Raw genomic sequence first — 56673 nt, forward strand, 5'->3', positions numbered from 1 at the left:
GATATGGGCGGTTCGGTAACGGGGCAAGGTCGGGAACACGAACAATGCGCATCGGTGTGCTCGCGGCGTCGAGCCGGGCCAATCCCGCGGCAATTGCCAAGATCACTGCGTATGCCGCGACCGCGTTCCCCGAGGTCGAACTCGTCTTCCACCCGCAGTGCCTGGAGACCGACGGCCATTTCGCCGGTTCCGATTTCCGGAGGGCCGCGGCGTTCCTAGAATATGCCAACGATCCGGCGTTCGATGCGATCTGGTTTCTGCGCGGTGGCTATGGCTCGAACCGAATCCTGGCGATGGTCATGCCCGAGCTCGGCCGCGCCGCACGCCACAAGACGTATCTCGGCTATTCCGACGTCGGCTTCCTGCTCGGCGCGCTCTATGCCCGGCGGATCGGGCGGCCGGTGCACGGCCCGATGGTCAGCGACGTCAACCGGCATGACGGCGAGGCGACGGTCGCGCGGTCGCTAGGCTGGATGGTGCGCGGTGACAGGGCGGGTCTGGAGCCGGGACTGAACGGGCAACCGTCGGCCGCGTTCAACCTCAGCATCATCACCTCGCTGATCGGTACGCCGTGGCTGCCCGACCTGACCGACCACGTCCTGATCGTCGAGGAGGTGTCCGAGCCCATGTACGCGATCGACCGCATGCTCTTCAAAGTCGCCAACGCCACGCAGTTGAAGGGCATCGCCGGCCTGCGCCTCGGCGCCGTGACCGCGATCCAGGAGAACGATCCACCGTGGGGCGAGACGCTCGACTACATGATGGTGCGGTGGAGCCGCGACATGGGCGTGCCTTACCTTGGCCGCGCCGAGGTCGGCCACACACAGGCAAACCATGTCGTCCCGTTCGGGGTAGCGTGACGTTCGACGCCGGCTTGCCTATATAGGGTGTGCGACGGCATAAGCCGGGCCTCTTCCAACACCAGAAAGTCTTCCATGTCCGCCATGTTCCGAATCACGCTGCCCGACGGTTCCGTCCGCGAGGTTGCGCCCGGGACTACCCCCGCGGATGTTGCCGCCGCGATCGGCCCGGGCCTCGCCAAGGCCGCGCTCGCCGCGCGTATCGACGGGCAGGTGCGTGATCTCAACCGGCCGTTCGAGGGCGACACCGCGCTCGCGCTGGTGACCGCGCGCGACGAAGCCGATGCACTCGAACTCGTCCGCCACGATCTCGCGCACGTCATGGCGGAGGCGGTGCAGCACCTCTTCCCCGGCACGCAGATCACGTTCGGTCCCGCCACCGACGATGGCTTCTATTACGACTTCGCGCCGAAGGACCGCCCGTTCACCGAGGAGGACCTCCCGGCGATCGAAGCCGAGATGCGCGCGATCATCGCCCGGAACGAGCCGTTCCTGCGCGAGGTCTGGTCGCGCCAGCAGCTGATCGACCGCTGGACGCAACAGGGCGAGAGCTTCAAGGCCGAATGGGCCGCCGAACTGCCCGAGGGCGAGGAACTGACGATCTATCGCCAGGGCGAGTGGCTCGACATGTGCCGCGGGCCGCACATGGCCTCGACCGGCAAGCTCGACCCCGCCGCGTTCAAGCTGACGCGCGTCAGCGGGGCCTATTGGCGCGGCGACCAGAAGAACGCGATGCTGAGCCGCATCTATGGCACTGGCTGGCTCAACAAGAAGCAGCTCGACCAGCATCTCTTCCGCCTCGAGGAAGCCGCCAAGCGCGATCACCGCAAGATCGGCGCGGAGATGGACCTGTTCCACCTCCAGTCCGAGGCACAGGGCTCGGTATTCTGGCATCCCAAGGGCTTCGTGCTCTGGCGCCAGATGGAGGCGTATATGCGCCGCCGTCTCGATGCCGCCGACTATGCCGAGGTGAAGACCCCGCAGCTGATGGACGCCAAGCAGTGGGAGCAGTCGGGCCACTGGGGCAAGTACCGCGAGAACATGTTCGTCGTGCCCGACGAGATCCCGAACGTCGAGGATGAGGGTGCCGTGCTGTCGGGCGAAGGCGACCTGATGGCGCTGAAGCCGATGAACTGCCCGGCACACGTGCTGATCTTCAAGCAGGGGATCAAGTCGTACCGCGATCTGCCGATCCGGATGGCCGAGTTCGGCTGCTGCCACCGCAACGAGCCGCACGGCGCGCTGCACGGCATCATGCGCGTCCGCCAGTTCACGCAGGACGACGCGCATATCTTCGTCCGCGAGGATCAGCTGGTCGAGGAAGTGCGCAAGTTCTGCGAGCTGCTCGACAGCGTCTACAAGGACCTCGGCTTCGACGATTACGCGGTGAAGCTCGCGCTGCGCCCCGAGAAGCGGTTCGGCGAAGATTCGATGTGGGACAAGGCGGAGGCGGAGTTGCGCGAGGCGGTGATGCAGTCGGGCCTGAGCGACACGATCAAGGCGAACTTCGAGGAACTGCCGGGTGAGGGCGCCTTCTATGCTCCGAAGCTGGAATTCCACCTGACCGACGCGATCGGCCGGACGTGGCAGGTCGGCACGATCCAGTCGGACCGCGTGCTGCCCGAGCGACTCGATGCGTCCTATGTGGGCGCGGACGGCGAGCGGCATCGCCCGGTGATGCTGCACCGCGCGATTCTCGGCACGTTCGAGCGCTTCATCGGCATCCTGATCGAGCATCATGCCGGCCGCTTCCCGCTCTGGCTCGCGCCGGTGCAGGCGGTCGTCGCGACGATCGTGTCGGATGCCGACGATTATGCGCTGGAAGTTGCGGCGAAGCTGAAGGCGGCGGGCATCCGCGTCGAAACGGACCTGCGCAACGAGAAGATCAACTACAAGGTGCGCGAACACAGCCTGGCGAAGGTGCCGAACCTGCTGGTCGTTGGCAAGCGTGAGGCCGAGGAGGGCAAGGTCGCACTCCGCACGCTCGGCAGCCAGGCGCAGACCATCCTGACGCTCGACGAGGCGATCGCGCGTCTTGCGGACGAGGCTCGCGCACCCGATATGTGATCCAACGGGGCTGGCTTTCCGAGCGCGGGTTTCTGCGCTATACGCCGGCCCAAATATTGTCAGAAACTTCAGGAGCAAACCCCATACGTCCTCCCACGATGCGCCGGCCGATGCAGACGCCCGCAATGAACGGCCCGCGATTCAACGAATTCATCCAGAGCCAGAAGGTCCGCGTGATCGATCACGAGGGCGAGAATCTGGGCGTGATGTACACGCGCGAAGCGATCGAGCAGGCAGCCGAGCATGGTCTCGACCTGGTCGAAGTGTCGCCCAACGCCGATCCGCCCGTCGCCAAGTTCCTTGATGTTGGCAAGTTCAAGTACGAGGCGCAGAAGAAGGCGAACCTCGCACGCAAGTCGCAGAAGACGCAGGAGATCAAGGAGATCAAGATGCGTCCTAACATCGACGACCATGACTACGACACGAAGATGAAGAAGGTGAACGACTTCATCGGCGAGGGCGACAAGGTCAAGATCACGCTGCGCTTCCGCGGTCGCGAACTCAGCCACGGCCAGCTCGGTATGAACCTGTTGAAGCGCGTACAGGACGACGTCGCGGAGATCGCCAAGATCGAGGCGTATCCGCGCATGGAAGGCCGCCAGATGCTGATGGTGCTCGCACCGAAGTAAGTGGCGTAGCGGTTTCGGCCGTTATTGTTGAAATTTGAAGGCTGGTCGGTCCTGCGGGATTGGCCGGTCTTTTCTGTGTGTTCGTCGCGCTTGCACAGCGCTTGCACGGCGCCTGTACGCCACGCTTGCTTGGACCCGTCTGGTTAAACTGGGAGGCGAACGGGCGGCAAGAAGCGTCATGGTGATGGGGTGTCACGAGTTGCCCCGATCGTTGCCCAAGACGGAGTTGGCGAGTCCATCACTCCATGATCCGGCAAACAGTTGCGTTTTGAAACTAGGGTTTGCTGTGTGTCGCAATGTGGCGGTTTGGAGACACGTTATTCAAAAATAAGTTTCCGTATGCGGAAATTGCTAGACGTGAAGCCCTGTCCGCCTCTACCTAACGTCCAAACCATAAGTTCGAAAACATTCGAACACCTAGGGAGAGAATGCCGATGCGTATGATCGCATATCTGTTGTCCGCTGCAGCGACCACCGCTTTGGTCACCCCGGCATTCGCACAGGACGTACCCACTACGCAGCCCGAAGCGCAGGCAGCGACGACGACGTCAGGCACAGCCGCCGGGTCGGTCGACGCAGGGCAGGCGCCGGTTGCCGCACCGCAGGCCTATTCGGGCAACGCCAGCGACATCGTCATTACCGCGACGCGCCGCTCCGAGCGGTTGTCGAACGTGCCGATCGCTGTTTCCGCGGTCGGCTCGGCTGCGCTGGAGAATACCGGCGCGAACGACATCCGTCAGGCGACGCAGCTCGTTCCTTCGCTCTTGATCTCTTCTACCGGCAGCGAAGCGAACGCGTCGGCGCGTGTTCGCGGCATCGGTACCGTCGGTGACAATCCGGGCCTCGAAAGCTCGGTCGCGGTGTTCATCGATGGCGTTTATCGCAGCCGCACCGGCTCGGGGTTGAACGATCTTGGTGAGGTTGATCGCATCGAAGTGCTGCGTGGCCCACAGGGTACGCTATCGGGGCGCAATGCCACGGCAGGGTCGATCAACATCCTGACAAAGCTGCCATCCTACAATTTCGGCGGCTATGCCGAAGCGACCTACGGCAACTACAACAACGTCCGCATCGCTGGCGGGCTGACCGGTCCGATCATCAAGGACAAGCTGGCGTTCCGGCTTGATGGCGTTTTCGGCAAGCGCGATGGCTTTTATTACGACGTTATCAACAAGACCGATTACAACGACCGCAATCGCTATTTCGTCCGTGGCCAGCTGCTGTTCGAGCCATCGGCCGATGTCACCGTCCGCCTGATCGGCGATTACACGCATCGCGACGAGAAGTGCTGCGGCGCGGTCTATCTCAACACCCAGGAAAAGATCGATCCGACCCCAGGCGTCCCTGGTGATTTCGCGATCAACCCGGCCGGTAATCGCATCGTTCAGGTTATGCAGAGCCTTGGTGCCGTGTTCCCTAGCGCGGGCGACCCGTACAATCGCCGCATCGCCAATACGCTCGGTCGGGCTTACTCCAACGTCACGACCGATTACGGCGGCTCGGGCCAGATCGACGTCAACTTGGGCGGAGCATCGCTCACCTCGATTACGGCATACCGTGAATACAAATCGGGTGGCGCAGGCGATATCGACTACGGCAATCTCGACATCGGCTATCGTCCCGACGACGGCAACAGCTATCGCCAGTTCCACACCTTCAGCCAGGAAGTCCGCCTGAACGGCTCGCTGTTCAACGACAAACTCGATTGGCTTGTCGGCGGCTATTACTCGAAGGAGGATCTGGTCGTTGCTGACAATTTGAAGTTCGGCAAGGATTACGGTGCGTTTGCCGCTTGCCGCATCGTCGCGACGATCAACCCTGCCGCCGCACTACGCGCGCCACGCGCTGCGGGCTGCCTCAGCCCGACCGGTCGTGCCGTTCTATCTGGCTTGGTCCCGGGCACGCAGCCTGCGTTCGGTACACTGACTGGTACGGTTCTCGCCGGTATCGATCGTCTCAGCACGGTCAGCGACGTCGGCGACACGCGCTCGACCTATTATCAGGACAGCGAGAACTATGCGTTTTTCACGCACAATATCTTCAAGCTAACCGACAAGCTGTCGATCACCGGCGGACTTCGGTACACGCATGAAGCGAAGGATTTCCACGCCGATTTCAACAACAACAATACCGTCTGCCCGGTCCAGCAGGCGAATTTGAGTCCGCTGCTCGCCAGTGCCGCAGTGCCTGCCGCGGTGAAAACGCTGGTCGGCGGTATCGTCACGCTGACCTGCACCGGCAACTCGACCTCGGCACTGACCGCGGTCAAGCCGTCGAACAGCTTCAAGGAAGGCGAGTTCACCGGCACCGGCGTGATCTCGTACAAGCCGCGTACCGATACGCTGCTGTATGCGTCCTACTCGCGGGGCTACAAGGCGGGCGGCTACAACCTCGATCGGTCGGATCTGACCGCGAACGTCTTCTCGACCCCGACCGCCGCCGATGCCGCCAACCTGCGCTTCGATCCGGAAACGGTGAACGCGTATGAAGTCGGTCTGAAGTTCACGTCGAAGGACTTCACCTTCAACGTCGCGGGCTTCCGTCAGGAGTTCAAGAACTTCCAGTTGAACACCTTTAACGGCACCAACTTCATCGTCCAGAACATTAGCACCTGCGACACGAACCTGAACGGCGCGGACCGCGATGCGAGTTCGGCGACAGGGGCGTGCACCGGCAAGACCAAGTATGGCGTCGTCTCGCAGGGCTTCGAACTCGAGGCGGGTCTGTTCCCGGCGCCCAACTATTCCGTGAACCTCGGTTACACCTACACCAATACGCGCTTCCGCAACAATCTGGTCGGCAGTGAAACCGGCCAGCCGCTCGACGCTGCGCTGTTCCTGCTTTCGGGCAGCAACCTGTCGAACGCACCAAAGCACACCGTGACCGCGTCAACCGCATGGACGCCGGATATCGGATCATCGGGCCTGACCGCCTTGTTCTATGTCGATGGCCGCATGACGAGCGACTACAACACCGGCTCGGACCTGTTCCCCGAAAAGGCGCAGGACGGCTTCTTCCTGATGAACGCTCGCGTCGGTATCCGTGGGCCGCAGCAGAAGTGGGCGTTGGAAGTGTGGGCGCAGAACCTGCTCGACACGAACTACCAGCAGGTCGCGTTCAGCGCACCGTTCCAGGGTGCGGGTAGCCAGGCTCAGACCCAGGCATTCGGGTCGACCGCCAACCAGATCTTCTCCTCGTATCTGGGCGAACCACGCACCTACGGCCTGACGCTGCGCTCACGCTTCTGATCGGGGTTTAGGGTAAGAAAAAGCCGGTCCGCACTTCGCTGCGGGCCGGCTTTTGTGCGTCTCCCCACCGCCGCCATTCCCGCGGAGGGGGACCCCAACTGGCAAGCTTTACATGGATGGCCACCTGCGCGGGGATGACGAGTAGGGGGCGGTCGGCCTCGACGCTAAGCGGCCAGATCGATCTCTTCGCCTGCCGCCGCCGCCAGCAGGCGTCGCTCCAGCGTCCTCAACCGCGCGGGCTGGGTGATCCGATCGCCGGTCAGGTCGGTGACGTAGAAGGTATCCACGGCCCGCTCGCCATAGGTCGCGACGTGCGCGGAGTGGATCGTCACCTTCGACTGGAACAGCGCATTGGCGAGTTGATTCAGCAGCGCCGGCCGATCGCGCGCGTTGACCTCGACCACGGTGAACCGGTTCGACGCCTTGTTGTCGACCAGCGCATTCGGCACGATGTCGAACGCCTCCGCGCGCGTGCGGGGAAGCGGTTTCGCGACGAGGCGGTCGGCAAGCTTGCCGCGGTTGGCGAGCGCGTCCTCGATTGCGGTCTTCAAACGGGAAAGCTGCCCGGACTCGTCGAACGGCCGCCCGAACGGATCCTGCACGAGGAAGTTGTCCACGGCCATCCCGTCGCGCGTGGTATGGATGCGCGCGTCGATGATGTTGCCGCCGGCGACGTGGATCGCGCCCGCGATGCGGTAGAACAACCCGGGATGATCGGCGGCGTAGATCGTCACCAAGGTCGCCCCGCGCCCGGGATAGACATGTGCGTCGATCGCGAGTTGTGCGTCGCCCGTGGTCGCCAGGAAGCGGGCGTTGTGCGCCAGCACGTCTTCGGGTTCGGCAATCCAATAGGCTTCGGGGAGCCGGTGAACGAGCGTCGCGAACGACTCCTCGCTCCAGCCCAGCGCGTCCCGCAGATGCTGCTGCTTGGCAGCGATCCGCTCGGCGCGACCCTTTTGCTTATGCCCCAACCGCAGGACTTCCTCCGCCGATTCGTAGAGGTCGCCGAGCAACTGGCGTTTCCAGCCGTTCCACACGCCCGGCCCGACGGCGCGGATGTCGACGATCGTCAGCGTGAGCAGCAGGCGGAGCCGCTCCGGGCTCTGCACCACGTCGCAGAAATCGAGGATCGTCTTGAAGTCGCTGAGGTCGCGCTTGAACGCGGTGGCGGACATCAGAAGGTGCCAGCGCACCAGCCAGGCGACGGTCTCGGTTTCGGCGGGCGTCAGGCCGAAGCGTGGGCACAGGCGCTGCGCCACCTCCGCCCCGAGGATCGAATGGTCGCCGCCGCGGCCTTTGGCGATGTCGTGAAGCAAGACCGCAACGTACAGCGCGCGCCGCGAGACAATCTGTTCGAAGATCGCACTGGCGAGCGGGTGATCCTCCTTCAGCGTGCCGTTCTCGATCCGCGCGAGCAGGCCGATGGCGCGGATTGTGTGCTCATCGACGGTGTAGTGGTGGTACATGTCGAACTGCATCTGGGCGACGACGCGCGCGAAATCGGGCACGAACCGGCCGAACACCCCAGCCTCGTTCATCCAGCGCAGCACGAGTTCGGGATCGCGGAGCGAGGTCAGCACGTCGAGGAACAGCGCGTTCGCCGTCGGGCTGTTGCGGACGTCGTCGACCAGCTTGGCGTCGCGCGCAGCGGCGCGCATCGCCAGCGGGTGGATCTCGACGCCGTGCTTGTCGGCCAGCTGAAAGATCTCGATCAGGCGTTCGGGATCGGCTCGGAAGAAGTCGTCGCTTGGCAGTGCGAGCCGCCCGCGATCGAGCACGAAGCCGTTAAGCTTGCGCGGAGAGCGGCGGATCGTCGGCAATCCGAAGCGCCGGCCCCGCGCCGCGAACTTCTCGTCGAGATGCGCGAGGAAGACGCCGCTGAGCGTGCCGACGGTCTTCGCCTGCAGGAAATAGAACTGCATGAACCGCTCGACCTTCGACTTGCCGGGTCGGTCGGAGAACCGCATCCGGTCGGCGATCTCGCGTTGCAGGTCGAAGGTCAGCCTATCCTCGGCGCGGCCGGTGATGCTGTGCAGGTGGCAGCGCACCGCCTGGAAGAAATTGTCGGCGCGGTGGAACAGCCGGTATTCGGCCTTGGTGAACAGCCCGACCTCGACCAGTTCGGCGGCGCGCTGGACGTCGTAGATGTATTTGCCGATCCAGAACAACGCGTGGAGATCGCGCAGGCCGCCCTTGCCCTCCTTGACGTTGGGTTCGACTACGTAGCGCGTGTCGCCCATCTTGCGGTGGCGTGCGTCGCGTTCGGCGAGCTTGTCGGCGATGAAGGTGCGCGCGGTGTCGGCCTGGACCTCGGTCTTGAAGCGGTGCGACGCCTGTTCGTAGAGTTCGGTATCGCCGCACACGTAGCGCGCTTCGAGCAACGCGGTGCGGACGGTGACGTCGCTCTTGGCCTGGCGGACCATTTCGTCGAGCGAGCGGCTGGACTGGCCGAGCTTCAGCCCGAGATCCCACAGCGCGTAGAGCATCGATTCGATCACGCGCTCGGCCCAGGGCGTCTGCTTGCCGGGGGTCAGGAAGCCGATATCGACGTCCGAATGCGGCGCCATTTCCGCGCGGCCGTAACCGCCGACGGCGATCAGTGTGAGACGCTCGCCCGAGGTGGGATTGGGCAGGGGGTAGAGCCGCTGCGTCGTGAAATCGAACAGGATGCGGAGCAGCGCGTCGATCAGGTATGCCTGCGCACTCGATGCTTCCAACCCGCGGGATGGGTGTTCGACGAGGCGACGTTCGACTTCTACCCGGCCTTTCTCCAGCGCTGCCTTCAGCAGCGTGGTCGCGTCGCGGCGGAGCGCGGTCGGGTCGACGCCCTCCAACGCGGCGATGGTTTCGGCGACGGCGCGGCGATCGATGATCGTGCGACGGTTGGGGAGGTGATCGAAGCGGCCGGACATAACGCCCAGATAGGGGCGCCAGGCGCGTGCGTCATCAGGATTGCGCAAAACGTCCGCGAAACGTAACCGGACGCGCGAGTGGAGGACGAAAATGAGCGAACCATTGCGCGTGGCCCTTGCGGGTCTGGGGACAGTTGGCGGCGGGGTTATCCGATTGCTGGATGCGAACCGTGAGTTGATTGCGCGGCGGGCTGGGCGCGAGATCGAGGTCATCGCGGTTTCGGCGCGCGATCGCGGCAAGGATCGTGGCGTCGATCTGTCGCGCTTTGCGTGGGTCGACGACACGACTGCGCTGGCAAAGCAGCCGGGGGCGGATGTCGTGGTCGAGTTGATCGGGGGTTCCGATGGTCCGGCGCTGACGCTTGCGCGCAGCACGCTGGGGGCAGGGCGGAGTTTCGTCACGGCGAACAAGGCGATGATCGCGCATCACGGGCTCGAACTCGCGCAGGCAGCCGAAGGGGCAGGCGTCGCGCTAAAGTTCGAGGCGGCAGTTGCTGGCGGTATCCCGGTCATCAAGGGCCTGCGCGAGGGTGCTGCGGCGAACGAGATCGCTCGCGTCTACGGCATCCTCAACGGTACCTGCAATTTCATCCTGTCGAAGATGGAATCGGAGGGCCACGATTTTGCCGAGGTGCTGGCAGAAGCGCAGGCGCTGGGGTTTGCCGAGTCCGATCCGAGCTTCGACATCGATGGCGTCGATGCAGCGCACAAGCTGTCGATCCTGGCGGCGGTCGCGTTCGGGACGCAGCCGGCGTTCGACGACGTTGCGATCAGCGGCATCCGGCATCTGCTGGGGGCGGACATCGCCGAGGCGGCGGCTTTGGGGTATCGCGTGCGGCTGCTCGGGCTGGCGGAAGCTGGGGCGGACGGGCTGTTCCAGCGCGTCCATCCGCATCTGGTGCCGATCGATCATCCGCTGGCGCACGTCACCGGATCGCTCAACGCGGTCGTGGCGGAGGGCAATTTCGTCGGTCGCCTGTTGTTCCAGGGTGCGGGTGCGGGCGATGGTCCGACCGCGAGTGCGGTAGTGGCCGACCTGATCGACATCGCGCGCGGCGAGTTCGGCCCGCCGTTCGCGATGCCGGTCGTCTCGCTGACGGCGGCCCCCAAGGCGGACAGCGGCGAGCGGCGGGGGCGTGCGTATCTGCGCTTCACCGTGGCGGACCGGGTCGGGGTGCTGGCCGAGATCGCGGCGGCGATGCGGGACGCGGGTGTCTCGATCGAGAGCTTGATTCAGCGGGGGGCGATCGCGGATGGCAGCGTGTTGGTGGCGATCGTGACGCATGAGAGCCCGGAACGCTCAATCGCGCAGGCGTTGGAGAAGCTGCGGGGGTCGCAGAGCCTCGTTGGGCAGCCGATGTGGATGCATATTCTGGATTGAGGGTCCGCCAGTCCTCGAACACCACCACCCCGGCGAAGGCCGGGGCCCAATTGGAGAGGTCGCAGTAACGATACGCGCGCTTCGTTAGCGCCGTCCCCCAATTGGGCCCCGGCCTTCGCCGGGGTGGCGGACAGCAAAGCTACCCCCCTTGTTCTCCCGCAAAGACCGAAGTCTAGGCTGGGTCCCCGCCTTCGCGGGGAAACAAGGAAAGGGCGATCGTGCGTGCTGAAGACATGAGCCGCGCTACCTTATTCCACCAACTCATTCGCCTAGTTCACTGAGCCAACGGGGCCATCGAGATCGATCGGCACGCGGCCGCGCTTGTCGGGTTTCTTCGCCAGCGCGCTCTTGATCAGTCCGACTGCGGCCTTCGCGATCGGGGCGATTGGCGGGCCGAAGCCGACCTGGCATCCGCCCTGTCGCGCCGCACACGGTGTATCGGACAATTCCAGTGCGCGGACGGCGGTGAGGTTGGGGTTGGAGGCAACCGCGTGGTCGGACGGGCCGCGATCGTCCCGCATCGGCAGGCGGGGCGTGGTCGTCGCGGATTTGCCGCAGACGACGACCTCGTTCCCGTCCTTCGTCTGCGTCGCGCAGGGGTCGACGAGGATCGAAAAGCGCTCCGGCACTGGCGGTGCCGCAGGCGCAGCGGTGGTGGCAGACGCTTGCAGCAGCGCGGACAGGATGATGGCGAACATAGTCAGGTCCTTACGGCGCGGGCTTGCGGAACGACGTGCCGCCTTCGCCGCCTACCGTCATCGTAACGCCCGCCATCCCGCCGCCAACCTGGAACGAGCTGAGATCGGCGAGTGGCGACGTACGGTTGAGCAGGCGAGTACGTTCGTTGCGGACGCTCTCATGCTTGGGGTCGCCGGCGTCATGTATCACGAAGGGCACCCGAAATCGGTCTGCGGTGCGCATCCCGCAGACCGTGATGTCGGTCTCGTCCGCGCTCTGGATACAGGGTTGCTCGGCAGCCATGCGGGCCCTGGCGGTTGCCATCAGCGGGTCTTCGATCAGTATCGACAGCAGCATCGCGAGCATCGGCGCCTCCCGGACAGACACGCAGACTGGCCGCGATCGTCGGGGAGGGCAAGCGTCATTGCTCGATCTTGGCGACCCCGAGCCGGGGGATGTCGATCGCCGGGCAGCGGTCCATCACGACTTGCAGGCCGGCGGCTTCGGCGCGTGCCGCGGCCTTTTCGTTGACCACGCCGAGCTGCATCCAGACGGCCTTCGCACCTGCTGCAATCGCCTGATCGACCGCTTCGCCAGCAGCCGCCGACTTGCGGAAGATGTCGACGATGTCGATCGGATCGCCGAGTTGCGACAGGTCTCGGAAAACGAACTCCCCATGGACATGCTCGCCGGTGATCTGAGGGTTGACCGGGATCACGCGGTAGCCATGCGCCTGCAGTTTGGCCATCACGCCGTACGACGGGCGATCTGGGCGGTCCGAGGCGCCGATCATCGCGATCGTGCGGGCGTTTTCGAGCAAAGACTTGATGTCGACATCGGCGGTCAACGGCATCGATGCCTCCTGCGAAAAGAAACCTGGTCCGCTCGTACCGCGACTCTACGCGTCGGGTACGACCGGTAATCACACAACGTGGATCAGGCCTGCGGGTTTCACAGTTTTCCGAGCCATGCGACGACCTGAGCCGCGATCGGCATGAAAATCATATCGTTCGGGTCCGACGCCGGGGGCGTGCCCGCGTCGGATGCGGTGCGGATCGAGATCGTCAGCGGCACGCGGCCGAGGAACGGTATGCCGAGTTCGCGCGCCGCCGCCTCTGCGCCGCCATTGCCGAACGGGTCCGACGCTTCGCCGCAATGTGGGCAGATATAGCCTGCCATGTTCTCGACGAGGCCGATGATCGGGATGCCGGCCTTCTCGAACAGGTCGATCGCGCGGCGTGCGTCGATCAGCGCGAGGTCCTGCGGGGTTGAGACGATCACCGCGCCCGCCGGCCGGTATTTCTGGACCATCGTCAGCTGGACGTCGCCGGTGCCGGGGGGGAGATCGAGCACCAGCGTATCGGTCACGCCCCAATCCGCCTCGACCAACTGGCCGAGCGCGCCCGCCGCCATCGGCCCGCGCCACGCGATCGCCTTGCCGGGCTCGACGAGTTGGCCCATCGACAATAGCGGCACACCGTACGGGGTGGGGACGGGGTCGAGCACCTTGTCCTTCGCGGTCGGGCGGGTGCCCTCGACGTTCATCAACCGGGGCTGCGACGGGCCGTAGATATCCGCGTCGACCAGCCCGACGCGGCGACCCGCACGCGACATCGCGATGGCCAAGTTGGCGGCCAGCGTCGATTTGCCGACGCCGCCCTTGCCGCTGGCGACCGCGATCAGCCTCCGCGTGGACCGTTCGGCCGTTACGGCGATCCGCACTTCCGAGACACCGGGCTGGGTCGCGGCCATCCGCACGGTCGCCTCCAGCGCATCGCGCGCCTGCGGGTCGAGCCCGGTCGCATCGATGATGATGCCAGCCCGGGTTCCCTCGAGCCGGACGGTCGCCCGCTTGCCCGCCACTGCGGCAACCGCCGCCTTTACCGCTTCGATATCGATCATCGTGGCCAGATAGGACCGCAAAGGCCGCTTGGCACTGTTTTTCCGCCAGCGCACACCTATAAAGGTTGGTATGACGATCTTCTCGCGCTGGTTCCGGCGCCCCAATATCCTCGCCACCGAAACACCGAAAGGCCCCTGGGGCGGCTCGGGCGACGACGGTAACAGCGGGCCGCGCAATCCCTGGGCGCAACCTCCCGGCGGTCGCAAACCTGCGGCCAAGCCCACCGCGCTCGACGAGTTCCTGCGGAAAGCGCGCGGATCGGGCGGCGGCGGTGGTGGCACGGGTGGCTTCGGCGGCTTGCCATCGGGCGCAAACGCCCGCGCGCTCTGGGCGATCGGCGTAGCGATCATTGCGGTCGTCTGGATCCTGTTCACCTCTGTCCATCAGATCGGCCCGCAGCAACGCGGCGTCGTCACCTATTTCGGCAAATACGCCGGCACGCTTGATCCGGGCGTTCGCCTGACGATGCCCGCGCCGATCGCCGACGTGACTGTGGTCGACGTGCAGAAGATTCGCACGGACAATTTTCCTGTCGGTGACGGCGAGAATTTGACGCTGACCGGCGACCAGAACATCATCGACCTGGCGTATTCGGTCCGTTGGGACATCTCGGATCCGCGCGATTACGTGTTCCAGCTCGCCGAGCCGAACGACACTGTTCGTGCCGCTGCCGAGAGCGCCATGCGCGCGGTGGTTGCGACGACGACGCTAGACCAGGCGATAGGTACGGGGCGCACGGTGATCGAGCAGCGCGTCGCCGAACTCACGCAGCAGATCCTCAACGACTATAAGTCGGGCGTCCGCATCCAGGGCGTTGCGATCAAGCAGGCCGCTGCGCCCGCGCGGATCGTCGAAGACTTCAACGCGGTCACCGCCGCGCAACAGGAGGCGATCGCCAACCTCAACCAGTCGCGCTCCTACGCGCAGCAGGTCGTGGCGCGCGCGCAGGGTGAGGCAGCGTCGTTCGACAAGGTCTACGAGCAGTATAAGCTTGCGCCCGAAGTGACGCGTCGCCGCATGTATTACGAGACGATGGAGGCGGTACTCGCCAAGAGCGACAAGACGATCGTCGAGACGCCGGGCGGGGTGGTGCCGTATCTGCCGCTGTCGAACGCCAAGCGTTTGCCGAACCCCGAGGCTGTTCAGTCGACGCCAGCGCCGGCCGCGGCGGCGGCTGCCCCCCAGTCTGGAGCTGCCCAGTGAACGCCGTGAGTTTCCGCAACCCGATCGTCGCCGGGATCATCGCGCTGCTGCTGGTAATTCTCGCCGCATCGACCTTCGCGATCGTCCCCGAGACCAAGCAGGCAGTGATCCTGCGTTTCGGCCAGCCGATCCGCACCGTCAACGCGTGGCAGCCGAACACGCCGTTCGGCCAGACCGGCGCAGGTCTGATCGCGCGCATTCCGTTCGTCGACCGGATCGTCTGGATCGACAAGCGCGTGCAGGATCTAGAGCTGGACAACACGCTGGTGCTGTCGACCGATCAGCTACGGCTCGAGGTCGATGCCTATGCGCGTTACCGGATCGTCGATCCGCGCAAGATGCGTAACGCGGTCGGCAGCGAGGACCGGATTCCCGATCAGCTTCGTCCGATCCTTGGCTCAGCGCTGCGCAACGAACTCGGCAAGCGGCGCTTCGTCGAATTGCTGAGCCCGGAGCGTTCCGAGCTGATGGATAACATCCAGAAGGGTCTCCAGCGCGTCGCCAGCCAATACGGCGTCGAAATCGTCGATGTCCGTATCAAGCAGGCAAACCTGCCCGTCGGCCTGCCGCTCGAAAGCGCGCTCAAGCGCATGTCGAGCGCGCGCCAGCAGGAGGCGATCACGATCCGTGCCGAGGGCCAGAAGCAGGCGCAGATTGTTCGTGCGCAGGCGGATGCGGATTCGGCGAAGATCTACGCCGAAAGCTTCGGCAAGGACGCCGATTTCTACGACTTCTACCGCGCGATGCAGTCGTATCGGCACACGTTCGGTGCCGACGGTGGTCCGGCACCGGAAGGATCGACTTCGATCATTCTTTCGCCGAACAACAGCTATCTGCGGGAATTCGAGGGCCGCGGGCGTTAAACCTGCGGAACCTTTGAACGCCCGTTCATATTCAAGCATCATTCAGGACGGCATCCCTACGGGGTACCTGTTTCGATTGATGAAACGAGAGGACAACATCTAGTGCGTTACGCCTACGCCATTACCAGTGCTCTTCTCCTCGGCGGTGCGACCGCGACGCTCGCGCTCCAGCCGAGCGGCGCACAGGTCGCGCAGAACGAACCCGGTGCGATCCAGGCGGTCTCGCCGAAACCCGGCGCGCCGATGAGCTTTGCCGACATGGTCGCGCGGCTCCAGCCAGCGGTCGTCAACATCTCGACCAAGCAGACGATCGTCCAGAAGCAGCAGGCCAATCCGTTCGCGGGCACCCCGTTCGGCGACCTGTTCGGCGGCATGGGCGGCGGCGGCCAGGGCGGCGCGCCGGTGAAGCGCGAAGGCGCCTCGCTCGGCTCGGGCTTCCTGATCTCGCCGGACGGCTATGTCGTCACCAACAACCACGTGATTTCGCCTGGCGCGCAGGGCGCGACGGTCGACTCGATCACCGTGACGCTCAGCGACAAGAAGGAATATGTCGCCAAGGTCATCGGCAAGGATCAGGACTCGGATCTCGCGCTGCTCAAGATCGATGCGGCCAACCTGCCGTTCGTGAAGTTCGGCGATTCGAATGGCGCGCGCGTCGGCGACTGGGTCGTCGCGATCGGCGAGCCCTTCGGCCTCGGCGGCACCGTCACCGCGGGGATCGTTTCGGCGATCAACCGCGTGACCGGGCAGGGCGGTGCGTATGACCGCTTCATCCAGACCGATGCCTCGATCAACCAAGGCAACTCCGGCGGCCCGATGTTCGATCTCAACGGCAACGTGATCGGCGTGAATTCGCAGATCTTCAGCCAGTCGGGCGGCAACATCGGCATCGGCTTCGCGATCCCCGCGGCCGTCGCCAAGCCGATTATCGCGACGTTCATGAAGGGCGGCACGATCGAGCGCGGTTATATCGGCGTGCAATTGGGCCGTAGTGGCCCGATCGACGAGGATACGGCGGCAGCGCTCGGCATCGCCAAGAACTCAGGCGAACTGATCAATGATGTGACCGCTGGCGGTCCTTCGGCGAAGGCCGGCGTACGTGCCGGTGACGTCGTTACCAAGGTCAACGGCACGCCCGTGACCGCCGAACAGTCGCTGTCCTACCTCGTCTCGAACGTGAAGCCTGGTCAGACCGCGCGTCTCGACATCCTGCGCAACGGCAAGCCGGTGGTAGCGAACGTCGTGGTCGTACCGCGGCCTAGCGCAGACAAGTTGGCAGCTGTTGTTGGCGGCGATGCCCAAGGCTTCGGTACCGACGACGGCGATGATGGCGACGATTCCGCCACCCCCGCCGCACCGACGGCAGGAGCCGCGCTCGGGATCGGCGTCCAGCCGCTCACCCCGGCGATCGCGCAGGCGGTTGGCGTCGAGGCGGGCACGCAGGGCGTCGTGATCGCCGTAGTCGCGCAGACCAGCGATGCGTTCGGCAAGCTCAAGCGTGGCGACGTCATCATCTCGGTCAACGGGACGCCCGTCCGTACCGCGGTCGACGTCCAGAACGCGGTCAACGTCGCCAAGTCGGCCGGTCGCCCGCAGGTCCTTTTGCAGGTCAAGCGTGGACGTACCCCGGCGCAGTTCCTGCCGGTCAAGATCAAGTAATCCACGACCGACATGACTGATTGAAAAGGACCGTCGCTCACTCCAGCGGCGGTCCTTTTTCTTTGTCGCGCGTGAGGTTAGGGTCCGCACCGGATACAGAGGACGACAAGCATGAGCGACGGCATCTTCATCGGCGCGAGCGTGGACGGCAAACCGCAGACGCTGGAGCTGAAGCGCGCGAACCGCCACGGCCTGATCGCGGGCGCGACCGGCACCGGCAAGACGGTGACGTTGCAGGGGATCATCGAGGGCTTCTCCGCGAACGGCGTGCCGTGTTTCGTCGCCGACGTGAAGGGCGACCTGTCGGGCCTCGCGATGGCTGGGTCGCCGACCGCGAAGACGCACGCGACGTTCGCCGAGCGCGCCAAGGCGATCGGCGACGATAGCTGGGCCTATGCCGACAATCCCGTGCAGTTCTGGGACCTGTTCGGCGAGCAGGGCCATCCGATCCGCACCACGATCAGCGAGATGGGGCCGCTACTGCTGTCGCGGCTGATGGATCTGAACGAGGTCCAGGAAGGCGTGCTGACGATCGCCTTCCACGTCGCCGACAAGGAAGGGCTGCTGCTGATCGACCTCGACGATCTCCAGGCGATGCTGACCGAATGCGCCGGGCGTGCGGACGAGCTGACGGTGACGTACGGCAACGTCTCGAAGCAGTCGATCGGCGCGATCCAGCGGTCGCTGCTCCAGTTGCGCACGCAGGGTGCGGAGAATTTCTTCGGCGAACCGGCGCTGGAGATGAACGATTTCATCGGCGTCGATGACAAGGGGCGGGGAATCGTCAACATCCTAGCGGCGGACAAGCTCATGGCCTCGCCGAAGCTGTACGCGACGTTCCTGCTGTGGCTGATGAGCGAGCTGTTCGAGCATCTCCCCGAGATCGGCGATCCCGACAAGCCGGTGCTGTGCTTCTTCTTCGACGAGGCGCATCTGCTGTTCGACGAGGCACCGAAAGCGCTGTTGGAGAAGATCGAACAGGTCGTCCGGCTGATCCGCTCGAAGGGGGTGGGCGTCTATTTCATCACGCAGAACCCGATCGACATTCCCGACACGGTGGCAGGGCAGCTTGGCAACCGCGTCCAGCATGCGTTGCGTGCGTTCACCCCGCGCGATCAGGCGGCGGTGCGGTCGGCGGCGGAGACGTTCCGTGCGAACCCAGGCGTCGATGTTGCGACGATCATCACCGAGCTGAAGGTCGGCGAGGCGCTGGTGTCGTTGCTCCAGGCGGATGGCGCACCGACCCCGGTCGAGCGCACGCTGATCAAGCCGCCAGCGTCACGCGTCGGCCCGATCACGCCGGCCGAGCGGAAGGTGATGATCGAGACCGATGCGATCGGTGCGAAGTACGACACGCTGGTCGATCGCGAGTCGGCGGAGGAATTGCTGGCCGCCAAGACGCAGGAGGCGAGTGCCGCCGCTGCCGAGGCCAAGGCGACGACCGAGGCGGAGAAGGCTGCTGCGGCGCAGGCGAAGCTCGATGCGAAGGCGGCGAAAGAGGCGGAACGCACTCGCATCGCGGACCAGCGTGAGGCGGATCGCCAGCAACGTGAAGCCGACCGCGAGGCCGCCAATTCGCCCTGGACCAAGATGGCATCTTCGGCGACACGCGCCGCCAGCTCGTCGATCGGCCGACAGGTCGCCAACGAGTTGGGCAAGCAGGTCTTCGGCACCAAGTCGCGTCGGTCGTCGTCGGGCGGTGGCTTGGTAGGCACCGTGTTGCGCGGGGTGTTAGGCGGCCTCTTCCGGGGCTAGACTGCCTCAGCGATCAGGGGCGGGCTGCCCCCAAACGAACACCACCCCGGCGCAGGCCGGGGCCCAATTGGGGAACGGAGGTAACGTCGTACGGCGCTCCGTTACTTGGACCTTCCCAATTGGGCCCCGGCCTCCGCCGGGGTGGAAGCCAGTTTTCAAGGAGTCAGACATGTCCCTCGATTTCGAATCCACGACCGACTGGACGCCGACCGACTGGACAGCCATCGGCGAGGACAGTCTCGACGATGCGATCACCCTTCGCCGTGCGATCCACGCGGACCCCGAAGTCGGCCTCCATTGCCCGCGCACCTCGGATAAGGTGAAGGCTGCGCTCGCCGGCCTCCCGCTCGAGATCCGCGACGGGATCTCGACCACCGGCTTCGTCGCGATTCTCCGCGGCGGGCGCGGCGGCACGGCCGGCGGCAACGGCCGCACGGTACTCCTCCGCGGCGACATGGATGCGCTGCCTATGCAGGAGGAAACCGGTCTGCCGTTCGCCTCCAAGATCGACGGCGCGATGCACGCCTGCGGGCATGATTCGCATACCGCCATGCTCGTCGGCGCGGCCAAGGCGCTGTGCGCACGGCGGGACGAACTGCCTGGCACGGTCGTCTTCATGTTCCAGCCCGGCGAGGAGGGCCATCACGGCGCGCGCCACATGATCGCCGACGGCCTGCTCGACTCGCCGCTCCCCGAGGCGGGCTTCGCGCTCCACATCTCGCCCAACATGCCGATGGGGCATGTCGTCAGCCGCGCGGGCACGCTGATGGCTTCGACCGACACGCTTCGTGCGACGATCACCGGGCGTGGTGGCCATGCGGCGATGCCGCACGACTGCATCGATCCGCTGCCGATCGCCTGTGAGATCGTTACCGCGCTCCAGACCTATGTCGCGCGACAGGTGGCGGTCACCGACCCCGCAGTGCTTTCGATCACCAAGCTCAACGCAGGGTCGGCGCACAACGTCATCCCGTCGACCGTCGAGATGCTCGGCACGATGCGGACGCTGTCGGAGCGGACTCGCGAGCAGGTCCGCGCGGCGTTCATCCGCATGGTGGAGGGGATCGCCGCGGCGCACGGTGCGGTCGGTACGCCGACGATCGAGGAAGGCTATCCGGTCACGGTCAATGACGAGCGTGCGACCGAGCTGATGAAGGCGTGCGCGACCGCGATTGGCGGCGAGGGCGCGTATCAGGTGATGCCGCCGATGATGGGCGCGGAGGACTTCTCGTACGTGCTCCAGAAGCTGCCCGGCGCGATGGCGTTCATCGGCGCGGCGCCCGAGGGGAGCGATCCGCGCACCAACCCGCCGTTGCACAACACGAAGATGACGATCGACGAGCGCGTGATGGCGCATGGGATCGCGATGCACTGTGCGGTGGCGGAGCGGTTTCTGGCGAACGGGTTCGACTGACCGGCGGTCGCTGCGGTCTGCGTGGAACGGCTGGACGTAGCGGTTTCGGGCGAGCCGCTCGCAGCTGGTCATCCCGCGCGGTCCCAAAGGTTACGATAAAGTCACACCAAGACGGTGTCAGGGCCTGCCTCCGAGTAGCGCACTGGCACCCGGTCTTAGCTGGCCTATGCTGCACTGCAGCACGGAAACATCAGCCTCTTGGCCGTGTGGTCCCGGCATAGTTCGCCACCGCCGCCGCGGCCGCCTGGATCAGTTTCTGGCGTTCGGGCATCGGCCGGATGGTGTCGCCGATCATGACTGCGATCCCATAACGACGTCCATCGGGGGCGGTGAGGAGGCCGACGTCGTTGAAGCCGGCGTTGCGGCGGCCGAGGTCCTGGCCGGTGCCGGTCTTGTGCGCGATCTCCCAGCCGCCGGGCAGCGCCGCGCGCAGGCGAGCGCGGCCGGTTACCGAACGACCCATCGTGTCGAGCAGGATCTTCGTCGAGGTCTCCGACAACAGGTCGCCCTTCGCCAGCCGGGCGATCGCGTCCGCGATCGCGATCGGCGCGGCGCCGTCGGGTGGATTGCGGACATACGCGTTCAGCGCAGCCTCGCGCACCGCGGGCGACAGCCGGTTGCGTGCCGTCATGAAGCCACCATTGACCGCGTAGGATGGCTGCCAGACCAGTCCTGCCGTGCCACTCTGCAACAGCCGCTCACCCGGCCCGAACCGGATCGCACCCAACTGCTTGCGCGCGATCATCGACCGCACCGCGGATGGCCCACCGACACGCGTGAGTAACCGGTCGTTCGCGGTATTGTCGCTATGCGTCAGCGCGCGCGTCAGCAGTTCGCCGACCGTCGTCCGGTAGCCGTCGCCCTTTACCAGCATCGCGATCGGCTGGTGGAACAGCGTCAGGTCCTGCGGCCGCACGACGATCGGCTCGTCGAGGCGGATCTTGCCCTGGTCACGCAGGTCCATCACGGTCATCGCGACCCAGAGCTTGCTGACCGACTGCTGCGGCAACAACTGCCGCCCGCCGGCCTCGACCGTCCAGCCATCGTCGACCGCGCGTATCGCGATGCCAGCCTTGCCCTGGAACCCACTCTGCAGTTCGGAGATCGCGTTGACGAGGCCGGCGGGCGCGGGGCGCGGCGTCCGCGGCAGGGGCGGCGGCACCGGGATCGACACGAACCCCTCGGACTGATGCACCGGCGAGACGGCGGGCGGGGTCGGTCGCGACGCCGATCCGCATCCGGCGAGCGCTGCGCCAAAAAGCGTGGTTGCCAGAAGACGCTTGAACGCACTCGCCGATGTCATGATGGATTGAACGCCCTGCACTGAAGCATCGACCCTTATCCGTTGATCGGCCACGCGAAACTGCGGCGGCACGTCGCTGCGACGAAGCGCGCCGACGATGCGCCGAGCCGTCGTCATCCTATGGAACGAGAACCGTATCGACCGCCTCCGGCAGCGTCTCCGGGTAATCGAGCGTGAAGTGCAGCCCGCGGCTTTCGTGCCGATGCAGCGCGGATCGGACGATCAGTTCGGCGGTCTGGAGGAGGTTGCGCAACTCGATCAGGTCGGGGGTCACGCGGAAATGCTGGTAATATTCCGCGACCTCGTCGTTGAGCAGTTCGATGCGGTGCTTGGCGCGTTCGAGCCGCTTGGTGGTGCGGACGATGCCGACGTAATTCCACATGAAGCGGCGGATTTCGGTCCAGGTCTGCTTGATCACGACCTCTTCATCCGAATCGGTGACTCGGCTTTCGTCCCAGGGGCGGATCGGCGGGGGCGGGGGCAGCGAGTCCCACGCGGCTGCGATGCTGTCCGCCGCGGCCTCGCCGAACACGAAGCATTCGAGCAGCGAGTTGGACGCGAGCCGGTTGGCGCCGTGCAGGCCGGACTCGGTGCACTCGCCTGCCGCATACAGGCCGGGCAGATCGGTCTTGCCATGTTCGTCGATGACGATGCCGCCGCACGTGTAATGTTGCGCGGGGACGACCGGGATCGGCTGCGTGGTCATGTCGATGCCGAGACCGAGCAGCTTCTCGTGGATGTTCGGGAAGTGATGGCGGATGAACTCGGCAGGCATGTGGCTGATGTCGAGATGGACGTAGTCGAGCCCGTAGCGCTTGATCTCGGCATCGATCGCGCGCGCGACGATATCGCGGGGGGCGAGTTCCATCCGCGCGGGATCGTAATAGGTCATGAAACGCTTGCCGGTCGACGGGTTGATGAGCCGCCCGCCTTCGCCGCGGACCGCCTCGGTAATCAGGAAATTCTTGACCTCCAGATTGTAGAGGCAGGTCGGGTGGAACTGCATCATCTCCATGTTGGAGACGCGAGCGCCGGCGCGCCACGCCATCGCGATGCCGTCGCCGGTCGCACCGCGGGGGGCGGTCGAGAACAGGTAGGTGCGGCCCGCGCCGCCGGTCGCGAGGATCGTCGCGCGCGCGGTGTAGAGGGCGACGCGCTCGGTCCTTCGGTCGACCGCGTAGACGCCCCAGACGTTGCCCGACCCCGAATAGCGTTCCTCGTGACGGCCGGTGGCGAGGTCGATCGCGATCTGGTCGGGCACCAGCATAATGTTCGGGTGTGCTTCGGCGGCCTTCTGCAACGCTTCCTGCACCGCCCAGCCGGTCGCGTCGGCGACGTGGACGATGCGGCGGTGGCTGTGGCCGCCTTCGCGCGTGAGGTGGAGCGCGTTGCCTTCGGTCTCGAAGGGGACACCGAGGTGGGTAAGGCGCTCGATCGCGGCGGGGGCACCTTCGACGACCATCTCGACGATCGCGCGGTCGTTGAGCCCGGCGCCGGCGACCATCGTGTCCTCGACATGATTTTCGAACGTGTCGCCGGGTTCGAGCACCGCGGCGATCCCGCCTTGCGCCCAGGCGGTCGAGCCTTCGTTGAGCGCCCCCTTGGCTAACACCGTGACCTTGAAGCGGTCGGCGAGGTTGAGTGCCGCGGTGAGACCTGCGGCACCCGAGCCGACGATCAGGATGTCGCTCGTCATGCGTTGGCGGCGCGAGTCAGGCTGAGGAAGACGTCCTCGAGATCGGGTTCCTTGGTCGAGACGTCGACGATGCCGAAGCCACCGGACTGGATCGCGGCGAGGACTTCACCGGCGTTCACGCTGTCCTTCTTGTAGGTGATTTCGAGGGTGCGCGTGCCCTTGAGCGTGATCTTCTGAAAGCAGGCGTTGGCGGGGATGTCGGTCACGTCGCGATCGACGGTGACGGCGACGATCTTCTCCTGCGCCTTGCCGACCAGCTCGCGCGTCGGTTCGTTCGCGATCAGGCGGCCGTTGTTGATGATCGCGATCCGGTCGCAGAGTTCTTCGGCTTCCTCCAGGTAATGCGTGGTGAGGACCACCGTCACGCCGGCCTGGTTGAGGCTGCGGACATAGGTCCAGAGCTGCTGTCGTAGCTCGATGTCGACGCCCGCGGTCGGCTCGTCGAGGACGAGCACGGGGGGCGAGTGGACCATCGCCTTCGCGACCATCAGGCGACGCTTCATCCCGCCGGACAGCGTGCGGGCGTAAGCGTGCGCCTTGTCCTCGAGATGCACCGCGCGGAGCAGTTCCATCGTGCGGCGCTTTGCCTTGGGGACGCCGTAGAGGCCGGCCTGGATTTCGAGCGTCTCGAACGGCGAAAAGAACGGGTCGAACAGGATCTCCTGGTTGACGATCCCGATCGACGCCTTGGCGTTGCGCGGGTGCTCGTCGATGTCGAAACCCCAGATCGCGGCGCTGCCGTCGGTCTTGTTGACGAGGCCGGCGAGGATGTTGATCAGCGTCGACTTGCCCGCGCCGTTGGGGCCGAGCAGGCCGAAGATCTGGCCACGTGGCACGTCGAACGTCACGTCGTCGAGTGCACGCTTGGGCGGCGCCGTGCCGACGGGCGCGTAGGTCTTGCAGAGGTTCTTGATGGCGATGGCGGCTTCGGTCATGCCAGCGGCATAGCGGGGGCCGCAAGGCGGGTCATCCCCTGACGATCAAAGAAGATTGGTTCGCGCAGAGGCGCAGAGAGCGCGGAGGAATTGTACCGAGTCTGTCGGTCGGGAGACGCCACGATCTGCTCCGCCGTAGATCATATGAACGGTCGCTTCGCGACAAGCGAAACATCCCCGCGCTCTCTGCGCCTCTGCGCGAACCCATTCTTCCTTTTATCGTGTTGGCGGACGCGGAAGAACCAATTGCCCGGCCCGCGCGCGCTTGCTATCGCGCCCTCATGCATCCGCCGCTCGAAACCACCCGTGTCACCCACGCCCGCGTCGCCTGCGATGGCGCCACCGACATCCCCGGCGGCGCAGCGCTTGGCCATCCGCGCGTCTGGTTGCAGATCGACGAGACCGGATACGTCGATTGCGGCTATTGCGACCGGCGCTTCATCCTCGTTGGCGGTGCCGCCGATGGCGCGGACCAGTCGACTTTGCGCGATCACGGGGATGGCGCAGGGCGCTAAGCCTCTTATATCTATCGGATGACGATAGCAGCAGACCCCCGTTCGTTTCTCTACCGCGATACCCTCGATCCCGAACAGGCGCAGGCGCTGACCGCCAAGGCGCTCGGCAAGGCCGATGACGGCGAGCTGTATCTTCAGTACCGCAAGGCCGAGGCGTTCGGGTTCGACGACGGCCGGCTGAAGACCGCCTCCTACGACACCAGCTCGGGCTTCGGTCTGCGCGCGGTATCGGGCGAGATGACCGCGTTCGCGCATTCGAACGAGATGACCCCCGCTGCGATCCGTCGCGCTGCCGAAACGATGGCGCTGATCGAACCAGGCATCGCCGCGAAGGCTGGTCCGCCGCAGGGCACCAACCAGCGCCGCTACACCGCCGCCGATCCGCTCGACCTCGTGCCGTTCGCCGACAAGGTGAACCTTTGCCAGACGATCGACGCCGCAGCGCGGGCTCGCGATCCTCGTGTTGCGCAGGTATCGGTCAGCCTGTCCGGGACGTGGTCGGTGGTCGAGATCGTCCGTGCGGACGGTTTCGTAGCGACCGACGTACGGCCTTTGGTTCGGTTGAACGTATCGATCGTCGCCGAGCAGAACGGGCGTCGCGAGACGGGGAGCTACGGGATCGGCGGCCGCTATCTCTACAACGACCTGTTCGAGCCCGCGACGTACAACCGTGCGATCGACGAGGCGTTGTCGCAGGCGCTGGTGAACCTCGACTCGATCGCCGCCCCCGCCGGTGAGATGACGGTGTTGCTCGGAAATGGCTGGCCCGGCATCCTGTTGCACGAGGCGATCGGTCACGGGCTCGAGGGCGATTTCAACCGCAAGGGTACGTCGGCCTTCTCGGGTCGTATCGGCGAGCGGGTCGCGGCCGAGGGCGTGACGGTGGTTGACGACGGCTCGCTCCAGGATCGCCGCGGCTCGCTGACGATCGACGACGAGGGCACGCCGACGCGCGAGACCGTGCTGATCGAGGACGGCATCCTCAAGGGCTATATGCAGGACCGCCTCAACGCACGGCTGATGGGCGTCGAGGCGACCGGCAACGGCCGTCGTGAAAGCTACGCGCATGCGCCGATGCCGCGGATGACCAACACCTTCATGAAGGCCGGCAACGACGATCCCGCCGAACTTCTGTCGCGCGTGAAGAAGGGTATCTTCGCCAAGGCGTTCGGCGGCGGGCAGGTCGACATCGTGTCCGGAAAATTCGTGTTCAGCTGTACCGAGGCGTATCTGATCGAGGACGGCAAGCTCGGCGCCCCGATCAAGGGCGCGACGCTGATCGGCGATGGTCCGAGTTCGCTGACCAAGGTGCGCGGGATCGGCAACGACTTCGCGCTCGACGAGGGCATCGGGATTTGCGGTAAGGGCGGGCAGTCTGTGCCGGCTGGTGTCGGCCAGCCAACGTTGCTGGTCGACGGGCTTACGGTCGGTGGGACGGCGGCTTAAAACCCAGAGATCAACATATCGAGCGCAGCCTTGATCTCGAACTGTGCTGCGGCGAGGGTAGTGACAGTATCTTCGATATCGCGGACATCAATCGCGCGCGCTAGCGGCGTGATCATGGTCAGCGCCGTGCCGTCGATAACGAAGGTCGGAGTCAGCCGCTTGAGTGCGACGGTGTCGATCGGGCGAAGAGGCACCACGAAGCGGGTCGGCAAATCGGCCAGAAGATCAGACTGGCAATCGATCACCAGAACGTTGCCGCGAACGCGGTAGACGTCGAACTGTGCCATTCAGAGCGACCGAAAATGGGCGAGCGGATCGCCGTTCTTTTCGTACCAGTGGTTCCAGCCCTCTATCGCCTCGCGATTTTCTTCCTTCCAGCGCCGCTCCTGTTCGACTTTGGTTGCGTGCCTGATAGCGTGTTCGCTGATCTGGGAGAGGTTGAGCCCTGCCTCCCGTGCTGCCGCTACGATGCCGGTATCGAGCGACATATTGACCGATTTGCGCTTGCCGGTTGCGACGGGATCATGTTTCATGGGCATAGAGTATGCGTGTCGATGATGCGCGTCAATTCGGAGCCGAACGATGGACTTCTTCCCCGCACTCACCGACGATCATCGCGCGTTCGTGATGCGGCAACCGGTATTCTTCGTTGCTACCGCTGCCGCAAACGTGCGGATCAATCTCAGTCCGAAGGGCATGGACAGCTTTCGTGTGCTTGATTTGAAGACCGTCGCGTACCTCGATGTTGGCGGGTCGGGGAACGAGACCAACGCGCATCTAGCGGCCGATGGTCGCATCACGATCATGTTCTGCGCGTTCGACCAGCCGGCGCTGATCTTTCGCATTTATGGCAAGGGGCGCGCGGTGTTGCCGCAGGACGACGGCTGGGCCGAGCTATATGCGCAGTTCACGCCGCTGCCTGGGACGCGGCAGATCTTCGTGATCGCTGTCGACGAGGTGCAGACGAGTTGCGGCTGGGGCGTACCGTTTATGACGCTGGACCGTGAACGCCAGACCTTGTCGAAATATCACGCCAGGCAGTCCGACGCCGAGCGGATCGAGGAATTGGCGGGGCCAGTCGCGAGCATCGACGGGTTGCCGGTTCGGCTTGGCACCGTTCTGCCGGATCGCGTCGGAGCATGAGCCTGGTCGAACTGGGGCGGTACGGCCGCAACGAGGCTCATATCATCGTCGGGCGGCTGGAGAGCGAAGGCATCCCCGCAATCGCGTTCGATGGTGGGATGTCGATCATGGAGGGCAGCTGGTTGCTGATCCCGGTTCGCGTGATGGTCGACGAGGATGACCTCGACGAGGCGAGGGGGATCTTGGCGGGGTGAGCAGGTGCGTTAGGCGCTGACAGAAAGCCGCCTGAGCCCCCGGATTGTCGTTCCCGCGCAGGCGGGAACCCATACTGGCAATGGTCGCGAGTCAATTGACAAGCCTTGAGCATATGGGTCCCCGCCTCCGCGGGGATGACGAAAAGTTGGGATCGCCCGCGCCAATTACCAGCGTATTGGAGGGCGGAGTCTTGACCACCCTCCGCCAAGATCAGCCCCCAGCGCTAACCCGCCAGATCGCGTTGCCAACATCGTCCGCGACGAGCAGGCCACCGGTCTTGTCGGTAATGACGCCGACTGGGCGGCCTTGCGCGTCGCCGTCCTTGTTCAGGAATCCGCCGAGCACGTCGACCGGCTTCGCGTTCGCCGCCGGGAAGCCGGCGTCGCCGAAGGGCACGTAGACGACCTTGTAGCCCGACACAGGCTTGCGGTTCCACGAGCCGTGCTCGCCGACGAACGCGCCGTTGGCGAACTTCGCGCCGAGCTTTGCATCCGCGGAGAAGGTCAGGCCGAGCGCGGCGACGTGCGGTCCGAGCGCGTAGTCGGGGCGCTTGGCGTATTGCTGGAGTGCGGGGTTCTTTGGCTCGACGCGGGTGTCGGGATAGCCGCCCCAATAATACCAGGGCCAGCCGAAGTGATCGCCGAACTCGACCTGCGTCAGGTAGTCAGGCGCGAGGTCGGAGCCGAGCATGTCGCGCTCGTTGACGACGGTCCATAGCCCGCCCGACTTGGGGTTGATCGCCATGCCGTTGGGGTTGCGCAGGCCGGCGGCGTAGATCCGCCAGTTCTTGTCCTTCGGCCAGACCTGCAGGATGTTGGCGCGGTATTTCTCGGCGTCCATGCCGTTCTCGGCGATGTTCGACGACGAGCCGACGCCGACGTAGAGCGTCTTGCCGTCGGCCGCGGCGATGACATTGCGTGCCCAGTGATTGCCGCCCGGGTTGAGCTTGATGACGAGCTCGGGCTTGGCGGTGATCTTGGTCGCGCCATCGGTGTACGGCACGCGGACGAGCGCGTCGGTGTTGCCGATGTAGAGTTGGCCATCGAGCAATGTCATGCCGAACGGCGAGTTGAGACCGGTGATGAACACCGACTTCGTTTCCGCCACGCCGTCGCCGTTCGCGTCGCGGAGCAGCGTGATGCGGTTGGCCGACGGCACGCCGGCGCCGGCGCGGCCCATCAGCACCTTCATCACCCAGCCGGTGATCCCGCCGCCGTCGCGCGGGGGCGAGTTGGTCTCGGCGACCAGCACGTCGCCGTTGGGGAGGCGGTACATCCAGCGCGGGTGATCGAGCCCGGTCGCGAACGGCTGGACCTTGAGACCCGCGGCAGGCGTCGGCATCGCGCCGTTCTGCCACCCGACGACCTTGGCGACCTTGACGGTCGGGATCGTCTGGATGCGGGGATCGGTGATCTTGGGCAGCTTGCCGGCGACTTGGTCGACCGACAATTCCGCCGTGTCGGGCCAGGCGAGATAGGTGACGCCCGCGGCGATCACGAGCAGGATCAGGCCCAGGACGATGAGGATATGTTTGCGCATGAAGGGAAGTTAGAACGGAGGCAGGGCCGGGGCAATGGATCATGGGCAAAAGGCCCGTCGATCCATTGCGTAGGCTGTATCAGTCGTCGTCCTCGACCGGAACCACCGGCGGATGCAGGCGCAATCGGTTGATCCGCCGCTCGTCGGCGTCGATGATCTCCAGCTTCCAGCCACTTGGATGATCGACGCATTCGCCGATCTGCGGGACATGCCCCGCGAGCAGCGCTGCCAGCCCGCCCAGCGTGTCGATATCGCCATCTACCTCCGCCAGGCGCGGGTCGATCAACTCTGCGGCATCCTCCAGTTCGGCGCGCGCATCGGCATCCCAGGCACCACCTTCGATCGGCGTCATCAGCACTTGGGGCGCCTCGTCATGCTCGTCCTCGACCTCGCCGACGATCTCCTCGATCAGGTCCTCGAACGTCACGAGGCCTTCGGTGCCGGAGTATTCGTCGAGCACGATCGTCAGGTGGACGTGCTTCTGGCGCATGTCCGCGAGGAGATCGAGCGCACCGCGCGACATCGGCGCGTAGAGCGGCTCACGGATCAGCCCGGCGATCGAGGTCGGATGCTCGGCACCGGTCGCGAGGATGTTGAAGACGTCCTTGATGTGGACCATGCCGATGATCGTATCGAGGTTGTCGCGATAGACCGGCAGGCGACTATGCCCGGCTTCGGCGAACAGCTTGACGAGATCGGCGAACGGCGTCTCCTCCTCGACCGCGATGATGTCGGCGCGCGGCACGCCGACATCGCCCGCGTCGCGCTCGCTGAAGTGGAGCAGGTTGCGGACCATCTGGCGCTCGAGCGGGGTGAGATCACCCTTCGCATCGGGGGCGGGATCGCCCTCGTGCCGGTCGATCGCATCCTCGAGCTGGTCGCGAAGGGATTCGTCTTGAGCACCGAAGATCAGGCCCTTGAGCCCGCGCCAGATACTGTCGCTACTATCGCCGTTACCGGCATTGGGGCCATCGGCCATCGTGGTCGTCAGTCCTCTGTTATCAGATAGGGGTCGTGGAGGCCCAAGGCGGCGAGCGCGTCGCGTTCGATCTGCTCCATGCCCTCGGCCTCGTCGTCGTCGATATGATCGTAGCCTAGCAGATGCAGCGTGCCGTGCACCATCAGATGCATCGCATGATCCTCGACCGAGATACCGCGCTCGGCCGCTTCCGCGACGCAGACGCCGTGCGCGAGGATGATGTCGCCGAGGAGGACTTCGCCATCGTCCGAATTCTGAGTGATCGTCTCCAGCAAGTCCGCCTGGACCATCGGGAAGGATAGGACGTTGGTTGGCTTGTCCTTCTGGCGGTATTGCTTGTTGAGCGTGTGGACCTCGTCGTCGGAGGCGAGGCGGATCGAAATCTCGACCATGGCGGCGCTGGTCAGCAGTTCGCCGTGCGGGGTCCGCTGGATCGCTGCCGTTGCCGCGCGCAGTGCGAGAGCGTCCCAATCCTGTTTAGGCCAGGGGGCGTCGGAGGAGAGCGCGATTTCGAGCATGCAGGTCCTTCAGGCGAGATCGGTCAGGGCGAAATCATTACCCTTGTAGAGAAGTTCCGCGCCATGAGTTTTCGCGCAGGCATAGGCGAAACAATCGCCCATGTTGAGGCGAGCGGGGTGGCGGCCCTTGCCGTAGCGTGCCGCCGCGACAATTGCCTGCTGGCCTTCGCTGTGGCCGATCGGCACGAGACGAAGTCCGGCTTCATACGCAAAGCTCGAAATGAGGTCGGCCGCCTGCTGGAGGCTGACGGTTTTCAACCTTGCGATCGCCTGTGCCGCTTCCCACGCGCCGACCGCGCAATAATAGCGGTCGACGTGCGCCTCGATCACATCGGCGAAATCATCCGCTTCCGGCTCGCCGTGAATGATTGCGACAATAGCGGATGCGTCGACGAGAATGGTCAATCGTCGTCCTCATCGTTCAACGAATCGTAGAAGGCCTTGTCGGCCTCAAGTCCTGTGGACTCGCCTAATGGATGCGCCTCGCGCCAGGCGCGCAATCGTTCTCGCATGCTTAGCGGAGGAGCTTCCGGTGCCAGTTCCGCTTTGCGCTTACGCAGTAGATCACGAACGACCTCGGTCTTGGTCACGCCCAGACGTGCCGCAAGCTCCGTCGCGAGCTCGGCTGTTTCGTTGTCCTTGATGTAGAGAGACGCCATCGTCATCCTCCTGGGATATCCCGGATATACTCCGGGATATCCCGAGCATCAACCATCGGTCCCTTCGTACGCCTCGACGACGCGGCCGACGATCGGGTGGCGGACGACGTCGCCGACCGTGAAGCGGCACATCGAGATGCTCTCGACGCCTTCGAGGCGGCGGACTGCATCTGCCAAGCCGGACGCTGCGACGCCACCGGGGATGTCGACCTGCTTCGGATCGCCGCAGATCACCATGCGGCTGTTCTGGCCGAAGCGGGTGAGGAACATCTTCATCTGTGCGGGCGTGGTGTTCTGCGCTTCGTCGAGGATGACGAAGGCATCCGCAAGGGTGCGGCCGCGCATGAAGGCGATCGGGGCGACCTCGATTTCGCCCGATGCGATGCGGCGTTCAACCTGCTCGGCGGGGAGGCAGTCGTAGAGCGCGTCGTAGAGCGGGCGAAGGTAGGGATCGACCTTCTCCTTCATGTCGCCGGGGAGGAAGCCGAGGCGTTCGCCGGCTTCGACCGCGGGTCGTGACAGGATGAGACGCTGGACGCTGCCGTTGATGAGCTGCTGCACCGCCTGCGCGACCGCGACATAGGTCTTGCCGGTGCCTGCCGGCCCGAGCGCGAAGATCATGTCGTTGTTGGCGAGCTCGCGCATGTAGTGCGCTTGCGCCGGCGTGCGCGGCACGATCGTCTTCTTCCGGGTGCGGATCATGATCGGCGGAGCACCGCCGCCACCGGCATCGGCGCGGATGATGCCTTCGAGGACGGGTTCGTCCGCCATCGCGATCGACGCGTCGACCAGGCCGGCGTCGACGTCCTCGCCGCGCTGGATGCGGGCGTAGAGATCGTGGAGCACGTCACGCGCCTTGGCGACCTGTTCGGCGGTGCCCTCCAGGCCGATCTTGTTCCCTCGTGCGGTGATGTAAACGCCGAGACGATTTTCGAGCGCTACCAGGTTCTGGTCGTATTGGCCGAACAGCCGGACGAGCAATTGGGGCTTGTCGAACAGCAGCTCGACTCGGGCGCGGTCACCGGACTGGGCGGGAACGGGTTTACGGCTCATACGGTCCTTTCAGGGTGTCAAAGGTTACGCCTGGAAGCGTCGAACCGTAACCTTTGAAAGGAAGATGAGCATCGCGGGCGACGCGTTCAAGCCGCGCCGGAGCACTGGCCGAGAGATGGTTCGAGTCGCGTGGGCGAAGCTGCATCGGGGGCGAGTGTGACAGGCGATCGGGGTGTAGGACAGCGAAATCGCGGGGGGTGGTTTCGCGAGCCGCGCGTTTTACTTTGATGCCTCAGGGACGCCGTTGCGATCCTCCCCCGCAAGGGGGAGGTGTCGCCGCAGGTGACGGAGGGCGAAGACACGGATCTATGCGTTGGCGCTTGCCTCCCCCTCCGTCAGGCAAGAGCCTGCCACCTCCCCCTTGCGGGGTAGGATCAGATTGGGGCTCAGGCGGCTTCGGCGATCCGTTCGATACCGGTCAGGGAGTTGGGACCTGCCGCCGCCAGCGTGACTTCCACCAAGTCGCCGATCGCGTGGTTGCCGATCAGGTGGACCGATTGCAGCCAGGGGGATTTGCCGATCAACTGGCCAGGGAGTTTTCCCGCGCGTTCGAGCAAGACGGTGCAGGTGCGGCCGACGGTGGCGGCGTTGAAGGCGTGCTGGTCGCGGTTGAGCGCGGCCTGGAGACGTTGGAGGCGCTCGTCCATGACTGATTCCGGGACCTGTTCGACGATCGACGCCGCGGGGGTGCCGGGGCGGGGGCTGTATTTGAAGCTGTAGGCCTGCGCGTAGCCGACCGCGTCGACGAGGCTCAGCGTGTCATCGAACTCGGCGTTGGTCTCGCCGGGGAAGCCGACGATGAAGTCGCCCGAGAGTGCGATGTCGGGGCGGACGGCGCGGACGCGGTCGAGGAGGCGGAGGTACGAGTCGCGGGTGTGGCTGCGGTTCATCGCCTTCAGCACGCGGTCGCTGCCGGACTGCACGGGGAGGTGGAGGAACGGCATCAGGCTCTCGATGTCGCGGTGCGCGTCGATCAGGCCTTGGGTCATGTCGTTGGGGTGGCTGGTGGTGTAGCGGATGCGCGCGAGGCCGGGGATGCGGTCGAGATCGCGGATCAGATCGTGCAGGCCGCGCTCGTTTTCCGACCAGGCGTTGACGTTCTGGCCGAGCAGCGTGATCTCTCGCGCGCCGGCGTCGACCAGCGCTTTCGCCTCGTCGACGATCGCTGCGAACGGGCGGCTGATTTCTGCGCCCCGTGTGTAGGGCACGACGCAGTAGGTGCAGAATTTGTCGCAGCCTTCCTGCACGGTGAGGAACGCCGAGGGGGCGACCTTCCGACGCGAGGGGAGCGCGCCGAACTTCGACAGCAGCGGCATGTCGGTGTCGAGCGAGGGCGTGCCGGCGGCGGCTTTCGCAACCAGGTCGGGCAGGTTGTGATAGGCCTGCGGGCCGACGACGATGTCGACCTTGGCTCGCGTAAAGATCTCCTCGCCCTCGGCTTGCGCGACGCAGCCGGCGACGGCGATCATGGGGGTCTTGCCCGACTTGCGGCGCTGGTCCTTCCGGAGGCGGCCGATGTCAGAATAGACCTTTTCGGTGGCGCGTTCGCGGATGTGGCAGGTGTTCAGGACGACGACGTCGGCGTCGACTGCGTCGGCTTGGGTGAGGCCCTGGGCGGCCATCAGTTCGGCCATGCGCTCGCCGTCGTAGACGTTCATCTGGCAGCCGAAGGATTTTACGTGGAAGGTTTTGGGGGACATGACCGCACCCTATCAAATTTCCGCGCGCGGGGGGAGGGGGCGTCGTTGCTTGCAAAGCGTGGAAGGGCGCTTGGCGATTTGCACCTCCCCGGCGGAGGCCGGGGTCCAGTTGTGGGACGTCGCTAACTGAGCTCTGCGCCTCGTTACTGCGACCTTTCCAACTGGGCCCCGGCCTTCGCCGGGGTGGCGGCTGAGATTAAGGATAGGTGGGAGCTTCCCTCCCTTGTTCTCCCGCGAAGGCGGGAGTCCAGTCTGGGCCCCCGCCTTCGCGGGGGAACACTCTTTGGTCTTGGCTTACAGCGCTTCCATGCGGCGCCTTGCTTCGGCGGCTATGGCTTTGCGATCGCCGTATTCCGCGGGGGCGAAGGGTTCGGTGAAGTGCAGTGTCGCAACGAATGTGCCTCGGCGCTTCAGGACGCGGGCGGCGTGGTGTTGGCCGGGCTCGTCGCCGACCCAGGCGAGTTCGTCGGTGGCCGCGCCGTAGTCGATGCGGACCGGTTGGACCTTCACACCGGGCGGGGGCGGGTCGAGGGCTGCCAGCAACGCCGCCTTGAAGGGAAGGAGCGTGGTGCCGTCTCCGGTCGTGCCCTCGGGGAACAGGGTCACGGGCCAGTCGGCCGCCAGCGTGTCGCGGATCTGCGCGATCTGGGCGGTCACGGCCATGCGGTCGGCGCGGCTGACGAAGATCGTGTGGTTGAGCGTGCAGAGCCAGCCAACCAGCGGCGCGCCGCGGAGTTCGGATTTGGCGACGAACGCGGTGCCGGTTGCGCCGGACAGGAGGAGGATGTCGATCCAGCTCAGATGGTTCGAGACGAAGACGACGTCATGGCGACGCGGCGTGCCGACGACGTGGGGGCGGGCGCCGACTATGCGCGAGACCAACCCCAGGAACCGCGGCGGCCACGGCGATTTTCGCCCGAACAACCGCCACATCCCGTGCAACGGCAGCGCCAGGACCAGCGCTAGCAACAGCGCCGCCAACCGCGCGGCAAGGCGGATCCGGCCGATCGCGTCAGTCCTTGCGTGTGAGCGCGACGCCGTAGAGTTCCATGCGGTGATCGACCAGACGGAAGCCCAGCTTCTCCGCGATCGCCTTCTGCAACTGCTCGAGTTCGGGATCGACGAATTCGATCACCTTGCCGCTCTCGACGTCGATCAGGTGATCGTGATGCGCCTCGGGTGCAGGCTCATAGCGCGCGCGACCGTCGCCGAAATCATGGCGGTCGAGGATGCCGGCCTCCTCGAACAAGCGGACCGTGCGGTACACCGTCGCGATCGAGATGCCGGGATCGATCTGCGACGCGCGCTCATAGACCTTCTCGACGTCGGGATGGTCGTCCGCCTCGGACAGCACGCGCGCGATCACGCGGCGCTGCTCGGTGATGCGCAGGCCCTTCTCGTTGCAGAGTGCTTCCAGATCGATTTTGCGCGGCATGTGTCGTTCCCTCGTTGAGTGCCATGTAGGGCCTCCGCGCTGTTGCGAAAAGGGATAGTGACTCGCAATAAGCCTTAGCTGTTGATATCTTTCGAATATGTATGTGCGTCATACGCGACGCCGGTCTTGCCGCGGTAATAGGCGCGGCGTTCGCCGACCTTCGTGAAGCCGTGCGCGTCGTACATCTTGACCGCGTCGTTGCCTGCGCGGACCTCGAGGTGGAGCTTGGCGATGCTACCGACCGAGCAATCTGCGATTGCCGCTCGGATAAGCGCCGTGCCGACGCCGCGGCGGCGATAGTCGGGCGCGACCGCGATCAGCAGCAATTCGGCTTCGTCGGCGACGGACCGGGTCATCGTGAAACCGGCGGGAAAGTCGTCGACGAACGCGATCGTGAGGTGGACGCCGGTCAGTGCGAGCACGCCCAGGCACTGGCTGCGCGTCCACGCCTCGCCGTAGCGTGGGTCGAACGCCTCGGTCATCAGCGCGTCGACGATCGCGAGATCGCGCGCGTCGCCGGTGCGGAGCGTGACGGTGCGCGTGGCGGCCTGGCGCGTGGCCATTATTTCGGGACCGACGGCTTGGCGTCGGGCGCGCGGCCGTAGATCGGGCTTGGTTGCAACGCGGCCAGCGTCTCAGGCAGCAGGATTGCCGACGATGCATTGGGCAACGCTTCTGTAAGGTCCAAGCCGTCGTCGAGTGTGGCGAGCCAGCGGACGCCGTTGCCGACTGCGCGCCGTCCTGCCAGCGCGGCAATCGCGGCCTCGGGCTTCAGCGATACCATGTCGGATCGCGGCGACAGATCGGCGGAGAACGCTTGCATGAAGACCTCGCCATGCCCGCCTTCCATGATCACCGCAATATCGTCGGTTAAGCGGTCGGCGAAACCGGCGGCGGCAATGAGCGGTAGCGAGGAGAAGCCGGCGATTTCCGCGCCCCAGCCTAGCGCTAGACCGCGCGCGGCGGCGATGCCGACGCGGACGCCGGTGAAGCTGCCGGGGCCGCAATCGACTATGATACGGTCGGCTCGGCCGCCTTCCGGCAGTTCGGCGATCATCGGGATGAGGCGCTCGGCGTGGCCGCGGCCGACGACTTCGTGCGCGTGGGCGATGATCGCGCCGTCTTCGATCAGGGCGACCGAGCAGGCGGTGGTGGATGTTTCGATGACTAAAGTGCGCATTACTTCTTACCCTCTCCCCTCAGGGGAGAGGGCAGGGTGAGGGGCGCCGCGAGCGCTACCCTTCCCAACTGCCCCTCACCCCGACCCTCTCCCCGCAGGGGAGAGGGAGCAGGTCCCGCTTCAGGCTATAGTGTTGAACTTCGCGAAATCGGGGCGCGGCGAGCGGGCGTAGATCGTCGCGGGATCGCCGTGGCCGAGCGTCGAGATGAAGTTGGTCCGCACCGCGGGCGTGTCGTGGAAGAACGCCGCATCGACCTTGCCCGCGTCGAACCCCGACATCGGCCCGGTATCGAGCCCGAGCATCCGCGCGGCGATGATGAAATACGCACCCTGCAACGTCGAGTTGCGGAACGCAGATGCCTCGCGCAGTTCGGCGTTGCCGTCGAACCAGGATTTCGCATCGGCATGCGGGAACAGCTCGGGCAGGTGTTCGTGGAAATTGGTGTCCATGCCTATGATCACCGACACGGGGGCGTTGAGGATCTTCGGCTGGTTCTGCGCGCTGCATGCATCGGCGAGCTTCTGCTTGGCCTCGTCGCTGGTCACCCAGATCAGGCGTGCTGGGAGCTGGTTAGCGGAGGTCGGGCCCCACTTCATCAGGTCCCAGATCGCGTGCAGCTCGGACTCGGCGACCGGCTGGTCGGTGTAGCCGTTGTAGCTGCGGGCATCGCGGAAGACGGCATCGAGGACGGTGTCGTCGAGTTTCTCGCGCATCAGACGGCTCTCACTTCGGTGACTTCGGGGACGTAGTATTTCAGCAGCTGTTCGATGCCGTTCTTGAGCGTGGCGCTCGACGACGGGCAGCCGGCGCAGGCGCCTTGCAACTGGAGGAAGACCTTGCCCTTGTCGAAGCCGCGATAGACGATGTCGCCGCCGTCGTTCGCCACCGCGGGGCGGACGCGCGTGTCGATCAGTTCGCGGATCTGCGCGACGATGTCGGCGTCTGCGGGATCGTCCGACAGCGCCGGCTCGTCGGACGGCACCGAGAAGCCGGCACGCGCGGGCTTGAACAGCGGCATCGCGGCGGAGAAATGATCGAGCAGGATCGCGAGCACCTCGGGCTTGAGGTCCGACCAGGCGGTGCCGGGCGCGGCGGTGACCGAGACGAAATCGCGGCCGAAGAACACGCCGGTGACGTCACCGAGGCCGAAGATCGCGTCGGCGAGCGAACTCACCTCGGCTTCTTCAGGCGTCGCGAAGTCGCGCGTGCCGGCTTCCATGACGGTGCGTCCCGGCAGGAACTTCAGCGTCGACGGGTTGGGAGTGGATTCCGTTTCGATGAGCATGAGGGGCATGTGGCCCGAAGGGGCCGGGGGATCAAGCGCGGAACGGGAAACGGTTTCTTTCGGGGGGTGAGGGCATTCCGGCTAACTCATTCGCGCCGGTACTGCGCTTTGGCTGTCTGGCAACGCGACCCATGTAAATTGCGTCAGGACTTACGCCGCGAGCGGTAGCGGCGGACCTGACTGCTTGGTCCGTAGCTTGTCGGCCCAGCGGGTGAACATCGCATCGTTGGCAGCGATCCAGTCCTCTGCCAGCGTGGTGAGAGCGGCGAGATACGCGGCACTCGAATTGTCCAGTCCGCCATCACCAGAGGGCAACGGGAAATCGGCGCGGTCATACGCGGCGGTGTCCAGCCGTCGGGCCTGATAGGAGATCGTACTGGAACCGGCCTGCATCAGGACCGAGAAGATCGGCACGCCCCGGAACGGGTTCACCCAGCCGAGGAACGACCAGTTCCGCGCGGAGGGATAGGGGCGATCGGACCGGCCCGTACCCAGCGACAGGATCTCGATGTCGCCGAGATGCCAGCCGAGCTTGCGCCCCTCGATGATCGCCGTGATCGTCGGATCGTTGGCGAACACGCCGCCGTCCACCATCAGCAGATCCGGTTCCAATTTGGTGGGATCGTCGATGCCGGCCGGCTTGAAGAACGTCGGGGCCGCCGATGTCGCGCGTGCGGCGATATGTAGCGGGAACACCCGCTCCGGGATGCCGAGCTTCCGGTTATAATCGGGGCCGCCGGCCATGAACACCGCCTTGCGCGCCAGCAGGTCATACGCTGGAATGACGATATTCGTCAGCGCATCGCGCGTCGTCACGCGTGTGCCGATCCGCGCCGCCAGGATCCGCTCGAGCGGCCGGGCGCTATAGGGCCAGCCCGGTACGCGAAGGGGTATGCCGAAGATGTGCGGGAATATCCGCTTGCTCTCGTTGCGGTAGATATCGACGAGGTCGCTCGCCGTGCAGGCGGCCCGTTTCGGATCCGCCTCGCTGGGGGCGGTGAGGCCGGCGGCGATGATTCCACCGGTCGACGTACCGGCGATCAGATCGAAGCAATCGTGCAGTGGCCGGCCGATCCGGCGTTCCAGCTCGGCGAGGATCAGCGCGGGGATCAGCCCGCGCGTGCCGCCACCATCGATCGTCAGGATGAATCTCGGTTTCGTACGATCACTGTCCACGACGCACTCTCCCACTGCTGGGCCGAGCGTATCAGTAGGCGACCACAACGACGTCCGGAGATCGGTCCGGATCGGTGCAACCTCTCATGCGAGATCGCTTAGACGTCGAGTTGTTTCACCGCGGCGTTCCAGCTGCCGATGTTGCGGACCGCGTCCTGGACGAAGGCGGAGCGGCGGACGACGCCGAGGAACAGGTCAGCGATCCACTTGCCGGGGTTGCGCAGCGGGCGTTCGAACTGGATCAGCAGCACGACACGGGTGCCGGTCGTGTCGTTCCAGACCTCGTGCTGATAGGTGTCATCGAACACCAAGGTCTCGCCTTCCGCCCAGCGGACGGTGCGATCGTGCACGCGCATGCGGACGTCGCCGTCGCGCGGGACGATCAGGCCGAGGTGGCAAGTGATGAGGCCCTTGGTCACGCCGCGGTGCTCGGGAATGTGCGTGCCCGGCGCGAGGATCGAGAAGAACGCGCTGTTGAGGCCGGGAATGCGCGCGACCGCCGCCGCCGTGTGCGGGCAGCGTGCTAGGCTCTCCTCGATCGGATAGCCGTAGCCGTAGAGGAAGAACGAGCGCCATTTGTCGACCTCGGCGATCGAGCGGTGATCGGGCGAGATCGTCGCAAGGCTGGGCGACGCTTCGCCTTGCAGCGCGACGCGGACGGCCTCGTCGCGGATCGCGGCCCAGTTCTCGCGCAGGCCTGCGGTCCAGGCGAAGTCGCGGACGTCGAGTACTGGATCGTTGGCGACCAGCGAGCACGACGCGATCATGCGATCGAACACGCCGCGTAGGTGCTTGCCGACGCGGATGATCAGCGGGCGGTTGGCTTCGGCGACCATCGGCGCGCCCGGTTTGGGTGCGCCCGAGATCACGTTCAGATCGGGCATTCGGGCGCCCCGGCGTGCTGCCGGCTCGCCCGATTCCCGCCACAATGAAGACTGCCCCAGTTCGGCTCCGACCGTCATCTCTACCCTGTATCCCGGCACACTGCGCCGCCGATCCCCCTGTTAGGACACGATATACCGGCAGTGTTGGACGAAATGATGGCGCCGCGCGCTCGGTGCGGAGGCAGGGCACTGGCGAGCGACGCCCGCGACCGCTACAGGTGAACCATGGTGTCCTTTTCGCGCTTGTACCGCGCTCCCGTCCTCCTCCCCGTCATCCTCGGCCTCGCCATACCGGCGAGCGGGCAGATGGCGACGCAGCAGGCCGTATCCACCCCCACCAAGGAGGCGCCGACGCTTCCCGAGCTGCCGGGGATCGATACGACCGCGTGGCTGTACAAGGGCAGCGATCTCACGCGGGATCCCGAGTGGAAGTTCGGCACGCTGCCCAACGGCATGCGGTTCGCGGTGCGGAAGAACGGCGTGCCACCGGGCCAGGTATCGGTGCGCGTGCGGATCGACGCGGGGTCGCTGAACGAGACCGATAGCGAGCGGGGCTTTGCGCATTTCATCGAGCATCTGTCGTTCCGCGGCTCCGAATACGTGCCGGATGGCGAGGCCAAGCGGGTGTGGCAGCGGTTCGGGGCGACCTTCGGCTCGGACACCAACGCGCAGACGACGCCGACTTCGACCACCTTCAAGCTAGACCTTCCGTCCGCGACCGAGTCCGGCCTCGACGAGAGCCTGAAGATCATGTCGGGGATGATGGAGAAGCCGGTCATCACCGACGCTTCCGTCACCGCCGAGCGGCCAGTCGTGCTGGCCGAACAGCGCGAGCAGCCGGGGCCGCAGGTACGGTTCGGCGATGCGATCCGCGCGACCTTCTTCGCCGGGCAGCCGCTCGCGGATCGCTCGCCGATCGGCAACATCAAGACGCTGGAGGCCGCCACTGGTGCCACGGTGAAGGCGTTTCACGATCGCTGGTATCGGCCGGAAAACACCGTCGTCATCATCTCGGGCGACATGGATCCGGCGCTGTTCGGGCGGCTGATCGTCAAGAACTTCGCGGACTGGAAGGGCATCGGGCCGTTCGTGCCGGCGCCCAGCTTCGGCAAGCCCGATCCGAAGGCGCCGGTCTCTGCGACGATCGCCGAGCCGGCGATTCCGGCGGTGGTGACGCTCGGCGTGGTGCGGCCGTGGGAGTATAAGGACGACACCGCGATCATGAACCAGAAGCGGCTGGTCGACGTGCTCGCCACCCGGCTGATCAGTCGGCGGCTCGAGACGCGGGCGCGGGCGGGCGGGAGTTTCCTGCAAGCCGGCGTGTCGATCGACGACGTGTCGCGCTCCGCGAACCTGACCAGCGTCAATATCGTGCCGATCGGCACCGACTGGGAAGCGGCGTTGAAGGACGTCCGCGCGGTGATCGCCGACGCGCAGACCAACGCGCCGAGCCAGGCCGAAGTCGACCGCGAATATGCTGATTTCGACACGATCATGCGGACCAGCGTCGAGACGGCGAAGGTCGAGGCGGGGTCGAAGCAGGCGGACGACATGGTCGGCGCGCTCGATATTCGCGAGACGGTCGCGGGGCCGGAAACGTCGTACAAGATTTTGCAGGACGCCAAGGCGAAGGGCATGTTCACGCCTGCCACGCTGCTTGCGTCGAGCAAGGCGATCTTCGAGGGCACGACGCGCGCTCTCGTGAATACGCAGACGCCTGATGCGGGGGCTGCGAACAAGTTGGCGACCGCTTTGAAGGCGGACGTATCGGGGCTGGCAGGCAAGCGGCGTGCGCAGGCTGCGATCGATTTCTCGAAGCTGCCGTCGCTCGGCAAGCCGGGTGTCGTCGCGAGCCGCGAGAAGATCGCCGCGTTCGACATGGAGCAGGTCAACTTCGCCAACGGCACGCGCGTGCTGCTGTTCCCGAACGCGGGCGAGACCGGGCGCGTGTATGTGCGCGTGCGGTTCGGCGGCGGCTATACCGCGATCCCGTCGAACCGGCCGACGCCGGCGTGGGCGGGCGATCTTGCGCTGGTCGCAGGGGGTATCGGCAAGCTCGACCAGGGCGATCTCGACCAGCTGACCGCGGGTCGGCGGATCGGGCTCGACTTCGGGATCGACGACGATGCGTTCACGCTGAGCGCGATCACGTCACCCGCGGATTATGCCGATCAGTTGCGGCTGATGGCGGCCAAGCTCGCGTTCCCAGCCTGGGATCCGGCGCCGGTGGCGCGTGCTCGGGTGGCGGCGCTGGCGGGGTTCGCAGGCTATGACTCGTCGCCCGACGGTGTGTTGTCGCGCGACCTCGAGGGCTTACTCCGGGCGGGTGATCCGCGTTGGGGGACCCCGTCGAAGCCGACTGTCGAGGCGCTGAACGCGAAGGACTTCCGCGCGTTCTGGGAGCCGATCCTGAAGACCGGACCGGTCGAGGTCTCGATCTTCGGCGACGTGAAGACCGAGGATGCGATCGCGGCGGTGGCGAAGTCGTTCGGGGCAATGAAGCCGCGGACGGCGGTGTCGACGGTGGGGGCACCGGTCGGCTTCCCCGCGCACAACGCGACGCCGGTGATGCGCGCGCATACCGGCCCCGAAAACCAGGCGGCGGCAGTGATCGCATGGCCGACCGGCGGCGGGATCGACAACATTGTCGAGGCGCGGCGTCTCGATGTGCTGGCGCAGGTGTTCAGCGACCGGCTGTTCGAGCGGCTCCGGCAGGCGGCGGGCGCGAGCTACAGCCCCAACGTGTCGAGCCAGTGGCCGGTGGGCATGACCACCGGTGGGCGGATGGTCGCGATTGGGCAGGTCGCGCCGGACAAGGTGTCGTTCTTCTTCCAGATCGCGCGGCAGATCGCGGCGGAGCTGGTATCGACGCCGATCGCGGCGGACGAGCTGGACCGGATCAAGAAGCCGATGGGGCAGTATATTCTGCGCGCCTCGACCGGGAACCAGTTCTGGTTGCAGCAGCTCGGCGGGGCGACGTTCGACCCGCGGCGGATCGCGGCGACGCAGCGGATTGCGAGCGATCTGGTGGCTACCACGCCGGTCGAGTTGCAAGCGACGGCGGCGAAGTATCTGCGGCCGGAGAAGGACTGGACGATGGCCGTGGTGCCGGCCGTGGCTTCCGCGAAGAAGTGATCGCCTAGTCCCTCTCCCCGCCGGGGAGAGGGAGGGAGGAGCCGCTTGGCGGCGGAAGGGTGAGGGCCTTTGGCGGAGGCGTTGCGAGCGTCACGCCCCTCACCCTCCCGCGCGCAAGTGCGCGCGGGCCCCTCCCTCTCCCCGTGGGGGGAGAGGGTTATTTGTAGAGCGTGTCCAGACGTTCGCCGTAGGCCTGTTTCAGGACGTGGCGGCGGATCTTCAGGCTGGGGGTCAGTTGCTCGTTCTCGATCGTGAACGGACCATCCGCGAGCACGAACCGTCGCACGCGTTCGGTTACGGTCAGGTCCTTGTTCACCCGCTCGACCGCATGCCCGATCGCGGTCCGGAACTCGCTGTTCTCCGCCAGCCGCGCGAAGCTGCACGCGTCGCCGTTCTTCGCGCACCATTCCTGCGTCCATTCCGGATCGGGTACGATCAGCGCCACCATGTACGGCCGCTTGTCGCCGGCGATCATCGCCTGCGCGATCTCGGGCTGGAGCGTCAGCATGCCCTCGACCTTCTGCGGGGCGACGTTTTCGCCCTTGTCGTTGATGATCAGGTCCTTCTTGCGGTCGGTGATGCGAATCCGGCCGCGGTCGTCGATCTCGCCGATGTCGCCGGTGTGGAGCCAGCCGTCCTTGAGCACCTTGGCGGTCTCGGCGTCGTTGCGCCAATAGCCGTGCATGACGAGTTCGCCGCGCACCAGGATCTCGCCGTCCTCGGCGATCCGGACCTCGGTATCCTTTAGCGCGGGGCCGACCGAGTCCATGCGGACGCCGGCCTTGGGGCGGTTGCACGAGATGACCGGGGCGGCTTCGGTCTGGCCATAGCCTTGCAGGAAGGTGAGGCCGAGCGCCTCGAAGAACAGGCCGACCTCGGGATTGAGCGGCGCACCGCCGGAGATCATCGCCTTCAACCGGCCACCGAACTTCTTCGAGATCTTAGGCTTGAAGAGCGTGGCGACGGCGGCCTGCATCGGCCGGTCGATCAGGCGGAGGCGGCCGGCATAGCGCTTGCCGCCGATGTCGAGCGCTTGGCGCAGGAGGTAGGCCGAGGCGCCGCCCTGTTTCTCGATCGTCTTCGAGATTCGCGTGCGGAGGACTTCGAACAGGCGCGGGACGACGAACATGATCGTCGGGCGCGTTTCCTCGATGTTCGCGGCGAGCTTTTCGAGGCCCTCGGCGTAGTAGATCTGGCCGCCTAGCGAGATCGGGAAGTGCTGGCCGCCGGTGTGTTCGTAGGCGTGGCTCAAGGGTAGGAACGAGAGGAAGACCTCGTCGTCCCAGCCGAAATCCTCCGAGATGACCGACGCGCAGCCGGCGCAGTTGTGGAGGATCGCGCCGTGGTGCTGCATCACGCCGCGCGGGGCGCCGCCGGTGCCCGAGGTGTAGATGATGCAGGCGAGGTCTTCGCGGGCGAAGTCGGCGCGGGCGGCGGCGGTTTCGGGTGCGGTCTGGTGCGCGGCGATCAGCGCGTGCCAGTTGTGGAAGTCGATGGAGGCAGGGACCTTCATGTCCTCGAGCCCGATGACGGTCTGCGCCTGGTTCGACCGGATCACCGCGGGGAGCACCGTCTTGGCGAGCTTGGCGGTCGAGACGATGATCGCGCAGGCGCCCGCGTTCTCGATGATGTGGAGGTGATCGCGCTCGGTGTTGGTAACGTAGGTCGGCACCGTGATGCAGCCCGCCGCCATGATCGCGAGGTCGCTGAGGCACCATTCGGGGCGGTTCTCGCTGACCAGCATGACGCGGTCGCCGCGCTTCAGGCCTATCGCGGTGAGCGCGGTGGCTAAGCTGGCGACTTGGCGCGCCGCTTCGGCCCAGCTGGTGGCGACCCACGTGCCGCTCGTCTTGGTCCAGAGGAACGGCGCGTCGCCTTTCTCGGCGGCGCGCGCGAAGAACATCGTGACGAGGTTCGGGAAGCGTTCGAGCTGGCGGGCCATTGTCTCTCCTGAACTGCGCTGCGAGCTTGCCTTGGCGGGGGTGCTCGGTCTTTGGGGTGGTATAGCCCTTTGGCGTGTCACGCTCCAACCTTGTTTCCCCGCGGAGGCGGGGACCCAGACTGGGCTCCCGCCTTCGCGGGAGAACAAGAAGAGGGGAGGGCGGCTTACTCCGGTGCGCGCTGGAGTGCGCCGACACGCTGGATCTTGGTGACGGTACCGTCCTCCGCGATCGCGACACCCTCGCTGCGGGGGTCTGCTGCGCCGACCCATTTGCCGCCTACGTGCTCGATCGCGTTTGCCTTGAGGCCTAGCGCTGCGACCTGGACCGTCTCGCCTAGCGCTTGCAACGCGGGGACCATCGCCTCACGCTCCGTGCCCTTTTCGGCAGCAGCGACGTGGCCGGGCGCGTACAGCAATCCCAGCGCGATCGAGTCCTGTGCCGACAGTTTCCAGTCAACTACGCCGATGATCGCCTTGGCCACCTGCGCGATGATCGTCGAGCCGCCGGCTGCGCCGACCGCGAGGCGGACCTTTCCGTCGGGGCCGTAGACGATCGTCGGTGACATCGAGCTGCGCGGGCGCTTGCCACCCTCGACGCGGTTGGCAACGAGAGCGCCGTCCTTGACGGGGACAATGTCGAAGTCGGTGAGCTGGTTGTTGAGGACCGTACCGTCGACGGTGATGCCGGAGCCGAAATAGCCCTCGACGGTGGTGGTCACCTCGACGACGTTGCCGCGGGCGTCGACCGTTGCGATGTCGGTGGTGCCGGGGACTTCGCTGACCGGTGCGCGGGTGCGTGCGGGGGCGCCGGGGGGCGTGCCGGGAGCGACGTTTGCCATCGTCTTCGCGGGTGAGATCAGTGCGGAGCGCGACGCGAGGTATTTCGTGTCGAGCATGCCCTGCACCGGCACGCGGACGAAATCGGGATCGCCGACGTAGAGGTCGCGGTCGGCATAGGCGAGGCGCGAGGATTCGGCGAACAGGTGCCAGGCCTGCGCGCTGTCCTTGCCGAGCTTGGCCATGTCGAAGCGTTCGAGCTGCTTCAGGATCATCAGCACGGTGATCCCGCCGGACGAGGGCGGGCCCATCCCGCAGACGCGGTAGACGCGGTATTTGACGCAGACCGGCGGGCGCGACTTGGCGTCGTAGCTGGCGAGATCGCCTAGCGTCATCTTCGACGGATTCCGCGCGGCGGTGTTGACCGCGGTAACGATCTTCTGTGCCTCGGGACCGACGTAGAAGCTGTCGGGGCCCTGGGTGGCGATGCGCTGGAGGAGGGCCGCCTGCTGCGGGTTCTTGATGACCGCGCCGATCGCGACCGGCGAGCCGTCGGGGGCGGAGAAGAGCTTGCGCGTCTCGGGCGTGATGTGGTCGCCATAGGCGGTCATGCCGTTGACGAGGCGGGGGGAGGCCTTGAAGCCGTTCGTCGCGAGCCGGATCGCGGGGGCGAACAGTTGCGCCCAGGGGAGCTTGCCCGAGGCGCGGTGCGCGAGCGCCATGCCGCGGAGTGCGCCGGGGATGCCGACGCTGCGCCCGCCGGGGACCGCGTCGCTGTGGCTTAGTGGCGTGCCGTCGGGAGCGTAGAACCAGCGTGCGTCGGCAGCGGCGGGAGCCTCTTCGCGTGCGTCGATCGTGCTGAGTGCGCCGCCGGCCGCGTGGGAGACCCAGAAGCTGCCGCCGCCGATGCCCGAGCTTTGCGGCTCGACGACGTTGAGCGCGAGCATGGTGGCGATGGCGGCGTCGGTGGCGCTGCCCCCGGCGCGGAGGATCTCGACGCCGGCGGCCGCCGCGCGTGGGTCGGCGGCGCTGACCATCCCCTGGTCTTTTGCCGGGGCGGGTTGGCGCGCCTCTACGGTGGCTGCGGGGACGAGGAGGGCGAGCGCTAGGAGAGAGGTCTTCATCGAGCGCGAGCCTAGCGTGGTTCGAATACGAGGCAACCCGTCTCGCAACCTTGCGATCCCTCCCCGCCAGGGGGAGGTGGCGGCGAAGGCGACGGAGGGGGAGGACACGGAACAGCGGTTACTCTTGCCTCCCCCTCCGTCTGGCAAGGGCCAGCCACCTCCCCCTGGCGGGGGAGGATCGTTAGGTGTCCGTGCCCACCGCGTCGGCGACTGTCGCGAGTCCGTCGTGAGTCAGCAGCGCGTCGAGTTCGCGGAGGATGCGGGCGGGGAGGCCGGGGCCTTCGTAGACCAGCGCGGTGTAGAGCTGGACGAGGCTCGCGCCGGCGCGGAGGCGGGCATAGGCTTCGGCGCCGCTGTCCACGCCGCCGACCGAGATCAGGGGGATCGCTGCGCCGGTCGCCTTGCGGAAATCCGACAGGCGTTGGCGGGCTAGGGGGACCAGCGGCGCGCCGGACAGGCCGCCGATTTCCTTTGCGTTGGCCGAGCGCAGGCCGGGGCGGGAGATCGTCGTGTTGTTGACGATCAGCGCGTCGATCCGGTTGTCGAGTGCGGCGCGGGCTATGTCGTCGATGTCGGCGGGTTCGAGGTCGGGGGCGACCTTGAGGAAGATCGGCGTGTCGCCCTTCGCGGCGGTGCAGGCGGCTAGGAGATCGCGGAGCGCTGCACCGTGCTGGAGATCGCGGAGGCCGGGGGTGTTGGGGGAGCTGATGTTTATGGTGATGTAGTCGGCGTGGGGGGCGGCTCGGGTGACGCCGTGGACGTAGTCGGCGGTGCGATCGGTCGCGTCCTTGTTCGCGCCGACGTTGATGCCCAACACGCCTTCACCGCCCGGCCCCTTGTTCACCCGCGAAGGCGGGTGCCCAGACTGGGCACCCGCCTTCGCGGGTGAAAATACTCGGGAGAGGGCTGCGTCCAGGCCGCCGTTGTTGAAGCCCAAGCGGTTGATGACTGCGCGGTCTTCGGGGAGGCGGAAGATGCGGGGTTTGGGGTTGCCGGGCTGGGCGAGCGGCGTGAGCGTGCCGATCTCGACGCTGCCGAAGCCCAACCCGAAGAAACCGTCGATCGCGCGGCCGTCCTTGTCGACGCCTGCTGCCAGGCCGACCGGGTTGGGGAAGGCGATCCCCGCTACGGTCGTCGCGAGCCGTGGTACGCTGGGGGCGAGCGGCGTGCCGGCCTTCCCCCATGCGCCGAGCGCGGCGATGGTGAGGGTATGCGCGCGTTCGGCGTCGAGACGGAAGAGGATCGGGTGGTAGAAGGCCATGCGCGTCGTCCTTGCTCCCCTCCCTTCCAGGGAGGGGGGAAGTCAAGCTTTCGGGTCATCCACGACACACAAAACCAGCGCTCAGTTGCGAGTCGTTAGCACGGCTCGGCGGGTTGACGATGCACTGCACAAAGCCCATTTGACCAATCGGATCATATCGGTCCGATTGGACTCCGAAGCCACCATGCGTCTTTCCAGCCTAGCCGACTATGCGGTCGTGATGATGAGCGCCGCGGCGCGTCATTGCGGCGGTATCGCGCGGCTGAACGCGACGCTGCTCGCCGAGGAGACTGGCGTGCCGCTGCCGACCGTGCAGAAGCTGGTGAGCCGGCTTTCTGCGGCGGGGCTGATCGAGAGCACGCGCGGCACGGGCGGAGGCTTTCGCCTGTCGCGACCGCCCGCGATGATCTCGCTTGCCGACATCATCGAGGCGGTCGAAGGTCCGATCGCGCTGACCTCGTGCGTCGACGGTGCATCGCAGGATTGTTGTGTCGAGCAGACGTGCAAGGTCAAGCCGCACTGGAACGCCGTCAACGGCGCGGTCCGCGGTGCACTCGCCGGCGTGTCGCTCGCCAGCCTTTCGCAAACCCCGGTTTTACAGGTGCCCGCATGAAGAACACATCGCGCGCAACGCTTCACCTTTTTCTCCGCGCCTCCGCGTCTCCGCGTGAATCAGTTTTGTTCACGCGGAGACGCGGAGACGCGGAGATTTTAGAGAGCCGCTTTGCGGCCGAGGACAGATAATGGCTACCCGGAACGCAGAGGCATATGCCGCCGCGAACAAGACGTACGAGTGGGGTTTCTCCTCGGACATCGAACAGGAATTCGCCCCGAAAGGTCTGTCGGAAGACACGGTGCGCTTCATTTCCGCCAAGAAGGGCGAGCCGCAGTGGATGCTCGACTGGCGGCTGAAGGCGTTTGCGTTGTGGCAGACGATGGAGGCGCCCGACTGGTCGAAGCTCAACGTCCCCCCGATCGATTACCAGGACGCGTATTACTACGCGGAGCCCAAGGCGAAGCCGAAGCTCGGGTCGCTCGACGAGGTCGATCCGGAGATTCTGCGCGTCTACGAGAAGCTCGGCATTCCGATCGGTGAGCAGAAGATGCTGGCGGGCGTGGTCGAGGATCCGTTGAACGAGGACGGCACGCCCAAGCGTCGCGTCGCGGTCGATGCGGTGTTCGACAGCGTCTCGGTCGCGACCACGTTCCGCAAGGAGCTCGAGGCCGCGGGCGTGATCTTCCGCTCGATCTCCGAGGCGATCAAGGAATATCCCGAGCTCGTCCGGAAGTGGCTCGGCAAGGTCGTGCCGCAGCGCGATAACTATTTCGCGACGCTGAACTCGGCGGTCTTCTCCGACGGCACGTTCGTCTACATCCCGGAGGGCGTCCGCTGCCCGATGGAGCTGTCGACGTACTTCCGCATCAACGCCGAGAATACCGGGCAGTTCGAGCGCACGCTGATCGTCGCGGACAAGGGGTCGTACGTCTCGTATCTCGAAGGCTGCACCGCGCCGATGCGCGACGAGAACCAGCTGCATGCGGCGGTGGTCGAGCTGGTCGTGCTCGACGATGCCGAGATCAAATATTCGACCGTGCAGAACTGGTATCCGGGCGACGAGAACGGCGTCGGCGGGATCTATAACTTCGTCACCAAGCGTGCGTTGTGTCAGGGTAAGAACTCGAAGGTCAGCTGGACTCAGGTCGAGACCGGCAGCGCGATCACGTGGAAATATCCCTCGTGCGTGCTGCTCGGCGATGGCTCGGTCGGCGAGTTCTATTCGGTCGCGGTGACGAACAATCGCCAGCAGGCCGATACCGGCACGAAGATGATCCACCTCGGCAAGAATACGCGCTCGACGATCGTGTCGAAGGGGATTTCGGCGGGGCGTTCGGACAACACGTACCGCGGGCTGGTGCGGGTCGCGCCGACCGCGGAGGGCGTGCGGAACTTCACGCAGTGCGACAGCCTGCTGCTGGGCGACCAGTGCGGCGCGCATACCGTGCCGTATATCGAGGTCCGCAACCCCTCCGCACAGATCGAGCACGAGGCGACGACGTCGAAGATCTCCGAGGACCAGCTGTTCTACGCGATGTCGCGGGGGCTGGACCAGGAGGCGGCGGTGGCGCTGATCGTGAATGGCTTTGCGCGGGAGGTGCTGCAGCAGCTGCCGATGGAGTTCGCGGTGGAAGCGCAGAAGCTGCTGGGGATTTCGCTGGAAGGTTCCGTAGGGTGACCTTTGACGTTGCGACTCTAAAGGCGGCGCATAGGCACTGTGCTGGGCATCGCGAAGAGCTCCGAACGAGTGAAATATGTGGCTGTTTCTCGTGTGTCTCGACCTATCCGCCTTTGCGGATCACCGATTGGATTCACGAATCAGGCGGTGAACTGGCGATGAGTTCTGACCCTTGGACAGCACTCTGTCCCGAGTGCGGGATCGATGCCGTAATTGGAAGCGCAACCGGTTATCCGGTCAACGATTTGGTCTTCCTGAAGGCCATGAACGAAGAATGGTTTGGCGAAACACATGCTTAAAATTGAAAACCTCCACGCCGAGATCGACGGCAAGGAAATCCTCAAGGGCCTGTCGCTCGAAGTGAACGCGGGCGAAGTGCACGCGATCATGGGGCCGAACGGGGCGGGCAAGTCGACGCTGGGCTATGTGCTCGGCGGGCGGCCCGGCTATGAGGTCACCGCAGGCTCGGTGACGTTCGACGGCGTCGACCTGCTCGAACTGGAGGCGCATGAGCGCGCCGCGGCGGGCGTGTTCCTCGGCTTCCAGTATCCGGTCGAGATCCCTGGCGTGTCGAACGTCCAGTTCCTGCGTGAGGCCTTGAACGCCCAGCGCGCGACGCGTGACGAGAAGCCGCTGTCGGGGGGCGACTTCCTCAAGCTGGCTCGCGCGCAGGCGGATCTGCTCGGTATGGATTACGACATGCTCAAGCGGCCGGTGAACGTCGGCTTTTCGGGCGGCGAGAAGAAGCGCAACGAGATGGTCCAGATGGGCATCGTCAACCCGAAGTTCGCGATCCTCGACGAGACCGATTCGGGGCTCGACATCGATGCACTGCGCGTCGTCGGCGACGGCATCAACCGCATCATGCGCGCGCCCGACAAGGCGGTGCTGCTGATCACGCATTACCAGCGGCTGCTCGATTATGTGGAGCCGGACTTCGTCCACGTGCTGGCGGACGGCAAGATCGTCCGCTCGGGCGGCAAGGACCTCGCCAAGCAGCTCGAGAGCGAAGGCTATGTGGGGATCGCCGCGTGAGTAGCCTGTCGCAAATCCTCCCCGGTACGGGGAGGGGGACCAGCGAAGCTGGTGGAGGGGGTTCTCCGCTGGACGTAGCGTCTGGGGAAGCCCCCCTCCACCCCGCCGCTAAGCGTCGCGGTCCCCCTCCCCGTGCCGGGGAGGATTTCAGGATCGAACTTCCTTCGACGCGCGAGGAATCGTGGCGTTGGGGTGATCCGGCGGCGATTGCGGCGGCGGCTGAACTGCCGCGCGGCGTTGCGCTGGATGCTGGCGAGTGGTTTCTCGACTTGCCGGGTGCGCGGGCGGTGTTCGTCGATGGCGTGCTCGACGAGGACCGCAGCGATCTGCGGCACGTCACGATCGTCCCGATCGACGGCGGATCGCACGCGCTTGGGCGTCGGACGACCGGTTTGGGCTGGTCCATGCGCGTCGAGGCGGGTGCGACGGCCGAACTGATCCAGATCGTCCATATCGCCACGGGTGGCGACAATCAGCTTCCGGCCGAAATCGTACTCGTCGCTGGCGCAAACGCGTCGGTGGTCGAGACGTATGTCGGGACTGGCTGGTCGAACCGGTCGACGCGGATGATGCTTGGCAAGGGTGCGAAGCTGACGCGGGCGGTCCGGTTGCTTCAGGCCGGTGGCTTCGTGTCGTTGCGCGACGAGGTCGAGATCGGGGCTGACGCGAGCCTGATCGTCACTGTGTTGGGCGCGGGCGATGCCGGGACGCGGATCGATGGGGCAATCACCGTGACGGGCGACGATGCGTTTGCCGAATATGGCGGCGCGTTGCTGACGCGGAGCGACCAGCGGCAGGAGTGCGCGGTGTCGGTGCGGCATGCCGCGCTGAACGGGCAGAGCAAGCAGATCTGGCGTGCGGTCGCGGCGGACAAGTCGACCGCGAGCCTTGCGGCGCGGGTCGAGGTGGCGCGCGATGCGCAGAAGACCGACGGCGTGCAGTCGCTCCGCGGGTTGCTGTTGCAGCGCACCGCGACGGTGAATTTGAAGCCCGAGCTGGAGATCTTCGCGGACGATGTGAAGTGCGCGCACGGCGCGACGGTCGGCGAACTCGACCAGCGCGCGCTGTTCTACATGCAGAGCCGCGGCATCCCGCATGCCAAGGCGCAGGCACTGCTGACGCGCGCGTTCGTCGGCGATGCGTTCGTCCAGATCGCGGACGAGACGGTGCGCGAGGCTTTCGTAGCGGATGCCGATGCGTGGCTGGAGCGGGCGTTGTGAGTGTCATCGCCGACGTTCGTCCCCTGGATCGGCTGTCGGACTTCCCCGCGATCCCCGAGGGCTGGGCGTATCTCGACACCGCCGCGACTGCGCAGAAGCCGCAGGTCGTGGTCGATGCGATCACGCGCGCGTATGGCGAGACCTACGCCACCGTGCATCGCGGCGTGTACCAGCGTTCGGCGGACATGACGGTCGCTTACGAGGCGGCGCGTAAGGCCGTGGCGCGGTTCATCGGTGCGGGTTCGCCCGACGAGATCGTGTTCGTTCGCGGTGCTACCGAGGCGATTAATCTCGTGGCGCAGTGCTGGGCCGGGACGCAGTTGAAGGCGGGCGACCGCATCCTGCTCTCCATGCTCGAGCATCACTCGAACATCGTGCCGTGGCAGATGGTCGCGGAAGCGCGCGGCGTCGCGATCGACGTGTTGCCGCTGACGCCCGACCACCGCATCGACCTCGACGCGATGGAGCGGATGATCACGCCCGCGCACAAGCTGGTCGCGCTCGGGCATGTCTCGAACGTGCTCGGCTCGGTGCTCGATGCCAAGCGCGCGACCGAGATCGCGCATTCGGTCGGGGCGAAAATCCTTCTGGACGGATGCCAGTCGGTGCCGCGGATCACGGTCGACGTGAAGGCGATCGGCTGCGATTTCTACGTGTTCTCCGGGCACAAGCTGTACGGGCCGACCGGGATCGGCGTGCTGTGGGCCAATCCAGAATTGCTCGACGCGATGCCGCCGTACCAGGGTGGCGGATCGATGATCGACAAGGTGTCGTTCGCGAAGACCACCTACGCGCCGCCCCCGGGACGGTTCGAGGCGGGGACGCCGCATATCGTTGGAGCGCTCGGGCTGCATGCCGCGATCGACTATGTCGAGAGCATCGGGCTCGACGCGATCCACGCGCATGAGACCGCGTTGGTCACGGCGACGCGCGAGGCGCTGTCGGGGATCAATTCGGTGCGCCTCTATGGCCCGGCGGACTCGGCGGGGATCGTGAGCTTCACGATCGAGGGGGTTCATCCGCACGACATCGGCACCATATTGGACGAGGAGCGCGTCGCGATCCGTGCCGGCCATCACTGCGCGCAGCCGTTGATGGAGGCGCTGGGCGTCGAGGCGACGGCACGCGCGAGTTTCGGCGTGTATAACGGGCCGGCGGACGTCGAGGCGCTGGTGCGCGGTATCGAGCGAGTAACGAGGATCTTCAAATGAGCGATCGGTTCGAGATCGAGGAAGTGGATGCGGTCGCATCGCCGCCCAAGGCGCGCGTCGTGATGGAGACGGACTCCGACGCGGAGCGCAAACGCGATTATCTCGCGGGCTTCCTGGCGCAGAAGCCGCAGGTGGATTCGCCCGGCGAGCCCGGCGGCGCGGTGTACGATGCGATCATCGATGCGCTGAAGGAGATCTACGATCCCGAGATCCCGGTGAACATCTATGACCTGGGGCTGATCTACGGCGTCGAGGTGACTGAGGACGGGCATGCGGTGGTGGCGATGACGCTGACGACGCCGAACTGCCCGGTGGCGGAGTCGATGCCGGCGGAGGTCGAGATGCGGGTCGGGTCGGTGCCGGGGGTCGGGTTTGCCGAAGTGAACCTGGTTTGGGATCCGCCCTGGGATCCGCAGAAGATGTCGGACGAGGCTAAGTTAGAGCTAGGGATGCTATAACTTTCCCCTCCCGCATGCGGGAGGGGGCAGGGGGTGGGCACGCGCTCACCTCGCGAACGACGGTTATGAGTGGCTGGCCGGGAGCCCACCCCCGGCCCCTCCCGCACGCGGGAGGGGGGAAGGAAGGACGATCATGGCGACGACATTGCGAGCACGGCCGGCGGCGCTGAACCTCACGGCTACTGCGCATGCGCGAATTGCGGACCTGATGGCTCGGGCTCCGGAAGATGCGATCGGGGTGAAGCTGTCGACGCCGAAGCGTGGGTGTTCGGGGCTGGCCTATTCGGTGGATTACGTCACCGAGGCCAAGCCGTTCGACGAGCGGATCGATACGCCGGGGGGGACCTTGTTCGTCGATGGCGGGTCGATCCTGTATCTGATCGGGTCGACGATGGACTGGGTCGAGGACGACTTCACCGCCGGGTTCGTGTTCCAGAATCCTAACGCCAAGGGTGCCTGCGGGTGCGGCGAGAGCTTTACCGTTTGAATTCTAGCGTAAGGTAGCGTGTTTCCCCGCGAAGGCGGGGACCCAGACTGGACTCCCGCCTTCGCGGGAGAACAAGGACTAGCGGACTGTCGTTCGATTTCGGCGGCCCTTCTACCACCCCGGCGAAGGCCGGGGCCCAGTTGGTAAACGCTGCTGACATAGCGCTGCGCATCGTCACAATGACCTTGCCAACTAGACCCCGGCCTCCGCCGGGGGAGAGATTTTCGCTGGGGTAGGTGGTTGGGCTGCTGGCCTTGCCCCCCTGTCCCGTCCTGTGCCACTCCCCGCGCAACAAAAGGGGATATCCGTGGCCAGTCTGTTTCGCCGAAAAATCGTCACCGAGCAGCCGCCGGAGCATCAGCTCGCGCGCACCCTGTCGTGGCCGCACCTCGTCGCGATGGGCGTCGGCGGGATCGTCGGCACCGGCATCCTGACGCTGATCGGCGTCGGCGCAGGGCTTGCCGGGCCTGCCGTGATCCTCTCGTTTATCATCGCCGGCGGCATCTGTGCCTGCGCGGCGCTCGCCTATGCCGAGATGGCGACGATGATCCCGGCGTCGGGTAGCGCGTACACCTATAGCTACGTCGTGCTCGGCGAGGTTATCGCGTGGGTGATCGGCTGGAGCCTCATCCTCGAATACTCGCTGGTGGTGTCGACCGTCGCGGTCGGTTGGTCCGGCTACGCGGCGCCATTGTTGCGCGGCGCGTTCGGCTTCCCCGAGGCGTTGACGCTCAGTCCCGAACTTGGCGGCATCCTCAACGTGCCAGCGATCTTCATCATCGCGGTCGTCGCGGGCGTGCTGTCGTTCGGCACGCGTGAGAGCGCGACGTTGAATGCGGTATTGGTGGGCGTGAAGATGATCGCGCTGACCGTGTTCGTGTTCATCGCGCTGCATTATTTCAACAGCGCCAATCTCCACCCGTTCATGCCCTACGGCTTTCCCAAGGCTGTTCAGCCCGATGGTGCCGAGCGGGGCGTGATGGCGGCGGCGGCGATCATCTTCTTCGCGTTCTACGGTTTTGATGCGATCTCCACTGCGGCTGAGGAGACCAAGAACCCCGGGCGCGATCTCGCAATCGGGATCGTCGGGTCGATGGTCGCGTGCATCGCGATCTACATCCTAGTCGCGGTCGCTGCCGTCGGCGCGCTGTCGTACACGAAGTTCGCCGGCAGCGCCGAACCGCTCGCGCTGATCCTGCGCGAGATCGGCCGGCCCGGGTTTGCGACGTTCCTCGGCGCCTCCGCGGTCATCGCGCTGCCGACGGTGCTGCTCGCGTTCCTGTTCGGCCAGAGCCGGATTTTCTTCACGATGGCACGCGACGGCCTGCTCCCGCTGAGCCTCGCCAAGGTCTCCAAGCGAGGTGCCCCCGTCCGCATCACCTGGATCACCGCGGCGATCGTTGCGGTCATCGCGGGGCTGTTGCCGCTGGCCGAGATCGCGGCGCTCGCCAACGCGGGCACGCTCGCCGCATTCGTCGCGGTCTGTGCGTGCATGCTGGTGATGCGTCGCCGTGCGCCTGACGCCTTGCGGACTTTCCGGGCGCCCGCGGCGACGCTCGTTGGGACGATCGGTAT

General features: G+C 65.7%; 52 protein-coding genes (1 of these 52 cut by a window edge). 24 read left to right on the forward strand and 28 right to left on the reverse strand.

Annotated features, from left to right (window positions below; all coding sequences use genetic code 11):
• Positions 1 to 44: 44 nt before the first annotated feature.
• The 4 genes from O6X71_RS00830 to O6X71_RS00845 all read left to right on the forward strand — a co-directional run bounded on the left by O6X71_RS00830 (position 45) and on the right by O6X71_RS00845 (position 6804).
• Entirely contained in the window at positions 45 to 860 is an 816-nt protein-coding gene (locus O6X71_RS00830) for an LD-carboxypeptidase (protein WP_353464052.1), read from the forward strand.
• Positions 861 to 935: 75 nt separating this feature from the next.
• Positions 936 to 2927: a threonine--tRNA ligase gene (thrS, locus tag O6X71_RS00835; protein WP_192239012.1), complete on the forward strand. Its 1992-nt coding sequence runs from the start codon at positions 936 to 938 to the stop codon at positions 2925 to 2927.
• Positions 2928 to 3025: 98 nt separating this feature from the next.
• Positions 3026 to 3556, forward strand: coding sequence for a translation initiation factor IF-3 (infC, locus tag O6X71_RS00840; protein WP_031396176.1), 531 nt, complete (start codon positions 3026 to 3028; stop codon positions 3554 to 3556).
• A gap of 434 nt (positions 3557 to 3990) precedes the next feature.
• A complete protein-coding gene (locus O6X71_RS00845; protein ID WP_353464053.1) occupies positions 3991 to 6804 on the forward strand; it encodes a TonB-dependent receptor in 2814 nt (937 codons plus the stop codon).
• A gap of 164 nt (positions 6805 to 6968) precedes the next feature.
• Here O6X71_RS00845 and O6X71_RS00850 read toward each other — a convergent pair whose 3' ends face one another.
• Entirely contained in the window at positions 6969 to 9716 is a 2748-nt protein-coding gene (locus O6X71_RS00850) for a [protein-PII] uridylyltransferase (protein ID WP_353464054.1), read from the reverse strand.
• A 91-nt stretch (positions 9717 to 9807) separates the two neighbouring features.
• Between O6X71_RS00850 and O6X71_RS00855 the strand changes: the two genes are divergently transcribed.
• Positions 9808 to 11097, forward strand: coding sequence for a homoserine dehydrogenase (locus O6X71_RS00855; protein ID WP_353464055.1), 1290 nt, complete (start codon positions 9808 to 9810; stop codon positions 11095 to 11097).
• 269 nt (positions 11098 to 11366) lie between these two features.
• Here the strand turns inward: O6X71_RS00855 and O6X71_RS00860 are convergent, their stop codons facing one another.
• From O6X71_RS00860 to O6X71_RS00875, 4 genes are all read right to left on the reverse strand, one after another.
• Positions 11367 to 11795, reverse strand: a complete 429-nt coding sequence (locus tag O6X71_RS00860; RefSeq protein WP_353464056.1) for a hypothetical protein — start codon at positions 11793 to 11795, stop codon at positions 11367 to 11369.
• Between the two features lie 10 nt (positions 11796 to 11805).
• Positions 11806 to 12141 (reverse strand): hypothetical protein, encoded by a 336-nt coding sequence (locus O6X71_RS00865; RefSeq protein ID WP_353464057.1) that lies wholly within the window; start codon positions 12139 to 12141, stop codon positions 11806 to 11808.
• A gap of 55 nt (positions 12142 to 12196) precedes the next feature.
• A complete protein-coding gene (locus tag O6X71_RS00870; protein ID WP_353464058.1) occupies positions 12197 to 12628 on the reverse strand; it encodes a CoA-binding protein in 432 nt (143 codons plus the stop codon).
• 98 nt (positions 12629 to 12726) lie between these two features.
• Complete coding sequence (locus O6X71_RS00875) at positions 12727 to 13677, reverse strand: Mrp/NBP35 family ATP-binding protein (RefSeq protein ID WP_353464059.1); 951 nt, start codon at positions 13675 to 13677, stop codon at positions 12727 to 12729.
• Positions 13678 to 13747: 70 nt separating this feature from the next.
• Here O6X71_RS00875 and hflK point away from each other — a divergent pair, with 70 nt between their 5' ends.
• The 5 genes from hflK to O6X71_RS00900 all read left to right on the forward strand — a co-directional run bounded on the left by hflK (position 13748) and on the right by O6X71_RS00900 (position 20572).
• Positions 13748 to 14881, forward strand: coding sequence for a protease modulator HflK (gene hflK, locus O6X71_RS00880; protein ID WP_353464060.1), 1134 nt, complete (start codon positions 13748 to 13750; stop codon positions 14879 to 14881).
• Positions 14878 to 15744: a protease modulator HflC gene (gene hflC, locus O6X71_RS00885; RefSeq protein WP_235518904.1), complete on the forward strand. Its 867-nt coding sequence runs from the start codon at positions 14878 to 14880 to the stop codon at positions 15742 to 15744. The genes hflK and hflC overlap by 4 nt, the downstream gene beginning before the upstream one ends.
• Positions 15745 to 15846: 102 nt before the next feature.
• Positions 15847 to 17403: a Do family serine endopeptidase gene (locus O6X71_RS00890; protein WP_107953779.1), complete on the forward strand. Its 1557-nt coding sequence runs from the start codon at positions 15847 to 15849 to the stop codon at positions 17401 to 17403.
• Between the two features lie 111 nt (positions 17404 to 17514).
• Positions 17515 to 19158: a helicase HerA-like domain-containing protein gene (locus O6X71_RS00895; RefSeq protein ID WP_353464061.1), complete on the forward strand. Its 1644-nt coding sequence runs from the start codon at positions 17515 to 17517 to the stop codon at positions 19156 to 19158.
• A 169-nt stretch (positions 19159 to 19327) separates the two neighbouring features.
• On the forward strand, positions 19328 to 20572 hold the full coding sequence (locus O6X71_RS00900; RefSeq protein WP_353464062.1) for a M20 metallopeptidase family protein: 1245 nt from the start codon (positions 19328 to 19330) through the stop codon (positions 20570 to 20572).
• A 190-nt stretch (positions 20573 to 20762) separates the two neighbouring features.
• On the opposite strand, the gene O6X71_RS00905 is transcribed toward O6X71_RS00900, so the two are convergent.
• From O6X71_RS00905 to O6X71_RS00915, 3 genes are all read right to left on the reverse strand, one after another.
• The gene (locus O6X71_RS00905; RefSeq protein WP_353464063.1) at positions 20763 to 21875 is read right to left on the reverse strand and encodes a serine hydrolase; all 1113 of its coding nucleotides are present in this window, start codon (positions 21873 to 21875) and stop codon (positions 20763 to 20765) included.
• A 118-nt stretch (positions 21876 to 21993) separates the two neighbouring features.
• The gene (nadB, locus tag O6X71_RS00910) at positions 21994 to 23571 is read right to left on the reverse strand and encodes an L-aspartate oxidase (protein ID WP_353464064.1); all 1578 of its coding nucleotides are present in this window, start codon (positions 23569 to 23571) and stop codon (positions 21994 to 21996) included.
• On the reverse strand, positions 23568 to 24506 hold the full coding sequence (locus O6X71_RS00915; protein ID WP_353464065.1) for an ABC transporter ATP-binding protein: 939 nt from the start codon (positions 24504 to 24506) through the stop codon (positions 23568 to 23570). Before O6X71_RS00915 ends, nadB begins: the two co-directional genes overlap by 4 nt.
• A 281-nt stretch (positions 24507 to 24787) precedes the next feature.
• Between O6X71_RS00915 and O6X71_RS00920 the strand changes: the two genes are divergently transcribed.
• Both O6X71_RS00920 and tldD read left to right on the forward strand, forming a co-directional pair.
• Positions 24788 to 25021, forward strand: a complete 234-nt coding sequence (locus O6X71_RS00920; RefSeq protein ID WP_031393477.1) for a zinc-finger domain-containing protein — start codon at positions 24788 to 24790, stop codon at positions 25019 to 25021.
• A gap of 18 nt (positions 25022 to 25039) precedes the next feature.
• Positions 25040 to 26467 carry a metalloprotease TldD gene (gene tldD / locus O6X71_RS00925; RefSeq protein WP_353464066.1) on the forward strand — a complete coding sequence of 476 codons (1428 nt, stop codon included), beginning with the start codon at positions 25040 to 25042 and terminating at the stop codon, positions 26465 to 26467.
• Here tldD and O6X71_RS00930 read toward each other — a convergent pair.
• The gene (locus O6X71_RS00930) at positions 26464 to 26754 is read right to left on the reverse strand and encodes a CcdB family protein (RefSeq protein WP_353464067.1); all 291 of its coding nucleotides are present in this window, start codon (positions 26752 to 26754) and stop codon (positions 26464 to 26466) included. The genes tldD and O6X71_RS00930 overlap by 4 nt on opposite strands.
• The gene (locus O6X71_RS00935; protein WP_353464068.1) at positions 26755 to 27000 is read right to left on the reverse strand and encodes a type II toxin-antitoxin system CcdA family antitoxin; all 246 of its coding nucleotides are present in this window, start codon (positions 26998 to 27000) and stop codon (positions 26755 to 26757) included.
• A gap of 49 nt (positions 27001 to 27049) precedes the next feature.
• Between O6X71_RS00935 and O6X71_RS00940 the strand changes: the two genes are divergently transcribed.
• Both O6X71_RS00940 and O6X71_RS00945 read left to right on the forward strand, forming a co-directional pair.
• Positions 27050 to 27610, forward strand: a complete 561-nt coding sequence (locus O6X71_RS00940; RefSeq protein ID WP_353464069.1) for a pyridoxamine 5'-phosphate oxidase family protein — start codon at positions 27050 to 27052, stop codon at positions 27608 to 27610.
• Positions 27607 to 27804 carry a DUF2007 domain-containing protein gene (locus O6X71_RS00945; RefSeq protein ID WP_056057596.1) on the forward strand — a complete coding sequence of 66 codons (198 nt, stop codon included), beginning with the start codon at positions 27607 to 27609 and terminating at the stop codon, positions 27802 to 27804. The genes O6X71_RS00940 and O6X71_RS00945 overlap by 4 nt, the downstream gene beginning before the upstream one ends.
• Before the next feature lie 211 nt (positions 27805 to 28015).
• On the opposite strand, the gene O6X71_RS00950 is transcribed toward O6X71_RS00945, so the two are convergent.
• From O6X71_RS00950 to O6X71_RS01020, 15 genes are all read right to left on the reverse strand, one after another.
• Entirely contained in the window at positions 28016 to 29344 is a 1329-nt protein-coding gene (locus tag O6X71_RS00950; RefSeq protein WP_353464070.1) for a PQQ-dependent sugar dehydrogenase, read from the reverse strand.
• Between the two features lie 79 nt (positions 29345 to 29423).
• Positions 29424 to 30323 carry a hemolysin family protein gene (locus tag O6X71_RS00955; protein WP_107962772.1) on the reverse strand — a complete coding sequence of 300 codons (900 nt, stop codon included), beginning with the start codon at positions 30321 to 30323 and terminating at the stop codon, positions 29424 to 29426.
• 8 nt (positions 30324 to 30331) lie between these two features.
• Positions 30332 to 30841, reverse strand: a complete 510-nt coding sequence (gene ybeY, locus O6X71_RS00960) for an rRNA maturation RNase YbeY (RefSeq protein ID WP_353464071.1) — start codon at positions 30839 to 30841, stop codon at positions 30332 to 30334.
• A gap of 9 nt (positions 30842 to 30850) precedes the next feature.
• On the reverse strand, positions 30851 to 31246 hold the full coding sequence (locus O6X71_RS00965) for a type II toxin-antitoxin system VapC family toxin (RefSeq protein ID WP_353464072.1): 396 nt from the start codon (positions 31244 to 31246) through the stop codon (positions 30851 to 30853).
• Complete coding sequence (locus O6X71_RS00970; protein WP_120300446.1) at positions 31243 to 31500, reverse strand: type II toxin-antitoxin system VapB family antitoxin; 258 nt, start codon at positions 31498 to 31500, stop codon at positions 31243 to 31245. The genes O6X71_RS00965 and O6X71_RS00970 overlap by 4 nt, the downstream gene beginning before the upstream one ends.
• Positions 31501 to 31548: 48 nt before the next feature.
• On the reverse strand, positions 31549 to 32553 hold the full coding sequence (locus O6X71_RS00975; RefSeq protein WP_056057614.1) for a PhoH family protein: 1005 nt from the start codon (positions 32551 to 32553) through the stop codon (positions 31549 to 31551).
• 386 nt (positions 32554 to 32939) lie between these two features.
• Positions 32940 to 34253 carry a tRNA (N6-isopentenyl adenosine(37)-C2)-methylthiotransferase MiaB gene (miaB, locus tag O6X71_RS00980; protein WP_353464073.1) on the reverse strand — a complete coding sequence of 438 codons (1314 nt, stop codon included), beginning with the start codon at positions 34251 to 34253 and terminating at the stop codon, positions 32940 to 32942.
• Positions 34254 to 34547: 294 nt separating this feature from the next.
• Positions 34548 to 35222, reverse strand: coding sequence for a lysophospholipid acyltransferase family protein (locus O6X71_RS00985; RefSeq protein WP_353464074.1), 675 nt, complete (start codon positions 35220 to 35222; stop codon positions 34548 to 34550).
• Positions 35223 to 35265: 43 nt separating this feature from the next.
• The gene (locus O6X71_RS00990; RefSeq protein WP_056047123.1) at positions 35266 to 35688 is read right to left on the reverse strand and encodes a Fur family transcriptional regulator; all 423 of its coding nucleotides are present in this window, start codon (positions 35686 to 35688) and stop codon (positions 35266 to 35268) included.
• A 74-nt stretch (positions 35689 to 35762) separates the two neighbouring features.
• Positions 35763 to 36251 carry a GNAT family N-acetyltransferase gene (locus tag O6X71_RS00995; RefSeq protein WP_056489215.1) on the reverse strand — a complete coding sequence of 163 codons (489 nt, stop codon included), beginning with the start codon at positions 36249 to 36251 and terminating at the stop codon, positions 35763 to 35765.
• Entirely contained in the window at positions 36251 to 36868 is a 618-nt protein-coding gene (gene tsaB, locus O6X71_RS01000; protein WP_353464075.1) for a tRNA (adenosine(37)-N6)-threonylcarbamoyltransferase complex dimerization subunit type 1 TsaB, read from the reverse strand. Before tsaB ends, O6X71_RS00995 begins: the two co-directional genes overlap by 1 nt.
• Before the next feature lie 120 nt (positions 36869 to 36988).
• The gene (locus O6X71_RS01005; protein WP_353464076.1) at positions 36989 to 37582 is read right to left on the reverse strand and encodes a malonic semialdehyde reductase; all 594 of its coding nucleotides are present in this window, start codon (positions 37580 to 37582) and stop codon (positions 36989 to 36991) included.
• Entirely contained in the window at positions 37582 to 38154 is a 573-nt protein-coding gene (locus O6X71_RS01010; RefSeq protein ID WP_353464077.1) for a NifU family protein, read from the reverse strand. Before O6X71_RS01010 ends, O6X71_RS01005 begins: the two co-directional genes overlap by 1 nt.
• Before the next feature lie 150 nt (positions 38155 to 38304).
• Complete coding sequence (locus O6X71_RS01015; protein WP_353464078.1) at positions 38305 to 39330, reverse strand: patatin-like phospholipase family protein; 1026 nt, start codon at positions 39328 to 39330, stop codon at positions 38305 to 38307.
• Between the two features lie 98 nt (positions 39331 to 39428).
• The gene (locus O6X71_RS01020; RefSeq protein WP_353464079.1) at positions 39429 to 40214 is read right to left on the reverse strand and encodes an aspartyl/asparaginyl beta-hydroxylase domain-containing protein; all 786 of its coding nucleotides are present in this window, start codon (positions 40212 to 40214) and stop codon (positions 39429 to 39431) included.
• Between the two features lie 225 nt (positions 40215 to 40439).
• On the opposite strand from O6X71_RS01020, the gene O6X71_RS01025 reads away from it, so the two are divergent.
• Positions 40440 to 43349 carry a M16 family metallopeptidase gene (locus O6X71_RS01025; protein WP_353464080.1) on the forward strand — a complete coding sequence of 970 codons (2910 nt, stop codon included), beginning with the start codon at positions 40440 to 40442 and terminating at the stop codon, positions 43347 to 43349.
• Positions 43350 to 43506: 157 nt separating this feature from the next.
• Here O6X71_RS01025 and O6X71_RS01030 read toward each other — a convergent pair whose 3' ends face one another.
• The 3 genes from O6X71_RS01030 to O6X71_RS01040 form a co-directional block, all read right to left on the reverse strand.
• Positions 43507 to 45291, reverse strand: a complete 1785-nt coding sequence (locus tag O6X71_RS01030) for an AMP-dependent synthetase/ligase (protein ID WP_353464081.1) — start codon at positions 45289 to 45291, stop codon at positions 43507 to 43509.
• 164 nt (positions 45292 to 45455) lie between these two features.
• A complete protein-coding gene (gene ggt / locus O6X71_RS01035) occupies positions 45456 to 47192 on the reverse strand; it encodes a gamma-glutamyltransferase (protein WP_353464082.1) in 1737 nt (578 codons plus the stop codon).
• A gap of 181 nt (positions 47193 to 47373) precedes the next feature.
• On the reverse strand, positions 47374 to 48453 hold the full coding sequence (locus tag O6X71_RS01040; protein WP_353464083.1) for a quinone-dependent dihydroorotate dehydrogenase: 1080 nt from the start codon (positions 48451 to 48453) through the stop codon (positions 47374 to 47376).
• 184 nt (positions 48454 to 48637) lie between these two features.
• Between O6X71_RS01040 and O6X71_RS01045 the strand changes: the two genes are divergently transcribed.
• The 9 genes from O6X71_RS01045 to O6X71_RS01085 form a co-directional block, all read left to right on the forward strand.
• Positions 48638 to 49066 carry an SUF system Fe-S cluster assembly regulator gene (locus O6X71_RS01045; protein ID WP_056057656.1) on the forward strand — a complete coding sequence of 143 codons (429 nt, stop codon included), beginning with the start codon at positions 48638 to 48640 and terminating at the stop codon, positions 49064 to 49066.
• Between the two features lie 130 nt (positions 49067 to 49196).
• Positions 49197 to 50687: a Fe-S cluster assembly protein SufB gene (sufB, locus tag O6X71_RS01050; protein ID WP_060523826.1), complete on the forward strand. Its 1491-nt coding sequence runs from the start codon at positions 49197 to 49199 to the stop codon at positions 50685 to 50687.
• 113 nt (positions 50688 to 50800) lie between these two features.
• Positions 50801 to 50986 (forward strand): hypothetical protein, encoded by a 186-nt coding sequence (locus tag O6X71_RS01055; RefSeq protein WP_353464084.1) that lies wholly within the window; start codon positions 50801 to 50803, stop codon positions 50984 to 50986.
• A complete protein-coding gene (gene sufC / locus O6X71_RS01060) occupies positions 50979 to 51722 on the forward strand; it encodes a Fe-S cluster assembly ATPase SufC (RefSeq protein WP_353464085.1) in 744 nt (247 codons plus the stop codon). The genes O6X71_RS01055 and sufC overlap by 8 nt, the downstream gene beginning before the upstream one ends.
• A complete protein-coding gene (locus O6X71_RS01065; RefSeq protein WP_353464086.1) occupies positions 51719 to 52942 on the forward strand; it encodes a SufD family Fe-S cluster assembly protein in 1224 nt (407 codons plus the stop codon). The genes sufC and O6X71_RS01065 overlap by 4 nt, the downstream gene beginning before the upstream one ends.
• The gene (locus tag O6X71_RS01070; protein WP_353464087.1) at positions 52939 to 54153 is read left to right on the forward strand and encodes a cysteine desulfurase; all 1215 of its coding nucleotides are present in this window, start codon (positions 52939 to 52941) and stop codon (positions 54151 to 54153) included. The genes O6X71_RS01065 and O6X71_RS01070 overlap by 4 nt, the downstream gene beginning before the upstream one ends.
• Entirely contained in the window at positions 54150 to 54611 is a 462-nt protein-coding gene (locus tag O6X71_RS01075) for an SUF system Fe-S cluster assembly protein (protein WP_056057670.1), read from the forward strand. Before O6X71_RS01070 ends, O6X71_RS01075 begins: the two co-directional genes overlap by 4 nt.
• 133 nt (positions 54612 to 54744) lie before the next feature.
• A complete protein-coding gene (locus O6X71_RS01080) occupies positions 54745 to 55098 on the forward strand; it encodes a HesB/IscA family protein (protein ID WP_056057673.1) in 354 nt (117 codons plus the stop codon).
• 307 nt (positions 55099 to 55405) lie between these two features.
• Positions 55406 to 56673, forward strand: the 5' portion of a protein-coding gene (locus tag O6X71_RS01085; protein WP_353464088.1) for an amino acid permease. 124 nt of this gene lie beyond the right edge of the window; the window shows 1268 of its 1392 coding nt (coding positions 1–1268); the start codon lies at positions 55406 to 55408; its stop codon lies off the right edge, out of view.

The sequence above is a fragment of the Sphingomonas faeni genome (assembly GCF_040407505.1).
Classification (GTDB): Bacteria; Pseudomonadota; Alphaproteobacteria; order Sphingomonadales; family Sphingomonadaceae; genus Sphingomonas; species Sphingomonas faeni_E.

What these genes read in the sequence shown, in the direction of transcription:
- O6X71_RS00920 (WP_031393477.1), top strand. Translation starts at nt 24,788, where the DNA reads ATGCATCCGCCGCTCGAAACCACCCGTGTCACCCACGCCCGCGTCGCC.
- O6X71_RS00845 (WP_353464053.1), top strand. Translation starts at nt 3,991, where the DNA reads ATGCGTATGATCGCATATCTGTTGTCCGCTGCAGCGACCACCGCTTTG.
- sufC (WP_353464085.1), top strand. Translation starts at nt 50,979, where the DNA reads ATGCTTAAAATTGAAAACCTCCACGCCGAGATCGACGGCAAGGAAATC.
- O6X71_RS00915 (WP_353464065.1), bottom strand. Translation starts at nt 24,506, where the DNA reads ATGACCGAAGCCGCCATCGCCATCAAGAACCTCTGCAAGACCTACGCG.
- infC (WP_031396176.1), top strand. Translation starts at nt 3,026, where the DNA reads ATGCGCCGGCCGATGCAGACGCCCGCAATGAACGGCCCGCGATTCAAC.
- nadB (WP_353464064.1), bottom strand. Translation starts at nt 23,571, where the DNA reads ATGACGAGCGACATCCTGATCGTCGGCTCGGGTGCCGCAGGTCTCACC.
- O6X71_RS00900 (WP_353464062.1), top strand. Translation starts at nt 19,328, where the DNA reads ATGTCCCTCGATTTCGAATCCACGACCGACTGGACGCCGACCGACTGG.
- O6X71_RS00935 (WP_353464068.1), bottom strand. Translation starts at nt 27,000, where the DNA reads ATGAAACATGATCCCGTCGCAACCGGCAAGCGCAAATCGGTCAATATG.
- thrS (WP_192239012.1), top strand. Translation starts at nt 936, where the DNA reads ATGTCCGCCATGTTCCGAATCACGCTGCCCGACGGTTCCGTCCGCGAG.
- hflK (WP_353464060.1), top strand. Translation starts at nt 13,748, where the DNA reads ATGACGATCTTCTCGCGCTGGTTCCGGCGCCCCAATATCCTCGCCACC.
- O6X71_RS00995 (WP_056489215.1), bottom strand. Translation starts at nt 36,251, where the DNA reads ATGGCCACGCGCCAGGCCGCCACGCGCACCGTCACGCTCCGCACCGGC.
- O6X71_RS00975 (WP_056057614.1), bottom strand. Translation starts at nt 32,553, where the DNA reads ATGAGCCGTAAACCCGTTCCCGCCCAGTCCGGTGACCGCGCCCGAGTC.
- tldD (WP_353464066.1), top strand. Translation starts at nt 25,040, where the DNA reads ATGACGATAGCAGCAGACCCCCGTTCGTTTCTCTACCGCGATACCCTC.
- O6X71_RS00955 (WP_107962772.1), bottom strand. Translation starts at nt 30,323, where the DNA reads ATGGCCGATGGCCCCAATGCCGGTAACGGCGATAGTAGCGACAGTATC.
- ybeY (WP_353464071.1), bottom strand. Translation starts at nt 30,841, where the DNA reads ATGCTCGAAATCGCGCTCTCCTCCGACGCCCCCTGGCCTAAACAGGAT.
- O6X71_RS00865 (WP_353464057.1), bottom strand. Translation starts at nt 12,141, where the DNA reads ATGCTCGCGATGCTGCTGTCGATACTGATCGAAGACCCGCTGATGGCA.
- O6X71_RS00860 (WP_353464056.1), bottom strand. Translation starts at nt 11,795, where the DNA reads ATGTTCGCCATCATCCTGTCCGCGCTGCTGCAAGCGTCTGCCACCACC.
- O6X71_RS01045 (WP_056057656.1), top strand. Translation starts at nt 48,638, where the DNA reads ATGCGTCTTTCCAGCCTAGCCGACTATGCGGTCGTGATGATGAGCGCC.
- O6X71_RS00905 (WP_353464063.1), bottom strand. Translation starts at nt 21,875, where the DNA reads ATGACATCGGCGAGTGCGTTCAAGCGTCTTCTGGCAACCACGCTTTTT.
- O6X71_RS00830 (WP_353464052.1), top strand. Translation starts at nt 45, where the DNA reads ATGCGCATCGGTGTGCTCGCGGCGTCGAGCCGGGCCAATCCCGCGGCA.
- O6X71_RS00875 (WP_353464059.1), bottom strand. Translation starts at nt 13,677, where the DNA reads ATGATCGATATCGAAGCGGTAAAGGCGGCGGTTGCCGCAGTGGCGGGC.
- O6X71_RS01010 (WP_353464077.1), bottom strand. Translation starts at nt 38,154, where the DNA reads ATGCTCATCGAAACGGAATCCACTCCCAACCCGTCGACGCTGAAGTTC.
- O6X71_RS01025 (WP_353464080.1), top strand. Translation starts at nt 40,440, where the DNA reads ATGGTGTCCTTTTCGCGCTTGTACCGCGCTCCCGTCCTCCTCCCCGTC.
- O6X71_RS00930 (WP_353464067.1), bottom strand. Translation starts at nt 26,754, where the DNA reads ATGGCACAGTTCGACGTCTACCGCGTTCGCGGCAACGTTCTGGTGATC.
- O6X71_RS00850 (WP_353464054.1), bottom strand. Translation starts at nt 9,716, where the DNA reads ATGTCCGGCCGCTTCGATCACCTCCCCAACCGTCGCACGATCATCGAT.
- ggt (WP_353464082.1), bottom strand. Translation starts at nt 47,192, where the DNA reads ATGAAGACCTCTCTCCTAGCGCTCGCCCTCCTCGTCCCCGCAGCCACC.
- O6X71_RS01005 (WP_353464076.1), bottom strand. Translation starts at nt 37,582, where the DNA reads ATGCGCGAGAAACTCGACGACACCGTCCTCGATGCCGTCTTCCGCGAT.
- tsaB (WP_353464075.1), bottom strand. Translation starts at nt 36,868, where the DNA reads ATGCGCACTTTAGTCATCGAAACATCCACCACCGCCTGCTCGGTCGCC.
- O6X71_RS00945 (WP_056057596.1), top strand. Translation starts at nt 27,607, where the DNA reads ATGAGCCTGGTCGAACTGGGGCGGTACGGCCGCAACGAGGCTCATATC.
- sufB (WP_060523826.1), top strand. Translation starts at nt 49,197, where the DNA reads ATGGCTACCCGGAACGCAGAGGCATATGCCGCCGCGAACAAGACGTAC.
- O6X71_RS00950 (WP_353464070.1), bottom strand. Translation starts at nt 29,344, where the DNA reads ATGCGCAAACATATCCTCATCGTCCTGGGCCTGATCCTGCTCGTGATC.
- O6X71_RS01040 (WP_353464083.1), bottom strand. Translation starts at nt 48,453, where the DNA reads ATGGCCTTCTACCACCCGATCCTCTTCCGTCTCGACGCCGAACGCGCG.
- O6X71_RS00870 (WP_353464058.1), bottom strand. Translation starts at nt 12,628, where the DNA reads ATGCCGTTGACCGCCGATGTCGACATCAAGTCTTTGCTCGAAAACGCC.
- O6X71_RS01075 (WP_056057670.1), top strand. Translation starts at nt 54,150, where the DNA reads ATGAGCGATCGGTTCGAGATCGAGGAAGTGGATGCGGTCGCATCGCCG.
- O6X71_RS00940 (WP_353464069.1), top strand. Translation starts at nt 27,050, where the DNA reads ATGGACTTCTTCCCCGCACTCACCGACGATCATCGCGCGTTCGTGATG.
- O6X71_RS01080 (WP_056057673.1), top strand. Translation starts at nt 54,745, where the DNA reads ATGGCGACGACATTGCGAGCACGGCCGGCGGCGCTGAACCTCACGGCT.
- O6X71_RS00970 (WP_120300446.1), bottom strand. Translation starts at nt 31,500, where the DNA reads ATGGCGTCTCTCTACATCAAGGACAACGAAACAGCCGAGCTCGCGACG.
- O6X71_RS01030 (WP_353464081.1), bottom strand. Translation starts at nt 45,291, where the DNA reads ATGGCCCGCCAGCTCGAACGCTTCCCGAACCTCGTCACGATGTTCTTC.
- O6X71_RS00990 (WP_056047123.1), bottom strand. Translation starts at nt 35,688, where the DNA reads ATGCCGCGCAAAATCGATCTGGAAGCACTCTGCAACGAGAAGGGCCTG.
- O6X71_RS01020 (WP_353464079.1), bottom strand. Translation starts at nt 40,214, where the DNA reads ATGCCCGATCTGAACGTGATCTCGGGCGCACCCAAACCGGGCGCGCCG.
- miaB (WP_353464073.1), bottom strand. Translation starts at nt 34,253, where the DNA reads ATGTCCCCCAAAACCTTCCACGTAAAATCCTTCGGCTGCCAGATGAAC.
- O6X71_RS00895 (WP_353464061.1), top strand. Translation starts at nt 17,515, where the DNA reads ATGAGCGACGGCATCTTCATCGGCGCGAGCGTGGACGGCAAACCGCAG.
- O6X71_RS00855 (WP_353464055.1), top strand. Translation starts at nt 9,808, where the DNA reads ATGAGCGAACCATTGCGCGTGGCCCTTGCGGGTCTGGGGACAGTTGGC.